Source organism: Methylibium sp., assembly GCF_035762065.1.
In the GTDB taxonomy this organism is placed as follows: Bacteria; Pseudomonadota; Gammaproteobacteria; order Burkholderiales; family Burkholderiaceae_C; genus Methylibium.
The window spans coordinates 1-54,615 of record NZ_DASTPW010000020.1 but is presented as its reverse complement, the minus strand read 5'-3'; the positions used below and the strand labels follow the sequence as shown (position 1 = coordinate 54,615).

Here is a 54,615-nt window from a genome sequence, read left to right as displayed (position 1 = left end):
ATCCTCGAGCTGATGACGAAGCCGGTGCCGAAGGCCGCGGCGGCGACCGCGAAGACCGGCACGCTGGAGCTGGCGGGCAAGGCGACCGTGGTGCCGACCGATCCCGTCGTCGATGCCTACCGGCGCAAGCTCAGCATGGCGCTGTTCTGACGCGGCTCAGCCGCGCGTCGCCCGAAGCCGCCCGGCTTTCAGCCGCGCAGCCGCTCGAACGCTTCGCGGTACTTCGCCGCCGTCCGCTCGACCACCTCGGCCGGCAGCGCCGGCGCCGGCGCCTGCTTGTTCCAGGGCTGGCCGTCGACGCGCACCGCCTCCAGCCAGTCGCGCACGAACTGCTTGTCGAAGCTCGGCGGGTTGGTGCCCGTGGTGACCGCCTCGGCCCAGCCGTCGGCCGGCCAGTAGCGCGACGAGTCCGGCGTCAGCACCTCGTCCATCAGCGTGAGCTGCCCGTCGGCGTCCAGGCCGAACTCGAACTTGGTGTCGGCGATGACGAGACCGCGCGTCGCGGCGTAGGCGGCGGCTTCCTCGTACAGCCGGATCGAGATGTCGCGGATCTGCTCGGCCAGCGGGCGGCCGATCAGGAAGGCGGCCTGGTCGAAGGAGATGTTCTCGTCGTGGTGCCCGGCCTCGGCCTTGGTTGCCGGCGTGAAGATCGGCTCGGGCAGCTTCGCGGCGTTGCCCAGGCCCTTCGGCAGCTCGACGCCGCAGACGCTGCCGCTGTCGCGGTATTCCTTCCAGCCCGAGCCGGCGAGGTGGCCGCGCACCACCGCCTCGATGGGCACCGGCGTCAGCCGCTTGACCAGCATCGAGCGGCCCGCGACCTGCGCCCGCTCGGCCGGCGTGACGACGCTCTCCGGCGCATCGCCGGTCAGATGGTTCGGGACGATCCGCCCGAGCCGCTCGAACCAGAACAGCGCCATCTGCGTCAGCAGCTCGCCCTTGCCGGGGATCGGCTCGCCCATGACCACGTCGAAGGCGCTCAAGCGGTCGCTCGCGACCATCAACAGCCGCTCCGCGCCGACCGCGTAGTTGTCCCGGACCTTGCCGCGCGCGACCAGCGGCAGCGAGGCGATCGACGACTGCAGCAGCGGCGCGCTGGTACCCACGGCAGCCCCGGGGATCAGGCGACCACCTGCGCGAGCGCGCCCTTCGCGTACTTGCCGGCGACGACCTGCAGGCTCTCGCCCTTGATCTTGCCGGCCTGGCCCTCGCAGCCGAACTCGACGTAGCGCTGGCGGCAGATCTTCTTCGCGGCCTCGCGCGCGGGCTTCAGCCATTCGCGCGCGTCGAACTTCTCCGGGTTCTTTGCCATGAATTCGCGCACCGCGCCGGTCATGGCGAGGCGGATGTCGGTGTCGATGTTGATCTTGCGCACGCCGAACTTGATGGCGTGCTGGATCTCCTCGACCGGCACGCCATACGTCTCCTTCATCTGGCCGCCGTACTGGCGGATCTGCTCGAGCAGCTCCTGCGGCACGCTCGACGAGCCGTGCATCACCAGGTGCGTGTTCGGGATGCGGCGGTGGATCTCCTTGATGCGGTCGATCGCCAGGATGTCGCCGGTCGGCTTGCGGGTGAACTTGTAGGCGCCGTGGCTGGTGCCGATGGCGATGGCCAGCGCGTCGAGCTGCGTCTTCTTGACGAAGTCGGCGGCCTGCTCCGGGTCGGTCAGCAGCTGTTCGCGCGTCATGGTGGCGTCGGTGCCGTGGCCGTCTTCCTTGTCGCCCTTCATCGTCTCGAGCGAGCCGAGGCAGCCGAGCTCGCCTTCGACGGTGACGCCGAGCGCATGCGCCATGTCCACGACCTTCTTCGTCACGTCGACGTTGTAGTCGTAGCTCGCGATCGTCTTGCCGTCGGCCTCGAGGCTGCCGTCCATCATCACCGAGCTGAAACCCAGGTCGATCGCGCCCTTGCAGACGTCGGGGTTCTGGCCGTGGTCCTGGTGCATCACCAGCGGGATCGTCGGGTAGGCCTCGATCGCGGCCTGGATCAGGTGCTTGATGAAGGCTTCGCCAGCGTATTTACGCGCGCCGGCGCTGGCTTGCAGGATGACCGGCGCGCCGACTTCCTTGGCCGCCTCCATCACCGCCTGCACCTGCTCGAGGTTGTTGACGTTGAACGCCGGGATGCCGTAGCCCTGCTCGGCGGCGTGGTCGAGCAACTGGCGCATGGAGACGAGGGGCATGGTGGAACTCCGAAGTCGAGGGAATGCGGTGGCGCGGGGGCAATCGGCGGACCAAGACGGTCGCGAGCCGGGCGGCGCAGTGCCCGAAGTTTAGGCGGCCGCTCCGCCGCGAAGCGTAGCGACGCCCCCCTGGCTCGGGCGAGTCAGCCCACTCGACAGACTTCGGCTTCGCCGAAGTTCGCAGAGTCATCCAACTCTGCAAACTTTCATCATGTTCGTGCCGCCCGGGTAACCCATCGGCTCGCCGCAAGTGATCGCATACGTATCGCCCGGCCTCAGCACGCCGCGGCGCACCAGCAGGGTCTCCGCCTCCGCCAGCGCCTGGTCGCGGTCGTTCAGCGAGGGCATCAGCATCGGCCTGACGTTGCGGTACAGGCTCATGCGACGCAGGCTGCCGGGCTGGGAGGTCAGCGCGTAGATCGGCACGTGGATCTTGTGCCGGCTCATCCACAGCGCGGTCGAGCCCGACTCCGTCAGCGCGACGATCGCCCGGCAGCCCAGGTGGTGGGCCGTGAACAGCGCGCCCATCGCGATGCTCTGATCGATGCGGCCGAAGCGCTTCGACGTGAAGTCCGCGTCCAGCGTCACTTCCTCGGCGCGCTCGGCCTCGATCGCGATGGCGGCCATCTGCTCGATCGTCTCGACCGGGTACTTGCCGGCCGCGGTCTCGGCGCTGAGCATCACCGCGTCGGTCCCGTCGAGCACCGCGTTGGCGACGTCGCTGACCTCGGCCCGCGTCGGCACCGGGTTGACGATCATCGACTCCATCATCTGCGTCGCTGTGATCACGACGCGGTCGAGCTCGCGCGCCAGCTTGATCATGCGTTTCTACAGCGCCAGCACCACGGCGTTGCCGACCTCGATCGCCAGATCGCCGCGCGCGACCATGATCCCGTCGCTCGCCTTCAGGATCGACTCCAGCGCCGCCACCGCCTCGGTGCGCTCAATCTTCGCGATCAGCGCCGGCTTGTGCCGATACGCCTCGCCCGCGACGTTCGCGAGCTGGCGCGCCATCTCCATGTCGGTCGCGCTCTTGGGAAAGCTCACAGCGAGGTACTCGCACTGAAAGGACATCGCGGTCTTGATGTCCTCCATGTCCTTCGCGGTCAGCGCCGGCGCGGTGAGCCCGCCGCCCTGCTTGTTGATGCCCTTGTTGTTCGACAGCTCGCCGCCGACCTTCACGAAGGTGTGCACCTGCTCCGCGCTGATGTGGTCGACGACCAGCACGATCAAGCCGTCGTTGAGCAGCAGCGTGTCGCCCGGCTTCACGTCGCGCGGCAGCGACTTGTAGTCGAGCCCCACGGCGTTCACGTCGCCCGGCTCGCTGCGCGCCGCGTCCAGCACGAAGGCCGCGCCCGGCTCGAGCATCACCTTGCCCTCGGCGAACTTGCCGACGCGGATCTTCGGGCCCTGGAGGTCCGCCATGATCGCGACCTCCTTGTGCGCCTTCGCCGCGACCTCGCGCACCAGCTGCGCCCGCGCGATGTGGTCCTGCGCGCTGCCGTGCGAGAAGTTCAGCCGCACCACGTCGACGCCCGCGCGGATCATCCTCTCCAGCACCTCGGGCGTGGAGGACGCCGGCCCCAGCGTCGCGACGATCTTGGTGGCGCGCGGCATGCCGGCGTTGCGCGGGCGGGGCGTCGGGGGCGGCAGGCTGCTCATGGTCTCGGGCTTTCGTGTTTTCGTTCGATGTCGTCGCTTCGCGACGGTGTTCAGGCGGCCGCGCGCTTCGCGAGGATCTCGAAGGCCGGCAGCGTCTTGCCTTCGAGCACTTCGAGGAAGGCGCCACCGCCGGTCGAGATGTAGCCGATGTCGCGCTCGATGCCGTACTTCGCGATTGCGGCCAGCGTGTCGCCGCCGCCGGCGATGCTGAAGGCCGCGCTCTCCGCGACCGCGCGCGCGACCGTCTCGGTGCCGTGCGCGAAGGCGTCGAACTCGAACACGCCGACCGGGCCGTTCCAGACGATCGTGCCGGCGGCTTTCAACTGCGCCGCCAGCAGCGCGGCGGTCTTCGGGCCGATGTCGAGGATCAGGTCGTCGTCGGCCACGTCGGCGCTGTCCTTCACCGTCGCTTCGGCATCGGCCGCGAAGCGCTTCGCGACGACCACGTCGACGGGGATCGGCACCGCGGCGCCGCGCGCGGCCATCGCTTCGATCACCGACTTGGCCTCGTTCACGAGGTCCGCTTCGGCGAGGCTCTTGCCGATCGGCAGCCCGGCCGCGAGCATGAAGGTGTTCGCGATGCCGCCGCCGACGACGAGGCCGTCGACCTTCTCGGCCAGGCTCTTCAGGATCGTGAGCTTGGTGCTGACCTTCGAGCCGGCGACGATCGCCACCAGCGGCCGCTTCGGGGCCGCCAGCGCCTTCGAGATCGCGTCGATCTCCGCGGCGAGCAGCGGGCCGGCGCAGGCGGTCTTCGCGAACTGCGCGATGCCGTGGGTCGAGGCTTCGGCGCGGTGCGCGGTGCCGAAGGCGTCGTGCACGAACACGTCGCACAGCGCGGCCATCTTCCTGGCGAGCGCCTCGTCGTTGTTCTTCTCGCCCTTGTTCAGGCGGCAGTTCTCGAGCAGCACGACCTGGCCCGGCCGCACCTCGACGCCGTCGACCCAGTTCGCGATCAGCGGCACCTCGCGGCCCAGCAGCTCGCCGAGGCGCTTGGCCACCAGCGCGAGCGAGTCCTCCGGCTTGAACTGCCCCTCGGTCGGCCGGCCGAGGTGCGAGGTCACCATCACCGCCGCGCCGGCCTTCAGCGCCAGCTCGATGCAGGGCACCGAAGCACGGATGCGGGTGTCCTCGGTGATGCGACCCGCATCGTCCTGGGGGACGTTGAGATCGGCGCGGATGAACACCCGCTGCCCGGCCAGCCTGCCTTGCGATGCGAGATCGGCGAGACGCAAAACCTTCAATCCTTGCTCCTTCGATCAGAAAAACGTGGAACCGCCGCGCAGCGCGCGGCCGCGGCATCAGCCGAGCCCGAAGCCGAGCTTGAGCACCAGCAGCACCGCCATGCCGACGACGATCGTGCCGAGGATGCCGCGCCGCCAGAAGAACCAGGCGCTGCCGGCCGCCGCGGCGTAGGTGCGCGGATCGAGCCAGGGCTCGGTGACGAAGCGGCCGGCGCTCATCGTGATCTCGGGCACCACCACCGCCGCCAGCGCGGCCAGCGGCGCGTAGCGCAGCCCACGCTGCACCCAGGCGGGCAGCACCAGCTCGCGCTCGGACAGGAAGAAGAAGCAGCGCGTGACGACGGTGATCACGGTCAGGCCGGCGAAGGTCAGCAGGATCTCGCCGGTGCTCATCGGCAACCCGGTCATTGCGCACACCTCGCTTCGGTTCTGCCGGCCGGCGGCCCGGTGTCCGGGCGACGCTCGAGCCAGGCGCGCAGGCGGCGGCTGGCGTCGCCGTCGCCGTCGATGAACAGGCCGACGCAGACCGCCGCGGCGATCGCGACGACGATGTGCAGCTTGAACGGCAGCGCGAAGGCGGCCACCGCCGCGGCGCCGGCGACGACCGCCGCGATCACCGTCGCGCGGTCGGACACCAGCGAGTACGTCAGCCCGAGCAGCGCCAGCGTGCCGGCGAAGGCCAGCCCCCAGTGCGTCGGGATCACGTCGGCCAGCAGGATGCCGAGCACCGACGGCACCTGCCACGCAAGGTAGTTCACGCTCGCGCCACCGAGGAAGTACTCGATCTGCCCGTCGGCCGACTTCGGCGGCGCACCGCCCGGCTCGGCGAAGCGCTTCATGAACAGCACGTAGTTGATGTCGCCGGCCACGTAGCCGAGCAGCAGCCGCGCGCGCAGCCGGTAGCGCATGAAGTAGGGCCGCCACTGCGCGCTGAAGATCACGAAGCGCAGGTTGACGCAGAAGGCCGTCGTCCAGATGACCCAGATCGGCGCGCCGAGCGCGATCAGCGGCAGCGTCGCAAGCTGTGCGCTGCCGGCGTAGACGGTGAAGCTCATCAGCAGCGCGAGCGGCACGCCGAGGCCGCTCTTGACCATCGCCACGCCGGTCACGAGCCCCCACGCAGCGATGCCGAGCGAGACGCCGGACATCTCGCGGACCGCTTCACGATAAGCAGGATGCGCGAGCGTGGCGCGCAGGGAGAGCGCAGACGGGGACATCGCGGCGGATTGTCCCACCGCCCTCGCGCCGGGCCGGCGCGGCGCCGCGGCGCGCTCAGCGCCGGCTGACCTTGCCGTTGCCGGCGATCGAGACCTCGGGCGTCGCCGCGCCCCGGTGCCTGACGTTGCCGCTGCCGACGATCGACACCGCCAGGCTCTGCCGGGCGAGCACCGAAGCGTCGCCGCTGCCGGCGATCTTGACCGCCACGGTGTCGGCCTCGAGCCTTTCGGCCTCGACCTCGCCGCTGCCGGCGATGCTGGCGCTGAGCCGGCTCGCGCGGCCCTCGAGCTCGACGTCGCCGCTGCCCGCGATCGTGACGGTGACCTCGCCCTGCTGGATCGCCTTGAGTTCGATCGCCCCCGAACCGGCGACCGCCAGCGCAAGCGAGTCGCCGGCCAGGCCGCGGCCTTCGACATGGCCCGAGCCCGAGATCGCGATCGCGCCGAGCTGCGTGGCGCCGACGACGACCGTCACCGGCCGCTTGCCCGCGACCGAGACGCCGTCGCGCCAGCGCAGCTCCAGCGTGCGCGGGCTGCCTTCGGCCTCGACGATGCGGGTCTCGACGGCGCCCAGCAGGTTGTCGTCGCCGCGCAGCTCGACACCTGGCCCGCCGCCCGGCTCGACGACGACCTTGAAGTCGGCCTTCAGGTGCAGCGCGCGGAAGTCCGCGAGTTCGCGGCGCTCGCTGGCCGGCTTGCCGCTTGCGACCAGGCGGGCCGGCTGGCTCCAGCTTGCCGCAGGCATCGAGGCGGCGACGAAGACGGCAGCCAGCAGCAGGCGGCGCGCTGAAGAGGGGGGCGAGGCAGGCATGGCGGCTTGGGAAGCGGGCAGACCGCAGTCTCGCCCGCGCGCGCGGGCGAAGGCGAGCGCGGCGCGACAGACCGCCGCCCGCGCCGACCGGCCAGCCGCGCGCGGCTTCAGCCGGGCTCGGGGCGCACCACCCGCGGCTTCGGCGGCAGCTCGACGCGGCCGGTGCCGACCTCGGCCGACGGCGGCTCGACGGCGCGTTTCTCGGCGCGCGCGGGGCGGGCTTCGAGCTTGCCGCCCGAGCCGTCGGCGAGCTTGTCGGCGCGTTCGGCCTTGTCGGCCCGTTCCGCCTTCGCGGACGGCGCGGGCGCGCTCGGCGCGACGGCTTCGAGCTTGTTCTCGCGCATGTACTCGTCCATCTCGCGCCAGCCGGCGAAGATCGCCGCGCGCTGCGCTTTCGGGTTCAGCGCGTAGCAGTCCTCGATGGCCCGGCCGGCGTGGCGGCACGCGCTGCCGACGGCCTTGCCGTCGGCTTCGCGCTGCGCGGTGGCTTTCTCTGCGGCTTCCGCGCCGGTCAGGTCGCAGCCGGCCACCAGCGCGGCGCTCACGACGGCGAGGGCCGTGGCCGTTCGGCGCAGCGACGCGGGGATCGGGACCAGGGACGCACTCATGGCGCCCTGTATCGGCCGGCCGGCGGCGGACTTGAGCCCGCGGCCGCCGGGCTCCGCGTCAGACGGCGACGCCGGCGCGCGCCATCCGCATCAGCTTCTCGACCCGCTCCTCGGTCGAAGGGTGGGTGCTGAACAGCCCGCGCAGGCCGCCGCCCGAGAGCGGATTCATGATCATCATCTGCGCGGTTTCGGGGTGGCGCTCGGTCGCGCCGAGCGGCCGGCCGCGTTGCGCGTGGGCGTGGATCTTTTCCAGCGCACTCGCGAGCGCGGCCGGATCGCCGGAGATCTCGGCGCCGCCGCGGTCGGCCTCGAACTCGCGGGCGCGGCTGATCGCCATCTGGATCAGGCTTGCGGCCAGCGGCGCGAGCAGCATCACCGCGATGGACGCGAACGGGTTCGTGGGCCGGCCTTCGCTGTCGCGGCCGCCGAAGAACATCGCGAAGTTGGCGAGCATCGAGATCGCGCCGGCCATCGTCGCGCTGATCGTGCTGATGAGGATGTCGCGGTGCTTCACGTGCGCGAGCTCGTGCGCCATCACGCCGCGCAGCTCGCGTTCGCTGAGCACGCGCAGGATGCCGGTGGTCGCGGCGACCGCGGCGTTGGCCGGATTGCGGCCGGTCGCGAAGGCGTTCGGCGCGTTCTCGTCGATCAGGTAGACGCGCGGCATCGGCAGCCCGGCGCGCTCGGCCAGCTCGGCGACCATCCGGTAGAACGCCGGCGCGCTGCTCGCATCGACCTCGCGGGCGTTGTACATGCGCAGCACCAGCTTGTCGCTGAACCAGTAGCTGAAGAAGTTCATGCCGAGCGCGACGACCAGCGCGATCGCCATGCCCTGCCGGCCGCCCAGCACCGCGCCGATCGCCATGAACAGCGCCGTGATCGCGGCCATCAGCACGGCGGTCTTCACCAGATTGAACATGACGCAAGGTCCTTCGAGCCACGCCACGTCGGCGCCCGGCGTAGATGCCGGCCGGCCGCGCGAGTTCAAGGGACGGCGAGCGGCGCGCCGACCGAGGGCGGGTACGACTCGAACAGCTCGCGTGCGGCGATGCGGCGTCCGCCGGCGCGCTGCACCTGGAGCAGCTTCAACGCGCCGCGCCCGCAGGCCACCACCGGCTCGGCACCGCCGGCGATCACCTGACCCGGCACGCCCGAGGCTTCGACGACTTCGGCGCGCCAGAGCTTCAGCGTCTCGCCGCGCCACTCGAAGCTGGCGCCTGGGAAGGGGTCGAAGGCGCGCACGCGGCGCTCGATCGCCTCGGCCGAGGCGCGCCAGTCGAAGCGGGCCTCGTGCTTCTCGATCTTGCGGGCGTAGCTGACGCCGTCGTCCGGCTGGCCTTGCGGCGGTGGCGCCGCGCCGCCGTCGAAACGCCGCAGCACCTCGACGACGAGCCGCGCACCCAGCGGCGCCAGCCGGTCGTGCAGGCTCGCGGTGGTGTCGTCGGCACGGATCGGCTCGGCACGCGCGGCGAGCACCGGGCCGGTGTCCAGGCCCTCGTCCATCTGCATGATGCAGATGCCGGTCTGCGTGTCGCCGGCTTCGATCGCACGGTGGATCGGCGCGGCACCGCGCCAGCGCGGCAGCAACGAGGCGTGGATGTTCAGGCCGCCGAGCGGCGGCAACGCGAGCGTCCAAGCCGGCAGCAACAGGCCGTAGGCGGCGACGATCAGCGCATCGATGCGCGCGTCGCTCAAGGCCGCGCGCGCGGCTTCGGCGTCGGCACGGTGAGCGCCGTCGAGCTTCAGGCTCTTGGGCTGCACGACGGCAAGGCCGCGTTGCTGCGCCAGCTGCTTGACCGGCGAAGCCTGCAGCTTCATGCCGCGCCCGGCGGGGCGGTCCGGCTGCGTCAGCACCAGCGGCAGCTCGAAGCCCGCGTCGAGCAGGTGTTCGAGCGCGACGCGCGCGAACTCCGGGGTGCCGGCGAAGGCGAGTCTCACGGCGTCGATCGAAGCGGGAAGGCCGCGCTCAGGCGCCGGCTTCCTCCTTCGCCTTCTTCAGCATCTTGGTCTTGATGCGGTTGCGCTTGAGCGGCGACAGGTACTCGACGAAGACCTTGCCGACGAGGTGATCCATCTCGTGCTGCACGCACACCGACAGCAGCCCGTCGGCGTCGAACTCGAAGGGCTCGCCGTCGCGGCCGAGCGCGCGCACGCGCACCCGCGCGTGGCGCGGCACCTTGTCGTAGATCTGCGGCACCGACAGGCAACCTTCGTCGCCCATCGTCATCTCGTCGCTGGTGGCGACGAGCTCCGGATTGATCAGCACCAGCGGCTCGTCGCGACCTTCGGAGACGTCGATCACGATCAGCCGCTCGTGCACGTCGACCTGCGTCGCCGCGAGGCCGACGCCTTCGGCGGCGTACATCGTCTCGAGCATGTCGTCGGCGAGCTGGCGGATGCGCGCATCGACCACCGCCACCGGCTTGGCGATCGTGTGCAGGCGTGGGTCGGGGTAGCGAAGGATGTCGAGCTGAGTCATGGCATCGGTGCCTGCGAGACGCTTGCCCGCGGGGCCGCGGAAGGCCGTGAAGGGCTACCGTTCGTGCGGGCTCGCAGGCCGGTGGTTTCGTTGCGACAGCAAGGCTTTGTCGGCAGAATCTTCGAAGCGAAGTGAGGATTTTCGCGCAAGCGCGAGCAAGCCGGCGGCGATGCCGCACGAGACCTCGCATAAAACATGGGGCGCCGGACGGGAGCATGCCGTCGTCCACGGAGAGAGCCCGATGACTTGCACGATGACCCCCGTTGCCACCGCCGCGAGGCTTGGGCGCTCACCGCTTCGCTCGTTCGGCACCGTCTGCGCCCTCGTGCTGGCCTGCAGCGCGGCTTTTGCCGCCGAACCGAATTTCCCGATCACGCCGAAGCAGCGCAGCACCGCGCAGCAGGTCGCGCAGACCGGCGTCGCGCTGTCCGAGCTTTCGCCGACCGCGCCCGATCAGTACACGGTCAAGCGCGGCGACACGCTGTGGGACATCTCCAAGCTTTTCCTCAGGAGCCCGTGGCGCTGGCCCGAGCTCTGGGGCATGAACCTCGACCAGATCCGCAACCCGCATCTCATCTACCCCGGCCAGCTGCTGGTGCTCGACAAGAGCGGCGACCGCGCGCGTCTGCGCGTCGCGCAGGGCCCGGGCGGAACGGTCAAGCTTTCGCCGCGGGTGCGCGACGCGGGGGCGTCGTCGGGTCCGATCGCCGCGGTGCCCCTGAAGTCGATCGAAAGCTTCCTCAACGATGCGGTCATCTTCGAGAACGACGACCTCGAACGCGCGCCGCGGATCGTCGCGACGCAGGAGGGCCGCGTGCTGCTCGGTCGCGGCGATGCGGCCTATGTGCGCGGCGACGTCAGCGCGGCGCGCGAATGGACGGTGTTCCAGCAGCCGAAGCCGCTGAAGGATCCGGACACCGAGGCGGTGCTGGGCTACGAGGGCGTCTACGTCGCGACCGCGCAGTACGAACGCGAAGGCACGACCAACGAGAAGGGCGAGGTGGTGCCCGCGACCTTCCGCATCGCCGAGAGCCGGCTCGAAGCGAACGTCGGCAACCGCCTCGCGCCTTCGCAGGCCAAGGACTACTCGCCCTACGTGCCGCGCGCGCCCGGCGCGCCGGTCGCCGGGCGCATCGTCAGCGTTTATGGAGAGGCGCTGAACGCGGGCCAGAACCAGATCGTCGCGTTGAACAAGGGGGCGCGGGACGGGCTCGAGCGCGGCCACGTGCTCGCGCTGTGGCGTGCCGGCGCGCTCGAGCGCGACACGACGCAAGGCGGCCGCGCTCAGCCGGTGCGCCTGCCCGACGAGCGGCACGGCCTGCTGTTCGTCTTCCGCGTCTTCGACCGGATGGCTTACGCGCTGATCCTCAACGTCAACGAGCCGGTCTCGCGCGGCGATCGCTTCACCGAACCCTGACTCGGGCCGACGACGCGACTCCTTCCAGCCTGATGCTGGAGCCGGAAGAACTCGCCGCCTGGCTGCGGCTCGCCGAAGCGCCCGGCATCGGGCGCGAAGCCGCGCGGCAATTGCTCGTGCGGCACGGCTCGGCCGAAGCGGCGGTCGCGCGGGTCGGGGCAACCAAAGCGCCGGACGAAGCCTTCGACCGCCTGCTCGCCGCGACCCGTGCCTGGCTCGACGCCGCCGAAGCCGATGCGCCGCGCCACATCTTCGCGCTGGGCGATCCGGCCTATCCGCAGGCATGGCTCGAGGCGCCCGACCCGCCGCTGCTCGTCTACGCGATCGGTCGCGTCGAACTGCTCCATGCGCCGACGATCGCGATCGTCGGCAGCCGCAACCCGACGCCGCAGGGTGAAGAGAACGCGCGCCAGTTCGCCGCGGCGATGAGCCGCGCCGGCCTGACGATCGTCTCGGGCCTCGCGCTCGGCATCGACGGCAAGGCACATGCGGGCGGCCTGGAAGGGCCGGGCTCGACGATCGCGATCGTCGGTACCGGGCTCGACCGCGTCTACCCGAAGCGCCACCTTACGCTCGCGCACCGTATCGCGCGCGAGGGCCTGATCGTCAGCGACTTCCCCGTCGGCATGCCGGCGCTCGCGCAGAACTTCCCGCAGCGCAACCGGCTGATCGCCGGGCTGGCGCGCGGCACGCTGGTGGTCGAGGCGGCGCTGGCGTCGGGCTCGCTGATCACCGCGCGGCTCGCGGTCGAGGCAGGCCGAGAGGTGTTCGCACTGCCGGGCTCCATCCACTCGCCGCAGTCGCGCGGCTGCCATGCGCTGATCAAGCAGGGCGCGAAGCTGGTCGAACGCGCCGAGGACATCCTCGACGAACTCCGCTGGGTGGCGCAGCCGAAGCTCGCGCCACAGGCCGCGCCTGCACCCGTGCCCGAGGCGATGGACGACGACCCGCTGCTGGCTGCGCTCGGCCACGAGGCGGCGACGCTCGATCAACTGTGCCTGCGCACCGGCATCGAGCCGGCCACCTTGAGTGCCAAGCTGCTCGATTTGGAGCTGGCCGGGCGCGTCGCGCGGCTGCCTGGGCAAAGCTATCAGCGCGTCGTGCGCGCCTGAAACCCGGAAGGGCCGGAGCACCGAAACCCCTGTGTTATCTTGGCCCGCATGTTCGAAGTCCTCGTCTACCTCTACGAAAACTACTGGCAGGCGAACGCCTGTCCCGACCACCGGCAGCTCTCGCGCAAGCTCTCGGCGGTCGGTTTCGAGAACGAGGAGATCGAAGACGCGCTCGGCTGGCTGGCCGGCCTGAACGAGGCTGCGGCCAACTGCGCCGAGACACGCGACTCGAGCGCGCTGCGCGTCTATTCGCCGGGTGAACAGGCCAAGCTCGGATCGGCCTCGATCGGCTTCATCAGCTTCCTCGAATCGGCCGGCGTCCTGCGCCCGCCGATGCGCGAGATGGTGGTCGATCGCGCGATGGCGGTCAGCGACGCGCCGCTTGCGCTCGAGGACCTGAAGGTCATCGTGCTGATGGTGTTCTGGAGCCTTGGCGAGGAGCCCGATGCGCTGATCCTCGACGAGCTGTTCGTCGATGACGAGGATCGGTTGATCCACTGAACCGCATCGCTCGATCGAAGAGGCCGCCGAGGTGCTGAACCCCGGCGGCCTCTTCAATTCAGGAGTCGGCCCGGATCGGCGTCGAGCTTGGCCAGCGCGCTGCGCGTGGCGCGCACTGTCAGTGCCTCGTCCTGCGCCGGCACCAGCAGGCCGGCCTGCAGGTACGAAGCAAGCCGGTGCTGCTGGAACAACGAGCCGCGGCCCTGTTGCGAGACGAACAGGCTCAACTGCTTGCGCAAGCCGTGCCACGCGAGCTGCACCGGCTCGATGCGGTCGTTGTGCTCGAGCATGTACCAGCCACCGACCTGAAGCTCCTTCGCCCAGGCGACCATCGCCGGCGTCGGCATCGAGCCGCCTTCGCTGACGATCTGCAGCTCCGAGCTCTCATGGCCCGAAAGGTCCATCACGATGGACTCGTCGATCGTGATGTCCTCGGCGTCGGGCAGCATCGACTCCAGGTCCTCGAGCCGCGCCATCAGCTCGTCGAGCCGCTCGGCAGGGATCGCCGCGGCCTTCGCGGTGAAGGCGGCGGCGAGCGAATCGTTCAGCGCCTTGATGTGCTCGTCCTGCTTCTCGGCGACGAGCCCGGCCTCGGCCATGCCTTCGCGCAGCGTCCTCAACAACGGCGGCAGTCGGCGGATGACGTCGGCGCGTTCCTCGCGCGAGACCTTGGCGCTGGCCGACCAGATCAGGTCGGCCGCTGCCCGCTTCATCGTGCGTGTCGCCTCGCTGGCGGCGCCGGACTTCAGAGCGGTCGTCGCGAGCACGTCGGCCCAGACCTGGAACAGGAAGGCGCGCACGCCCTCCTGCACCGGCACCTCGTTGAGCATCTTGCGCAGCTCGATCGTGTACTGGATCGCCATCGTCTCGCGCTGCTCGACCTGCTGCGCGAGCGAGACGCCCTTGCGCGTCGCCTCGTTCTCGTTCTGGAAGTAGTGCTCCAGGAAGCGCTCGAACTCGGTGAGCACCGTCTGGAAGACGCGCCGGCCGGTGTCGGGGTAGGCCTCGACGACCTGCACGATGCGCTTGATCTCCTTGTCCAGCGCGTCGCCGGCCGCGCGCGTGCTGATGTCGAAGCCCATCACGCAGGCGCCCATGCGGTCGATCAGCTTGCGCGCCGGATGGTCGGTGGTCGCGAAGAAGTCGGGCTCGCTGACCGCGACGCGCAACACCGGCATCTGCAGGCGCGCGAACCACACACGCACCACCGCCGGGATCTTCTCTTCGGTCAGGATGCTCTGGAACAGCAGCGCGACGATCTCGATCGTCGCGCGCTCGACCGGCGTGGTCGCCGCCTGTTTGAGCTGCGTCTTGCGCTGCTGCAGTTCGCCGAGGATCGCCGGCGTCGACAGCGGCGTGCGCTCGTCGCGGCCGGTGCTGGTGAGCTGGCGCTGGATGTTCGACTGCGCATCGGCGATCGCGCGCTTGAACTCCGGCGAGGCGGGCAACTCGGCGGTGTCGGCGAAGGCCGGCACCTGGCGGCCGACCAGCTTGTTGAGCCGGCCCAGCACCGCCTCGGCGTGGCCGACGGAACGCGCGAGGCTGTTCATCCGCGTCATCAGCCGCGTCTCTTCGGCCACGCTGATGCCGCTGGGCCCCCCGATCACCACGTTGGCGCGCCGCGTGTCGACGATGTCGCCGAAGCCGGTGGTCACCGGAATCGACGCGACGTGCCCGCCGATCGAGCGGCGGATGAACGGGCGCAGGTCGATCTCGGGCCGCACGCCTTCGCCGAGCAGCCAGCGGTTGGTCTCGTGGTAGGCCTCCTCGATCAGTTCGCCGAAGGTTTCGTGCGTCACCTTCTGCGCGGTCTTCCAGTGCTCCAGCGTCAGGCCGGCGCCGCGCCAGCTGTCGATGACCACCCGCGCGACGACGTGCGGTCGCAGCACGTCGTCGCTTTCGAGCTCGTCGCGCTGCTCGAGCGACGACATGCGGCTGCACAGGTCGGTGAATTCCCAGGAGGCCTTGTCCGTCATCGCGAGCGCGAGACGCGACGAGAGGATCTCGATCTCGATCGCGTCGTCGGACACCAGCTCCAGCGCCGGGCTGGGCGCGCTCAGGCTGCTGGCCGGCACCGCGCCGATCGAGGTGCGGCCCAGCTTCATTGGCCGCGGCATCGCGTTGAACGCATCGATCATCTGCTGCTGCCAGGCGGGCGCCGGGCGGATCAGATCGAGCGCGGTGTTCTGCCGCCTGTGCGCCGTTTGGGGATCGGCCTTCTCGTTGGCCAGACGGTGCATGCCGTCGAGTACCGCGCGCACCGCCGGCGGCAAGGCGAGCAGCAACGACTCCAGATAGACCCGCCTCGCTTGCGCGGCCAGGGCGAACGAGGCGGCTGGAGGGGCCATGACGCAGCGGCGTGGGCTCGGGTTTGGTCGGGGAAGTGTGAAGGAGGCCGCACGCGGGCGGCCTCGAGACGGCGACGTTCGCGCGGATTCTGACGCTAAACCATGGCGCCGGCGTTGGGATCGTCGGGGTCGCCGGCCTTCGGCGGCGCGGCTTTCATCAGGTCTTCGCGCTTGACACCCAGCCACATCGCGATCGCCGCGGCGACGAACACCGACGAATAGATGCCGAACAGGATGCCGATCGTCAGAGCGATCGCGAAGTAGTGCAGCGTCGCGCCGCCGAACAGCAGCATCGACAGCACCATCATCTGCGTCGAGCCGTGCGTGATGATCGTGCGGCTCATGGTGCTGGTGATGGCGTGGTCGATGACCTGCGGCGTCGTCATCTTCCTGAACTTGCGGAAGGCCTCGCGGATCCGGTCGAAGATCACCACCGACTCGTTGACCGAATAGCCCAGCACCGCGAGCACCGCCGCCAGCACCGCGAGCGAGAACTCCCACTGGAAGAAGGCGAAGAAGCCCAGGATGATGACCACGTCGTGCAGGTTCGCGACGATGCCGGCCACCGCGAACTTCCACTCGAAGCGGAACGCGAGGTAGACCATGATGCCGATCACCGTGACCGCCAGCGCGATCGCGCCGTCGCGCGCGAGTTCGGCGCCGACCGAGGGGCCGACGAACTCGCTTCGTTGCAGCGTCAGCGGCTCTCGCTCGGCCGCGCCTTCGGCCTTGACGACGCAGATCTGGCGGTCGATCTGCTCGCCCTTGTCGCTGCGCAGGCTGCGCGACTCGACGCTTGCGCGCTCGGCCTGGCACAGCGCGCCGAACACGCGGCCGACGACCTCGGACTGCTTCACGCCTTCACGCAGCGGCAGGCGGATCAGCACGTCGCGCGACGTGCCGAACTTCTGGACCTGCACCTCGCCGAAACCCAGCGCCTCGACGGTGGCGCGGCTCTTCTCGATGTCGGCCGGCTCGCTGTAGGCGACCTCGATGACCGTGCCACCCGTGAACTCGATCGACAGGTGCAAGCCGCGCGTGACGATGAAGAAAACCGCGAGCGCGAAGGTGACGAAGGAGATGACGTTGAAGATCAACGCATGCTTCATCAGCGGGATGTCGCGGTGGATGCGAAAGAACTCCATGGATGCTCCTGCTCAGGCTTCGGCGGTGGGCGGCGTCGCCGCGCCGTCGGGCCGCCAGACCTGACCGATCGACACGCTCTTGAGCTTCTTCTTGCGGCCGTACCAGAGGTTCACCAGCCCGCGCGAGAACAGCACCGCCGAGAACATCGAAGTGAGGATGCCGAGGCAGTGCACGACGGCGAAGCCGCGCACCGGCCCGGAGCCGAAGGCCAGCAGCGCGAGGCCGGCGATCAGCGTCGTGATGTTGGAGTCGAGGATCGTCGCCCACGCATGCTCGTAGCCGAGGTGGATCGCCTGCTGCGGCGGCTTGCCTGCGCGCAGTTCCTCGCGCACGCGCTCGTTGATCAGCACGTTGGCGTCGATCGCCATGCCCAGCGTGAGCGCGATCGCGGCGATGCCGGGCAAGGTGAGCGTCGCCTGCAGCATCGACAGCACCGCCACCAGCAGCAGCAGGTTCAGCGCGAGCGCGAGCGTCGAGAACACGCCGAACAGCAGGTAGTAGGCGCACATGAAGACGGCGATCGCGGCGAAGCCGTAGGCCACGCTGTCGAAGCCCTTCTCGATGTTCTCGGCGCCGAGGCTCGGACCGATCGTGCGCTCCTCGATGATCTCCATCGGCGCGGCCAGCGAGCCGGCGCGCGTGAGCAGCGCGAGGTCGGCCGTCTCCTGCGGCGTGAAGCTGCCGGTGATCTGGAACTCCGAGCCGAACTCGCCCTGGATCGTCGCGACCGAGATCGCCTCGCCTTTGCCCTTCTCGTAGAGCACGATCGCCATCAGCTTGCCGATGTTCTCGCGCGTCACCGCGCGCATCGCGCGACCGCCGACGTCGTCGAGCCGCACCGAAACCGCGGGCCGCTGGTCCTGGTCGATCGTCGCCGAGGCGTTCTTCAGCTGGTCCCCGGTCGCGACGACCTCGCGCTTGAGGCCGACCATGCGCGTGCCGCCGGTGCGCTCGCGCGACGGCACGGTCTCGGCGGCGACCGCGGTGTCGGGCTCGACGAGCCGGATCTGCAGCGTCGCGGTGCGGCCGATGATGTCCTTGGCGCGCGCGGTGTCCTGCACGCCGGGCAGCTGTACCACCACGCGGTCGGCGCCCTGCTGCTGGATCACCGGCTCGGCGACGCCGAGCTCGTTGACGCGCTTGTGCAGCGTCTCGATGTTCTGCTTGAGCGTGGAAGACTGGATCTCGGCGATGGCCTTCGGCGTCAGCCGGCCGACCAGCCGCTGGCCGCTGCCGTCGGCGGCGGGCTCGGTGGTCCAGGTCAGCGACGCGAGACGCTCCGCGAGCACCCGGCGCGCTTCCTCGGCCAACGCCGCGTCGGCGACGTTGACCGCCAGGCCGTTGGCCTCGCGCGTGATGCCGCCGAAGCGCAGCCGCTTCTCGCGCAGCGCGTTGCGCGCATCGCTGACGTAGGTGTCGAGCTGCTGCTTCAGCGCGGCCTGCATGTCCACCTGCATCATGAAGTGCACGCCGCCGCGCAGGTCGAGGCCCAGATACATCGGCAGCGCATGCAGCGCGGTCAGCCAGTGCGGCGAGCGCGACAGCAGGTTGAGCGCGACGATGTACTGCGGGTCCGACGGATCCGGGTTCAGCGCCTTCGCGATCGCGTCCTTGGCCTTGAGCTGGGTGTCGGTGTCGTCGAAGCGCGCACGCACCGAGGTGCCCTCGAACTGCACGAAGTCGGCTTGCACGCCGGCGGCCTTCAGGGCCTCTTCGACGCGCGGCACCAGCGCCGCATCGACCTTCACCGTCGACTTCCCGCTCGACACCTGCACCGCCGGCGCCTCGCCGAACAGGTTGGGCAGCGTGTAGACCAGGCCGATCACCAGCGCCAGCGCCAGCAGCGCGTACTTCCAGAGCGGAAAGCGATTCATCGCAACATCCCATCGAACGAAAGCCGCGACACCTCCGGAGAAGGTGGCCGCGGCCTTCGGGTCCGCCGTGCGGACGGCTTGTTTACTTCAGCGTGCCCTTCGGCAGCACCTGCACGACGGCGCTGCGCTGCACCTGCAGCTCGACACCTTCGCTGACCTCGACGTGCAGGTAGCTCTCGCCGAGCTTCGCGACCTTGCCCAGCACGCCACCGGCCGTGACGACCTCGTCGCCCTTCGCGAGCGCCTCGATCATCGTCTTGTGCTCCTTCTGCCGCTTCATCTGCGGGCGGATCATCACGAAGTACAGCACCACGAACATCAGGACGATCGGCAGCATCGTCAGCAGGCTCGATTCGCCGCCGGGCGCCGCCGCGGGGGCGGTCTGGGCAAGGGCTTCGGAGATGAACACGGGTGGATCCTTCGGCAAGAAATGGCGGCCTCAACGAACAACGGCCCTGGTAGGGAACCGAGGGCCGCATCTTCGGTGAAGGTCGGTGAATCGCTTGGTGGCTCGGGGCGGAATCGAACCACCGACACGCGGATTTTCAATCCGCTGCTCTACCAACTGAGCTACCGAGCCAAGGGGCGGCAGTGTAGCAGCGGGACCGACCCGCTCCGGCCGCAGAAGTTCAGGCCGCGAGGCCCTTTTTGCCGCGGCTGAGATCGACGCCGAGCTGCTTGAGCTTGCGGTAGAGGTGGGTGCGTTCGAGGCCGGTCTTCTCGGCCACACGCGTCATGCTGCCGTTCTCGCGCGCGAGGTGGAACTCGAAGTAGGCCTTCTCGAACGCATCGCGCGCCTCGCGCAGCGGCCGGTCGAGCTCGAAGCTCTGCTCGGCCTGCGGGCCGAGCTGCACCGCAAGGGCCGCGCCATGGGCCAGCGGCAGCGGCGCGAGCAGGCTGGTCTCGCGCGTCGCGCGCAGCGGCAGCGCCGCTGCAGCGGGCGCGGCCGGTTTCGCCAGGCCCTGTTCGACCGCACGCAGCAGCTTCTGCAGCGTGATCGGCTTCTCGAGGAAGGCCATGGCGCCGAACTTGATCGCCTCGACCGCGGTGTCGATCGTGCCGTGGCCCGACATCATGATCACCGGCATCGTCAGCAGGCCCGAGGCGCTCCACTCCTTGAGCAAGGTGACGCCGTCGACGTCGGGCATCCAGATGTCGAGCAGCACCAGATCGGGCCGCTTCGAATCGCGGGAAGCGCGTGCCTGGGCCGCGTTCTCGGCCACCTCGACGCTGTGCCCTTCGTCGCCGAGGATGTCCGACAGCAACGCGCGGATGCCGAGTTCGTCGTCTACAACAAGGATGTTGGCCATGGGGTCCTGAGGCCGGCGGCGGGTTCGCGTGGTGAGCTAGCCGCGCGCGGGCAGGCACTTCGAAAATGATAGCGAAACCTGTGCGCCGGCCACCGCTTGCCCCTCGGGCTCGCCTGGATCGCCGGCATGGGCGTGGGCTGCCGCGTGCTGGTGCAGGTTGCGCAGGCGGATGCGCGCGCCGTGCTCGTCGGCGATCTTCTTGACGACCGCGAGGCCGAGCCCCGTGCCCTTGAGCTTGGTGGTGACGTAGGGCTCGAAGGCGCGCTTCAGGACGTGTTCGTCGAAGCCGGGGCCGTTGTCGGTGACCACGAGCCGCAGCGTCTGGCCACCGGCCGCCGCCGCGTCGTCGCCCCTGCGGCCCTCGAGCCGCAGCGTGACCCGCCCGTCCTGCCGCTCGGCCACCGCATCGAGCGCGTTCTGCAGCAGGTTGTGCACCACCTGGCGCAGCTGCGACGCGTCGCCTTCGATCCACGGCAGCCCCGGCGGCAGCTCGACGCGCAGCCGCCCGCTCTCCTGCGCCTGGCCGTAGAGGCCGATCACCTCCTGCACCAGCGCCGCCAGGTCCAGCGGCAGCAGCTTGGCCGCCGGCAACCGCGCGTAGTCGCGGAACTCGTTGACCAGCTGCTTCATCGCCTGCACCTGGGTGACGATGGTCGCGGTGGCCTTGTCGAGCAGCTGGCGCTCGGGGCCGTCGAGCTTGCCGACCAGCCGCATCTGCAGCCGCTCGGCCGACAGCTGGATCGGCGTCAGCGGGTTCTTGATCTCGTGCGCGAGCCGGCGTGCCACTTCGCCCCAGGCCTCGGCGCGCTGGGCCGAGACCAGCTCGGTGATGTCGTCGAAGACGACGAGGCGCGTCGGCCCGGGCGGCGCGCTGTGGGTCTCGGCCGCCTCGACCGCCGCTTCGGTCGTCTCCACGGGCGGCAGGGCGACGCCGCGCGCCAGCAGCGTCACCGCGGGCCGGCCGGGCGCGGCGCGCAGTTCGAACGACTGCTGCCACTGGTCGCGCTCGCCGGGCTCGCCCGCCTCGGCCACCGCATCGAGCGCCGCGAAGCGCTCGCGCAGCAGCGCGTCGAAATCGGCCAGCCCCGGCACGTCGGCGAGCGGGCGGCCGAGGTGCGGCGCGAGGCCGACGCGCAGGATTCGCGTCGCGCCCGCGTTCACGCTGTCGATGCGCCCGGCCGCGTCGAACACGATCACGCCGGCGCTCATGTTGTCGAGGATCGCCTGCAGCTTGCCGCGCTCGGTCTGCAGCTCGCCGACGCCGCGCTCGACCAGCGCGCGCGCCTCGGCCAGCTGCCGGGTCATGTCGGCGAACGAGCGGGTCAGGCCGCCGAGCTCGTCGTGCGACGCGAACACCGGCTTGGGGCCGAGGTCGCCGCGCGCGACCTCGCGCACCCCGTCGGCCAGCAGCAGCAGCGGCCGCGCGAGCCGGTTGCCGAAGGCCACCGCCAGCAGCATCGCGCCGAACACCGCGAGGATCAGCGTCAGCGTCAGCGTGCCGATGTACATGCGCCGCAAGCCTTCGCGCGCGAGCGAGCGCTGCTGGTACTCGCGGTAGGCGCCCTGCACCGCGAGCGCGTTCGCGGTGAGCGCCGCCGGCAGCAGCTGCGTGACCATCAGGTAGCGCTCCTGCGCCTCGAGCGCGAAGCCGGGCGAGGCGATCGGCGCGAGCGCCCGCGCGCGCGCGGGCTGCTGCGAGGTCGCCGCGGCGGCCGACGCGCTGCGGCCCGCGAGCGCCGTGCTGTCGTCGTCCAGTCCTTCCACCTGCGTCGCGACCCGCGCATTGCGCGCGGTGCGCATCAGCGAAGGCGGCGGTCGCTCGGCCGTCAGCGCCGAGCCGGTGCCGACGCTGCGGATGACCTGTCCCTGCGCGCCGACGATCGCCACGTCGAGCGCGAACAGCTGCTCGCGCAGCCGCTCCAGCGCCAGCGGCTGCTCGCGCTCGGGCGCGTCGCCCATGCGCTCGGCGGCCAGCCGCGTCTTGGTCGCGAGCTCGGCGACCAGCGTGTCGATCGTGCCGCGGCCCAGGCTCAGGCCCGCTTCGAGCGCGCCTTCGACCTGCACGTCGAACCAGCTCTCGATGCTGCGCGAGACGAACTGGTAGCTCACGGTGTAGACCAGCACGCCAGGCAGCGCCGCCACCAGCGCGAACACGATCGACAGCCGCAGCAGCAGCCGCGAGCCGAAGCGCCCGCGCAGCACGCGCGCCGCCAGCCGGACGCTGCCGACCACCAGCACGCCGATCAGCACGGCCGCGATCACCACGTTGACCACCACCAGCCAGCCGTAGTGGCGCTCGTAGAACTGCCGGTTGTCGGTCGCGACCGCGAGCAGGAAGGCGAGCACCAGCGCCGCGGCGGTCAAGGCCGACAGCGCGACGATCCACAGCCCGCGCGAGCCTCGCTCGTCGCGCCGCAGCCAGGCCCGCGCGAGGCGGCTGCGCCAGGAAACAGGGGCGGGACCGGCGTCGCTCATGACGGCTTGGTGGCGCGCTCGACGGGCACCGGCGCTCGCGAACCGGCGGCTAGCGCGGCGCCGCGGCAGGCGCCGCGACCGAAGCCGACGCGGCGGCGGCCGAGGCCGCCGCCGCGGGCTGCGCCACCTCGGGCACCGCGATGCGGCGTTCGAGCGCGAGCGTCCAGTCGGCGTCGGCGCCGAAGCTGATCTGCAGCGGGCGCGGCAGCTGCGAGGTATCGAGCTTGAACGAGAAGTCGAGGTACTGGCCGGGGCCGTCGGACAGCTGCGAAGGCTCGGCCAGCTTCCAGCGCGCGCTGCGCTGCAAGGCGGCGAGCGCGTCGTCGAGGTTGTCGTAGTTCTGGCCGACGCTGCCGAGGTTGAGCCGGTAGCGGCGCGTCAGCGGCTGCCAGGTGAGGCGCCACTGCCGCTGCTGGCGCGCGACCATCTGGTCGGCCCAATACCAGCGGCTGCGGCGCACGGTGGCTTCGGCGACGAAGTACAGCGGCACGCCCTTCTGCATCGCCTCCTCGACCGCGCGCGGCAGCTCGAAGCGGGTGGCGTAGCCGAGCAGCAGTCCTTCGTCGGTGCGCGTGAGCTCCAGGCTCGCCAGCTCGATGCCCTGGGCGCGCGCCGGCAGCGCCGCGAGCGCGGCGAGCAGCCCCAGCAGCAGCCCCGCGCACAGCAGCCGCCAGGGCCGCGAGGCCGGCGCGCGCGGCGCGTCGCGCACGCAGGCGGCCGGCAGGGGTGAGGCAGAGGACACGGCGGTCGTTCGGATCGTTCTGAGCTTCCAGGACGCCGGTCGCGTCGCGGTCCGGCGGCCTGCCGCTCAGCCCCGCTTGCGCAGCAGGGCGTAGAAGAAGCCGTCGCCCGCCACCGTGTCGCTCGCCGGCGCGTCGTCGGCGGCATTCTCGGCGAGCGGCAACAGGTGGCCCGGCGATGGCTTCGGCTCCGCCTGTGACTCCCGTTGCAAAAAAGCCTCGATCTGCGCGGCGCCTTCGGCCCGGAACACCGAGCAGGTCGCGTAGAGCAAGTGCCCACCTTGCGCGAGCAGCGGCCACAGCGCGTCGAGCAGCCGGGCCTGCGTCGCGGCGAGCGCGGCGACGTCGCCCGGCCGGCGCAGCCAGCGGATGTCCGGATGGCGGCGCACCACGCCGGAGCCGGTGCAGGGCGCGTCGAGCAGGATCGCGTCGAACGGCCGGCCGTCCCACCAGGCGGCGGGCGCGGTGGCGTCGCCGGCCACCAGCCGCGCGCTCAGGCCGAGCCGCGCGAGGTTGGCGCCGACGCGCTCGAGCCGCCGCGCATCGACGTCGAGCGCGAGCAGATCCAGCTCGGCCAGCTCGAGCAACTGCGCGGTCTTGCCACCGGGCGCGGCGCAGGCGTCGAGCACACGCGCGCCGGGCAAAAGCGCCGCGGCGCCGAGCAGCAAGGGCGCGGCCCGCTGCGCCGCCAGGTCCTGCACCGACCAGCGGCCCTCGGCGAAGCCGGGCAGCGCGGCGACCGGCCGCGGCGCGTCGAGCACGATCGCGTCCGTCGATGCCCGCGCGCCCGGCTCGCCGAGCGGCCATGCGCGCGCGCCGATGCCGGCTTCGGCGAAGCGGCGCAGCTCCTCGGCCAGCGTCGATCGCCGGGCATTCACGCGCAACACCATCGGCGCGGCCTGCTGGTTGGCGGCGAGCAGCGCGTCGGCCTGCTCCGGCCAGTCGGCGCGCAGCCGCTCGACCCACCAGCGCGGATGGTTCAGGCGCGCGACCGGGTCGGCGCGCACCGCGGCATCGAGCTCGGCCGCCTCGCGCGCCGCCCGGCGCAGCACCGCGTTGACGAAGCGCGCCTGCGCCGGCGCCCGCGTGCGCGCCGCCTCGACCGCCTGATCGACCAGCGTGTGCAGCGGGTAGGGCGCGGCGTCGCCGCGCTGTTCGGCCTCGTGCGCGAGCGCCAGCGCGGCGAGCAGCAGCGCATCGACCCAGGCCGGCGGCGCCTTCGGCGCGAGCCGCTCGCGCAGCGCCAGCGCCCGGCCCAGGCCGCGCATCGCCGCGAAGCTGAGCGCCTGCGTGCCGGGGCGTGCGGGCGGCGGCGTCGCGTCGAGCGCATCGGTCAGCGAGCGGCCGGCACGGACCGCCGCGACCGCGTCGGCGACGTGCTCCAGCAGGCGCGCCAGCGGCAGCGCGCGGGCCGGCCGCCCGCTCATCGCGGCGCGGCGGTGTCCGACGCCGCCGGCGCCGCAGCCAGCGCGAGCGCGTCGGGCGGGAACTCGATCGTCGAAGCAGGCCACTGGGCCGGCGCGGTGTCGGCGCCGAAGGGATGCGCGGGCATCGGCTGGGTCGGGTCGGCGGGCGCGGGGTGCGGCGCGGCGCCGACGGCGGGCGCCTTCGCGGGCTCGACCACGGGCAAGGCCAGCTGCGCCGGCCGCGACGCCGGCCCCAGCGCGTCGGGCGCCGGCCAGGCGAGCTGAGCGACTTCGGCGCCGGCCGTCTGGAAGCTCGCGGCCGGCGCGAAGCGCATCGGGCCGGCGAGCAGCCGGGTCGGCAGCTCGTCGATCGCCGCGTTGAAGGCGGCGACCGCGTCGTTGAACACGCGCCGTGCGAACGCCGCCTGCGTTTCGATCTCGGGCTCGCGGCGGTGCAGCTCGTGCAGCGCGGCGTAGAGCCCGGCGCGCTGCAGCCGGCGCGCGCGCGCCGCGATCAGCACTGCCAGCGGCCGCAGCGCGTTGTCGAGCACCTGCTCGGCGAGCACCAGGCTCTGGATCGCGCCAGCGCTCGCGGCACGGGGTCGTGCCAGCGCCGCCGCCGCCTCGGCCTGGCGCACCGCGGCGGCGAGCAGCTCGACCGCGCTGCGCGCCAGCTCGTCGCCGAGCGCCGGCTGCGCCTCGGGCAGCGCAAGCCGCTCGGCCAGCTCGTGCGCCAGCGCATGGCGCCGCTGCAGTTGCGCATCGACGCCGAGCCAGGCCTGACCGATCGCATGGCGCAGCCGCACCAGCCGGTTGTGCGCGCCCAGGCACCAGAAGCCGAGCAGCGCGCCGAGCGCGACCAGCCACAGGCTCGTCGTGCTCACCGCCGCCCCCTTCGACCGGCGACTCCGCCGCCCCGCGCCTTACGCTTGCTGCCCATGGCGGACGACTCTAAGCCAGCGCCTTCGGCGCCTTTGCCAAGCCATGCGCCGAACGACCCGCCGAGCGATGCGCAACTTGCCGCGCTGACGCTTGAACTGATCGCCCGGCGCCGCGCGGGCGCGACGATCTGCCCCTCCGAAGTGGCCCGCGCCGCCGTGAATGGCGAAGCCGGCTGGCGAACGCTGATGCCGCGGGTGCGCGAGGTGGCCGCCACGCTCGCAGGGCAGGGCCGGCTGCGCGTGACGCAGCGCGGTGAGGAAGTCGATGCGCGCGAGGCTCGCGGCGCGATCCGCCTCGGCGTTAAATTGCCACGGTGAGCCGCCCCGCCTCTGCGTCCCGAGCCGCCGACGTGCGATGAGCAGCGACGCCCCGCGCATCGAGCTCACCGAGCCGAGCACGCCCCAGGCCTTCGACGCCTGCCGGGAGCTGTTTCGCGAATACGCGACCGCGCTCGGCATCGACCTGTGTTTTCAGCACTTCGACGAAGAACTCGCCCGCCTCCCGGGCGACTACGCGCCGCCCGGCGGCACGCTGCTGCTGGCCTGGTGCGACGGTGAACTCGCCGGCTGCGGCGCGTTGCGCCCCTTGCCGGAAGCCGACGAGGCGAACGCCTGCGAGATGAAACGCCTCTACGTGCGCCGGCCGTTCCGCCGCTTTGGCCTGGGCCGCCTGCTCGCGCAGGCACTCATCGACCGGGCCCACGCAATCGGCTATTCCGCGATGCTGCTCGACACGCTCGACGACATGGAAGCGGCGCGGGAGTTGTATGCGTCGCTGGGTTTTGTCGAAGTGCCGCCCTACTACTTCAATCCGATCCCGGGGGCGCATTACCTGCGGGTGGGGTTGGAGGGAAGTGGGTCGAGGTATTGAGGGTGCCTCGCATCGGCCAACTTTCAATGATTGGTGGGCACTTAAGTCCGCGGAGCGCAGCCGCGGATGGGGATGGCTGATCGGTGGGCGTCGAGGAAGATTGCGACTTGTGCGGCGGAGCGGTGTTACGCCGACTTCGTGGATTGGTGGAAATGTAATTTGGCGTCTAAGTATTTTGAGACATGACACAAATGAGAAAAAACCTTGACTAAAAGCCGACTCGACATTAGGGCGCTGCGTATGCTCTTCGCCGACTGGCTTATGCAGTTTGGGCGCGAAGCAGGCCTCCCCTTCAATCAGTATGGCTCGAGCGGCGACTCCTTTACGATTGGGTCGCCCAATGATTTTAATATCACTGGCCATTGCACCGAAACCGAACCCTACCTCCGCTTCGTTAGTAGCGATGCCTCGCAACAGTCGCTAATCGACTTGCTGGCGAGTCAGGCTGCATTACGAATCAAGCAGGCGAGCTTTGGCTCGACCGTGTGGCACTCCGCCACGTGCCTTGCACCGGACTATCAGATTGCTACACCGTTCTCCATGGGCTCGTTCATGGAGCGATTAAGCAATCAAACTCGCGTAGTCGGTTGGCGGCGCTTAGGCTGGAATGTCCTTATCGAGTTTGTGGAGGAGTTGCCACAAAACTGGGACTCGAAAAATGCACTCTTCGCGCCAAAGGCTCTCGTTCATGTACACATAGCGGTACCCGCTCCCTGTGTTGGCAACTTCTCTTCACACATCGCACACGCTGTGCTTGAAACCACCGCTGCCATTTGCAGTTTTGCACTCGGCCGAGCTGTCTCGTTAGCGCCAAACGCCTTTCCGACTCGCCCCGAAATAGCACCATTGGTGCAAGCGCGCCAGTTCGATCAAAGTGTCCTCACCCTTGCTCGCAAGCACATCGGCCTAGACATATTTACGCTCGTTGGTGTTCCGGGCGGCTTCCAGTGCTTTCAACAACTCCGATCTGCGTTTCTTACCTTTGACGCGGCGAGACACCAGGAGCACGACGTAGTCGCCTGCATTCTTTATGTGGTCGTGGCCGAGTGCCTTACGACGTTAAGCACGCCCTGGCGCGAATCCAAACTCACCAAGCGCTTCATTGAGTTCTTCGATGGCCTTATGCCAGAGGAGTTGAACCAGCTGACAACCCATGGCAACTTCGAGGCAGTCTTCGGAATACGACGAGGAGCACGAACTTCCCGCGCATTACGGCGGGAGATGCTGGAGAAGATATACGAATTTCGGTCCGGCAACCTTCACGCTGGGCTACAGCCGAGCTACAGTGGCTTCGGTTCAGGCTTTGACACGGGAGAGAACATGCGTCGCGCGTTCTTCGCCGAGTTCGCAGAAGGTTCCATTCTGCGATATCTAAGCTCTCCGCGATCCAGCGTCGTTGGTCATCCAAATTGTTTGTAGCGCGTAACGCTGAAGAACTTGTCGCTGCCGGATGACCTCCTCGGTTTCGGCCTCGTCTTTCTGTTTGCCGCTGCGATGTGGCTTCCGCTTCGTTGCGGAACCGCTGTTCTGCGAACGGTGCTGGTGATCGGCAGTGTTCCGGCGGTCGTCGTCTTGCTACGAGTGATCTTCGACGTCGCCAGGAACCCCACAACGCACAACCTGTGGCCGCTCGAAGTGGCCATTGCTGGAGCCGTACTCGGCCAACTTCTGCGCGGTTCATTCGGCCCGGTCGGTGATTGAGCCGATGACCGCCGGGGGCAAGGAGCCCCACGGCGCCGGTCCATCTTTTGAGAAAGACGCGCCACGCCTGTCGAATCGACCCCACGCCGCCCGTCATCACTCACGGGCACCATCCCGGCGCCCGCCAACAGGAGTGACGACGTGGACTACATGCTGATGTTCTTCGAGACCCCCGACGAACTCGCCAAGCGCGACAACGCCGAGGCGCCTGCCTACTGGGCGGGGTGGATGGCCTACGTGGGTGCGCTGCACGAGTCGGGCATCGTCAAAAGCGCGGCCGGGCTGCAGCCGCCTTCGATGGCGACGACGCTGAGCCTCGTGGGCGGGCAGCGCCAGGTGCAGGACGGGCCGTTCGCGGAGACGAAGGAGTCGCTGGGCGGCTTCTTCGTGATCGACGTGCCGAGCCTCGATGCGGCGCTCGACTGGGCGGCGCGCGCGCCTTGCGCTTCGAACGGCCGCGTCGAGGTGCGGCCGGTGCTGCCGCCGCCGCCGGGCGCGCCGACCTGAGCAGCGAGGTGAGCGCCGACGACGCGGGCGGCGGCGCGGCGGCGGGCAGCGCTGCCTCACCGGCCGCGGCGGGCGGCGCCGCTTCGCCGGCCGCGACTGCCGAGGCGGCGCACGCGGCGACGGTCGCCACCGCGCGCCGCTCCTACGGCCGTCTCGTCGCGCTGCTCGCTTCGCGCAACCGCGACATCGCCGCGGCGGAAGACGCGCTCGGCGACGCCTTCCATGCCGCGCTCGTCAACTGGCCGCGCGACGGCGTGCCGGCCTCGCCGGAGGCCTGGCTCGTCACCGCGGCGAAGCGCCGGCTGCTCGACGGCTGGCGCCACGCGAAGGTGCGCGACGACGCGGCCGAGACGCTGGCGCTGATCGCCGACGAGTTCGCGACGACCGACGACGACGGCTCGGCCGCCTTCCCGGACGAACGGCTGAAGCTGCTGTTCGTCTGCGCGCATCCGGCCATCGCCGCCAACGCGCATGCGCCGCTGATGCTGCAGACGGTGCTCGGGCTGGACGCGGCGCGCATCGCGGCGGCCTTCCTCGTGTCGCCGGCCGCGCTGGGCCAGCGGCTGGTGCGCGCGAAGGCGCGCATCCGAAGTGCCGGCATCGCCTTCGAGGTGCCGCCGCCGTCGCAGTGGGCCGAGCGGCTCGGCGCGGTGCTCGAAGCCGTCTACGCCGCCTACGGCACCGCCTGGGACGACGTGGCCGGCACCGACCCGCGCCGCCGCGGCCTTGCGCTCGAAGCGCTGGCGCTCGCGCGCACGCTCGCGGCGCTGCTGCCCGACGAGCCGGAGCCGCTCGGCCTGCTCGCCTTGATGGCCTTCTGCCAAGCCCGCGCGGCGGCGCGGCGCGATGCGCGCGGCGACTACGTGCCGCTCGACGCGCAGGACCCGGCGGCGTGGGACCGCGCGCTGCTCGACGAGGCCGAGGCCGCGCTGCAACGCGCCGCGGCGATGCGCCGGCTCGGGGCGTACCAGGTCGAGGCGGCGCTGCAGTCGGCCCACACGCAGCGCCGGCTCGGCGTGCCGGTGGCGCCGCGGGCGATCGTCGCGCTGTACGACGGCCTGCTCGCGCTGCACCCGAGCTTCGGCGCGCGGGTCAGCCGCGCGGTGGCGCTCGCGGCCGCAAGCGGCGTGGAGGCGGCGCTCGCCGAGCTCGACGCGATCGCCGCGGCCGAGCCCGGGACGCATCGCGCCTACCAGCCGTACTGGGCCGCGCGCGCCGACCTGCTCGCCCGTGCCGGCCGCGCCGACGAAGCGCGCGGCGCCTACGAACGCGCGCTGGGCCTCAGCGAAGACCCGGCGGTCCGGCGCTTTCTGCTGGAGCGCCTGCGCGCCGCGCGTTGACGCAGAGTGGGCGCGCGGTGGCCTGCGCTACCGTGGCCGCACCTCCCGCATCGCGCGCCTTGCCATGTGCCAGCTCCTCGGCCTCAACGCCAACACCCCGACCGACATCGCCTTCAGCTTCACCGGCCTGGCCGAGCGCGCCACCGAGCACAAGGACGGCTTCGGCATCGCCTTCTTCGAAGGCCCGGGCCTGCGCTGCTTCGTCGACGACCGCTCCGCGCGCGACTCGCCGGTGGCCGAGATGGTCAAGCGCTTTCCGGTGCGCAGCGAGCACATCGTCGCGCACATCCGCAAGGCGACGCAGGGGCGCGTGGCCTTGCAGAACACGCACCCCTTCGTGCGCGAGCTGTGGGGGCGCTACTGGGTCTTCGCGCACAACGGCGATCTGAAGGGCTTCTGCCCGAAGCTGCATGCGGCCTTCCGGCCGGTCGGCGAAACCGACAGCGAGCGCGCCTTCTGCTGGCTGATGCAGGAACTGGCCAAGAACCACGCGCGGCTGCCCGACGTGCCGGCGCTCACCGACACGCTGCGCGAGCTGGCCGCGCCGATCGCGAAACACGGCAGCTTCAACTTCCTGATGAGCCACGGCGACGCGCTGTGGGCGCACGCCTCGACCTCGCTGCACTGGCTGGTGCGCGAGCACCCGTTCGGCGCCGCGCGGCTGCAGGACGCCGACGTCACCGTCGATTTCGCACAGCACACCACGCCGAGCGATCGCGTCGCGCTGATCGCGACCGAGCCGCTGACGCGCGACGAACCCTGGCAGGCGATCGCGCCGGGCGAGCTGATCGCCTTCGCGCAGGGCCGGCCGCTGTAGCCGGCCGCCGCCCGGTCAGGCCGCGGCGCCGGCCGCGCGCCAGCGCTCGAAGCCGCGCGCGCGCAGCTCGCAAGCCGGGCAGGTGCCGCAGCCGTAGCCCCAGGCATGCCGGTGCGCGCGGTCGCCTTGGTAGCAGGTGTGCGTCAGCTCGACGGTCAGCCCGACCAGCGCGTCGCCGCCGAGCCGCTGTGCAAGCGCCCAGGTGGCGGCCTTGTCAAGCCACATCAGCGGCGTCTCGATCGTCATCGGCGCGGCGAGGCCAAGGCTCAAGGCGACCTGCATCGCCTTGAGGGTGTTGTCGCGGCAATCGGGGTAGCCGGAGAAGTCGGTCTCGCACATGCCGCCGACCAGCACGCTCAGGCCGCGCCGGTACGCCACCGCGGCGGCGAGCGACAGGAACAGCAGGTTGCGCGCGGGCACGAAGGTGCTCGGCAGGCCGTTGGCCTGCATCTCGATCGCGCGCTCGGCGGTGAGCGCGGTGTCGGAGATGCGGCCGAGCACGCCGACGTCGATCACGTGGTCGTTCGCCAGCCGGCCGGCCCACGCGGGGAAGGCCGCGCCGATCGCCTCGCGCACCCGCGGGCGGCAGTCGAGCTCGACGCGATGGCGCTGGCCGTAGTCGAAGCCGATCGTCTCGACGTGGGCAAAGCGATCGAGCGCCCACGCGAGGCAGGCGGTGGAGTCCTGGCCGCCGGAGAAAAGGACGAGCGCGTGGCGCGGATCGGCGGTCATCGCGGCTTCAAGCCCTCACCTCGCCCTGGCCCAGCACCACCCACTTCAACGAGGTGAGCCCTTCGAGCCCCACCGGCCCGCGCGCATGCAGCTTGTCGGTGCTGATGCCGATCTCGGCGCCCAGGCCGTACTCGAAGCCGTCGGCGAAGCGGGTGCTTGCGTTGACCATCACGCTGGCCGAATCGACCTCGCGCAGGAAGCGCATCGCGCGCGCGTGGTTCGTCGTGAGGATCGCGTCGGTGTGCCGCGAGCCGTAGCGGTTGATGTGGGCGATGGCGTCGTCGAGGCCGTCCACCAGCTTGATGCTGATGATCGGCGCGAGGTACTCCGCGGACCAGTCGGCCTCGGTGGCGTCGACGAGCTTGGCGTTCGGCAGCGCGGACAGGATCGCCTTGGCGCGCGGGCCGCAGCGCATCTCGACGCCCTTGGCCGCGAACACCGCGCCGATCCTCGGCAGGAAGGCCGCCGCCACGTCGCGATGCACGAGCAGCGATTCGGTGGCGTTGCAGGGGCTGTACTTCTGCGTCTTCGCGTTGTCGGTCACGCGCAGCGCGAGCTCGAGATCGACCTCGGCATCGACGTAGGTGTGGCAGTTGCCGTCCAGGTGCTTGATCACCGGCACCTTCGCCTCGGCGGCGATGCGCTCGATCAGGCTCTTGCCGCCGCGTGGAATGATCACGTCGACGTGCTCGGGCATCGCGATCAGGCGGCCGACGGCGGCGCGGTCGGTCGTCGGCACCAGCTGCACCGCGTCGCCCGGCAGGCCGGCGGCCTGCAGCGCGGCGCGCACCAGGTTCGCGAGCGCGGCGTTGCTGTGGATGGCCTCGGAGCCGCCGCGCAGGATCGCCGCGTTGCCGCTCTTGATCGCCAGCGAGGCGGCCTCGATCGTCACGTTCGGCCGGCTCTCGTAGATCATCGCGAACACGCCCAGCGGCACGCGCATGCGGCCCACCGCGATGCCGCTCGGGCGGCGCTTCAGGTCGCTGATCTCGCCGACCGGATCGGGCATCGCGGCGATCTGTTCGCAGCCTTCGGCGACCGTCTCGATCACCTTCGGCGTGAGCTTCAGGCGGTCGAGCATCGGTCCTTCGAGGCCGTTTTGCCGGGCGGCGGCGAGGTCGCGCTCGTTGGCTTCGCCGAGCACCGCGGCCTCGCTGCGCAGCGAGGCGGCGAGCCGCCGCAAGGCGTCGTCCTTCGCGGCCGTCGGCGCCGCGGCCATCGCCCGCGATGCGGCGCGAGCGGCGGTGCCGAGGTGTTCCACGAGGGCGGCGATGTCGGGGGCGTTCATCGGCGCGATTGTCTTGCAGCGCTCAGGCCGGCAGGTTCACCAGCAGCAGCAGCCACGCCGGCGCCGTCGCCGCGAAGGCCAGCGTGGACAGCACGATCGCCGCGGTCGTCTCGCCTTCCTGCGTGCGGTAGCGCTGCGCGAACATCAGCGCGTTCGCGCCGGTGGGCATCGCCGAGGCCATGACGATCACGGTGAGCGCGAGGCCGCGCAGGCCGAGCAGCCAGCCGAAGCCGAGCACCAGCGCCGGCTGCACCGCCAGCTTGGCGGCCGCGAGCCACGCGGCCGAGCCGGCCGTGCCGCGCAGCCCGTAGTGGCCGAGCGACAGCCCGATCGCGACCAGGCACAGCGGCACGACCGCGGTGCCCAGCATCACCAGCACCTCGTCGATCGGCCCGGGAATCGCGAGCCCGGTGACGTTCCAGGCCATGCCGGCCAGCACCGGCAGCACGATCGGGTGGATCACGGTGTTGCGCACCGTCGAGCGCAGCGTCTGCGCCAGCGGCACCGCGGCGCCGGAGCTGCGCGCGGTGGCACGCGCGAGGTCCTGCTCGACCAGCACCGTCAGCGTCGTCAGCAGGATCAGCGCATGCAGGCTCACCACCGAAAGGTGCAGCTGCAGCCCGGCCTCGCCGAACAGCGCCGCGGCCATCGGGATGCCGAGCTGGGCGTTGTTGCCGAAGCCGGCGGTCATCGAGCGGGTCGCGGGCGTGGCCGCATGCGCGGGCCGCAGCCGGCGCTGCTGCAGGTAGACGACCAGCATCCAGCCGACCACCGGCACGAAGAAGGCGCCGAGCGCATGCCAGGGCAGGCTCGCGAGATCGATCCGCGCGGTCGCGCGAAACAGCAGCGCCGGCGCGAACACGAAGAACGCGGCGTTCGACAGGATCCGCGCCGCCTCGCCGCCGGCGAACGGCTTCGTGCGCCCCGCGAGCCAGCCGATCGCGACCGTGACGAAGATCGCCAGCAGCTTGAGGAAGAGGACCGGCGTCATCGTCCGGCCTCTCGCCTTGCGGTCACGCCGCCTTCTTCGCCGCGGCCTTCTTGGCCGGCGCCTTCGCCGCGCGCGGCTCGAACTCGAAGCTGACCTTGCCTTCCTTCGCGTCGTAGGCGAGGCGCGCCTTGAACTTGCGCCGGGTCTTGTTGGAGACGAAGTTCTCCAGCAGCTCGGTCTTGCCCGTCTGCAGCAGCTTCGTCATCTGCTCGCGCGCCACCGGCTGCTGCAGGATGATCTTGCCGCTCTTGAAATCGCAGGTGACGTGCGCGCCGACCGCGTGCTCGCAGACGTAGCTGGCGCCGAACTCGAACACGCGTCCCTTGCACTTCGGGCAGGGGCCGAGCGCTTCCTGCGCGCTGAAGTCGACCGGCTCGCCGTCGTTCTCAGCCTTCTTGGCGTCTTCGCCGAAGTCGAACTCGAGTTTCCAGTTGTCGATGTCGTCGTCGAAGGCGAGCTTCAGCTCGGCGGTGAAGGGCCAGCCGGCCTTCGAGCGGAAGCCTTCGAGCGGGCCGATCTTCTTGTGGGCGAGGAAGGCCTCGGCCTCGGCGATCTCGAAGCTGCGGCCGCCGGGGATCTTGCTGATGGAAAAGCCGCAGCCCGGGTCGTCGTCGTTGCCCGATTGCCCCGTGCAGGTGAAGCGGCGGTAGTTCTCCTTCACGACGCCGGCGCACTTCGGGCAGGGCGTCTTCAGGGTCGCGTAGTCGCCGGGGATGGTGTCGCGGTCGTATTCCTTGGCCTTCGCGACGATCTTCTCGGCCATCTTCGCGATGCCCTGCATGAAGGCTTCGCGCGCGAGCTTGCCGTGCTCCATCTGCGCGAGCTGGTATTCCCAGTTGCCGGTGAGCTCGGGCTGGGTCAGCTCCTCGACCTGCAGGCCGCGCAACAGCGTCATCAGCTGGAAGGCCTTGGCGGTCGGGATCAGCTCGCGGCCTTCGCGGTGCATGTACTTCTCGAGGATCAGGCCTTCGATGGTCTGGGCGCGCGTCGCCGGCGTGCCCAGGCCCTTCTCGGCCATCGCGTCGCGCAGCTCGTCGTCGTCGATCAGCTTGCCCGCGCCTTCCATCGCGGAGAGCAGCGTCGCCTCGCTGTAGCGCGGCGGCGGCTTGGTCTTGAGCGCGTTCACGTCGACGCTCTCGGTGCGCACGATCTCGCCCGGCTCCACCGCCACCAGCGTCGCGTCGTCGTCCTGCGCCTCGCGGCCGTACACGGCCAGCCAGCCGGGCTTGACCATCACCTTGCCGTTGGTCTGGAACCTGTGCTCCCTGCCAGCGGCCTTCACCGTGCTGATCCGCGTCGTGACCATGAATTCGGCCGGCGGGTAGAACACCGCGAGGAAGCGCTTGACCACCAGGTCGTAGAGCTTGGCCTCGATCTCGCTCAGGCTCTTAGGCGCCTCGAGCGTCGGGATGATGGCGAAGTGGTCCGAGACCTTGCTGTTGTCGAAGATGCGCTTGTTCGGCTTGACGTAGCCGTCGTTCACGGCCTTGCGCGCATGGCCGCTCAAGGCACGCAGCGGCCCCGGCAGGTCGGCGTCGGCCAGCATGCCCATCGTCTGCTTGACGACGTTCACGTAGTCCTCGGGCAGGGCCTTGCTGTCGGTGCGCGGGTAGGTCAGCACCTTGTGCTTCTCGTACAGCGCCTGCGCGATGGAAAGCGTCGTCTTCGCTGAAAAGCCGAAGCGCGAGTTGGCCTCGCGCTGCAGCAGCGTCAGGTCGTACAGCGACGGCGCGCTCTGCGTGCTCGGCTTGGCCTCTTCGGTGACGCTGGCCGGCTGGCCGCGGCAGGCCTCGGCGATCGCCTTCGCATCCGCCTCGTTCCAAATGCGATCGGCGCGCCTCTCGGCGTCGTCGTTCTTCTTGAACGCCGCATCGAACCACTTGCCGTCGTACTCGCCGGCCTTCGCGGCGAAGCCGGCCTTCAGCTCCCAGTAGTCGCGCGCGACGTGCTTGCGGATCTTCTCCTCGCGCTCGACGACGATCGACAGCGTCGGCGTCTGCACGCGGCCGACGGTCGTGAGGAAGAAGCCGCCGTCGCGCGAATTGAAGGCCGTCATCGCGCGCGTGCCGTTGATGCCGACCAGCCAGTCGGCCTCGCTGCGGCTCTTCGCGGCATCGGCGAGGCCGCGCAACTCGGTGTCGGGGCGCAGCTTGTCGAAGCCGTCGCGGATCGCCTGCGGCGTCATGCTCTGCAGCCACAGGCGCTTGACGGGCTTGTCGACCGGCTTCTTGTCCGAACCCGCGTACTGCACGATCAGCCGGAAGATCAGCTCGCCCTCGCGGCCCGCATCGCAGGCGTTGATCAGCTCGCTCACGTCCTTGCGCTTGACCTGCTTGACGACGGCGGCGAGCCGCGTCTTCGCCTTGTCGATGGGCGCCAGGTCGAAATGCGGCGGGATCACCGGCAGGTGGTTGAAGCTCCACTTGCCGCGCTTCACGTCGTATTCCTCGGGCGCCTTGATCTCGACCAGGTGGCCGACCGCCGACGTGACGACGTAGTGCTCGTTCTCGAAATGGTCGGCGTGCTTCTCGAACTTGCCGCTCGATGGCGTCAGCGCACGCACGATGTCCTGCGCCACCGAAGGCTTCTCCGCGATCACCAGTGCCTTGCCCATGCCTTGAAATCCTCGTCCCTACAATCCGCCGTCTCGCGCGCGCCCGCATGCCCATGCACACGCGCGCGCACCCATGAATTCAATGTAGCCAAACCCGGACGATGAAGGCCTCGACGCAAAAGAAGACTGCCAGCAAGGGTGCCGAGGCGCCTTCGAGGCACGGGAACAAGGCGAAGCAGATCCAGGCCGCGCGAGGCGCGGAAAGCGCGGAAAGCGCGCAAGGCGCGAAACGCGGAAAAGGCGCCGCGGCCGGACGGAGGGCCGAGGGGGCCGCCGCATCGGGCACCCCGGCGCGAAGCCCCGCGCCGCGCGCCGCGTCGGGACGTCGCACGCAGGTGCGCCGCTCCGGCATCCACGGCAAGGGCGTGTTCGCGATCCGGCCGCTCGCCAAGGGCGAGACGCTGTTCGAGTACGTCGGCGAGGTCATCGACTGGCCCGAGGCACTGCGCCGCCATCCGCACGACCCGAACGATCCGAACCACACCTTCTATTTCACCGTCGACGAAGATCACGTGATCGACGCCAACGTCGGCGGCAACGCCTCGCGCTGGATCAACCATTCGTGCAAGCCGAACTGCGAAGCCGACGATCAGGACGGCCGCATCTTCATCAAGACGCTGCGCGACATCGAGCCCGGCACCGAGCTGTTCTACGACTACGGCCTCGTCATCGACGGCAAGATCGGCAAGAAGCTCAAGAAGCAGTACGCCTGCCGGTGCGGCGCGAAGAAGTGCCGCGGCACGATGCTCGCGCTGAAGAAGAACAAGAAGAAGGACTGAGCCGGGCGATGCTCGCGATGCCGCACACCGCCCCCGCGAGCGCCGAGACGGCCGGCGCGTGGCGGCTCGCGGCGCTGGAAGCCGAGCTGCGCGGGCGGCGGCCCGACCTGCGCGTCGAGCTCGCCGGGACTTGCGACTCGACCAGCACGCGCCTGCTCGAACGCGCGCGCGACGGCGACACCCGGCCGGTGCTGCTGGCCGCCGTGCGGCAAAGCGCCGGGCGGGGCCGCATGGGGCGGTCGTGGGTCTCGTCGTCCGCGCTGTGCTTCTCGCTCGGCCTGGCGCTCGCGCCGAAGTCCTGGTCGGGCCTGTCGCTCGCGGTCGGCGTCGCGCTGGCCGAGGCGCTCGACCCGGCCGACGCGCGCGGCGAGCCGCGGCTGCGGCTCAAGTGGCCGAACGATTTGTGGCTCGGCAGCGAAGGCCGCAAGCTCGGCGGCGTGCTGATCGAGACGATCGCCGCGCCGGGCGTCGTGCCGCCGGCGCGGCAGGCGGTGATCGGCATCGGCCTGAACCTCGACGCGCCCGAGCAGCTCGACGCCCCCGCCGCCGGCTGGCGCGAGGCCGAGCCGGGGGCCGACGCGCCTTCGATGCTCGCACGCGTCGCCCCGGCGCTGCTGCTGGCGCTCGATGTCTTCGAGCGCGAGGGCTTCGCCGCCTTCGCCGGGCGCTATGCGCGGCGCGACGCGCTCGCCGGCCGCCGCATCGCCGCGGGCACGCTGCCGCCGTGCAGCGGTGCGGCCGACGGCGTCGACGACGACGGCGCGCTGCGCATCGTCACGCCCGAAGGCGCGCTGCGCCGCATCGACAGCGGCGAGGTGAGCGTGCGGATGTCGGCCGCTTCGTCGTCGTCCGGGTCGTCGCCATGCTGAGAGCGATCGTCGTCTTGCTGCTGCTCGCCAACCTGGGCTTCTACGCCTGGCGCGAGGGCTGGCTCGCGCCGCTGCACGGCGCGATCGGTGCGCGGCCCGAGGGCGATCGCGAGCCCGAACGGCTGGCGCGCCAGGTGCGCCCCGAGGCCGTGCGGCTGATCCCGGCCGAGGCCGCTTCGTCGCCGGCGCGCGTGGCCGCCGCGGCGCCGGCATCCGAGCCGGCCAGCGCCGCGCCGGCACCGGCAGCGCCGGCCACCGCGACCGCCTGCCTCGAGGCCGGCCCCTTCGGCCCGGCCGACTTGGCCGCCGCCGAAGCCACCTTGAACGCCGCATTGCCCAACGGCGGCTGGGGCCGCCGCGAGCTCGGCCCGAGCTGGTGGGTCGCGATGGGTCCGTTCGAGGACGCCGAGCTGATGCAGAAGAAGCGCGCCGAGTTGCGCCGCCGCGGCATCGTTCCCGACACCAGCCCGTTTCGCGCCGGCGGCGCGCCGGTGCTCGTGATCAGCCGCCACGACAGCGTCGCCGCCGCCGAAAGCGCGCTGGCCGCCTGGGGCGAACGCGGCGTGCGCTCGGCGCGCATCGTGCAGGTCGCGCTGCCACAGAGCGCGCTGCGCGTGCCGCAGGCCGATGCGCAGACGCAGGGGATGCTCGCGGCCCTGCCGGTGGAGAAGCTGCGCGGGCGCGGCTTCGCCGCTTGCGGCGACGGGGCCTGAGCCGCGCCGGTCAGTCGCTGCCGCCGACGTCGAGCAGAGCGTTGCGGATCTTCGTCGCGCGCGCGGCCTCGATCGACGTGCTGAAGGACCTGCCGCCGCTGCGTTGGACGCGGAAGGCCTCGGCCCGGTCGACCAGCGACTCCGGCTCGGCCCCCCGGCCGGTTCGGACGTCGCTCGCGGCGATTTCCGGACGGCGGCGTTCGAACGCCATGGCGGTGGCCTTGGACTGCGCGTGCTTGTAGAAGGCAGATGGCAACACGTCCATGCCTTCATGAAGCATCAGCCCGGCCTTGCGGAGCGTCTCGTCGGGTACCGGATCAAATCTCGCCGGATCGTCCTCGGGCCCCCCGAGGCGGCCGTAGCGCGCCAGGTTCTCGTGCCAGCGCTCGAACAGACCCGGCACCGCCTGCGACGACCCCCGCGGCGCGCTCCCGCGATGGGCGAGCAGCGTGAAGTGCAGCGCATACATCAGGCAGTCGCTCAGAGACTTCTGCGCGTTCACCTCGATCAAAGCCCAGCTCGCCTTCTTGCCGAGCGTCTTCGCCAGTGCGAGGTAGTCGGGCGTCGGGCCGGGCGAGAACACGACCGCGGGCTCCATGACGATCACGCTGCGCTTGCGACCATGCCGGCGAACGTCGACGGCGACATGGTGGATCTGCCCTTCGACCAGCCGCATCACGCCACGCCATGCGGGACGCTGGTCCTCGGCGAGGGCGTCGACGAAGGCGCGGGGCGTGTCGAAGTGGCTTGCGTTCAAGCCGGGGTGGCGGCTGTTGTAGGCCGCGATCAGGCTGGGCATGTGCTGGACGTCGAGCCGGGCCATCTCGAGGTCGGGCTGCTGGTTCGATGCCGCGAACTCGAGCGTCCGCGCCGCGTAGCCGAGCAGGGCCCCGGCCTCGCTCGATCGCCCTTGACTCGCGACGTGCGCCAAGGCGTCGAATTTCGCGAGCGCGCGGCGCGGCAAGTCGTGCGACGTCGACGGCGACGCTGCGCCGCGCTGCCGGGCGCTCAACTGCTGGAAGGCTTGCGTCGCGTCGGCCGGCGAGGCGCGCAGCGCCGGCAGGCCCGGCTCGTCTTCACACGGCTTCTGGCCCTGCCCGTGTCGGAGCGTGCCGTGCCCCGCCTTGCTGATGCACCCACCCATCGCCTCGCGCTCCAATGAACTCGGCGCGACTTTCGATGTTCGGCTGCCGGGGCCGCGCGTCGAGGCGAAGCGAGGTGCCGTCGGGCGAAGCGGCTGCGCGGAGCTTCTTCACCGGTCCAGCGCCCGCAGCCGCTCGATCACCCACGCCGCATCGTCGAGCGGCAGATCGTGGCCGGCGCCCGCGTGCTCGTGCCGGCGGTCGGCTTCGAGCCGCCATGCCGCCTGCAGCGCCTGCGAGCAACGCGGGTCGACGAGGGCGTCGCGCGCCGAAGCGAGCAGCAGCAGGCGCGCCGCCGGCGCGTCGGTCGGCGCCCGAAAGCGTGCTGCCGCGAGCAGCTGCCGCAGCGCGTTGGCGCGGCCGACCGGCTGCGCCTCGCGCAGCGCGATCCAGCGTTCGAGCGTGCCGGCCGGCGCCTGCCGCGTTGTCAGCGCGAGGATCGCGCGCTCCCAGGCCCGCGCGTCGGCACCTCGCAGCAGCAGGCCGAGCAGCCGCGCGAAGGCCGCCGGCCGCAGCCGCTGCCACGGCGGGCTGAAGGGCCGCAGGCTGGTGTTGATCAGCGCGGCGGACTCGATCTCGCCCGGCCGGCGCCGCGCCCATTCGATCGCGACCATCGCGCCGAGCGACATCGCGACGACGCGGTACGGCGGCCGCCCCTTCGCCGCGTGCAGGCTGGCCCGCAGCGCCTCCACCATCGCGTCGACGCGCGCCGGGCTGCGCTCGCGGTGCCGCGTGCCGTTGCCCGGCAGGTCGATCGCGAGCGCCGGCTCCGGCAGCGGCAGCGCGGCGTCGAGCCGCTGCGCGAAGTCGCCCCAGTGCGCGGCGCCGCGCGTCAGGCCGCGCAGCAGCACCCAGCGCGTCGCGCGGCGATCGCTCACGGCCGCTGCCGGTACCAGCGGTCGAGCGCGCGCTCGCGGTGCGCGATGCGGGCGTCGCCGCGCGGCGTCCAGCCGGCGTGGCCGCAGGCGGCGCGGCCGATGAAATCGAGCCAGGCGACATGCCGGCGCAGCACCCGCTGCTGCCGGTGGCGGATCAGCGGATTGAAGATGCCGTGGCGGCTGAACAGCTGGCGCGGGTTCTTCTTGACCCACAGCCACGAGCCCATCTCCAGCGTCAGCGGCAGGAAGACGCGCGCGGGGTCCGACGCGAGATAGAGGTGGTCCCACAGGTCGCCGTGCGTCAGGTACTGGCGGCTCTGCGGCTCGAAAACGTAGCGGTGGTGCGCCTGCGCCTGGTCGAGCAGCTCGGCCAGCGCATGCAGCTCGGCCAGGTGCTCGATCGGCCGCGCGGTGTGCGCAAACGGAAACCACAGGCGGTCGTGCAGGCCGAAGCCGGAGTGGCAATCGACCGCGATCGCGAACGGCCGCGGCAGCAGCTCGCGTTGCACCAGCTCGCACAGCGCCCGCGCCTCGGGCTGCATTGGCGCGCCGCGCTCGCCGCGGTACCAGGGCAGCGCGGCAGACACCCGCTGGCCGCCGATCAGCCACGGCACCGACTCGTTCGCCTCGACCGGCGCGTTGCGCATCAGGTCGACGCCCTGCGCGTTCGCGCGCGTGCCGAGCGCGAGCCCGGCCGGGTTGACCAGCGGCATGAACACCAGCCGCATCGCTTCGAGCTGGCGGTGCAGCAGCGTGTCCCAGGCCAGCCTGGCGACGACGTTGCCGAGGTAGCCGAGCACCACCTCGGCGCCGATGCGTTCGAGCCCGTGCACGCCGCCGAAGTAGCCGACCGCCGGCGCCGCCGGGTCGGGGTTGCCGAGGGCGACCGCATGCACCGGGTAGCGCTCGCCGCGCGCTTCGACCTCGCACAGCACCCGCGCCTCGGCGCGCATGCCGGCCTGCTCGATCAGGCGTTGCAGCTCGGCGATCTCTGCGAGCACGGTCTTGCGCGACTCCGTCGTGGTTCGTGGACCCGCGTACGCGCCGGGCGCGCGAGCTTAGCGGCGCGCGTGGCACGCCGGTGCGGCAAGCCACGCGCGGGCCTTTGCCATCGAAGCGTCACGCGCGTCCGCTAGCTTCGGTGGCTCACTGCCCGGAAGGCGATCGTCATGAACCTGCGCCCGTCGATGACCCGCCCCGCGTTCGCGATCGGGGCCGCCGCGCTGTGGGGCGCGATCGAGTTCGTCGCGCTGGCGCGCGCGCGCTGGGCACGGCGCGCGCCGCGCCGGTTGAAGCCGGGCTAGATCGCCCCGCGGCAGTTCGCCGCGCCGCAGCGGCAGGCGAGCTTGCCGTCGTGGTGGGTCTCGCCGTAGTCGGCGGTGATCTCCTCGCCGGCGGCGATGTCGCGCAGCGCATAGAACTCGACGCGGCCCTGGCGGATGCGCAGGCTGGCATTCGGCGCGCAGCGGTGGTTGGTGTAGCGCAGCGCGTCGGTGGATGCGGCCGCATCGATCGCGCGGCGCTCGGACACCTCGACGATCATGATCGCCGCGCCTTGCCGCGCCAGCGCCTTCGCGCGCCGGCGCGCCTCACGCACGCTGATCGGCTCGCCGCGCAGCTCGCCGATCTTGCGGCGCGCGGGGATCGGCTCCGCGGCGAAGGCGCCGAAGCCGGCGATCGCGCTGGCGCGCACTTCGAGCGCGAACTTCTGCGGATCGGCAGGCGCGCCGCGCGGCCGCGCGCTCGCGCCCTCGGCAGCAAACTGGCCGGCTTGAGCCCCTCTTTTCATGTCCATGCGGCCGGCGGCGCGCCGATAAGCTTTGTCACATGCCGGCCTGTTGCCGGTGCGCCCCAAGAGAGCCTTCCATGTCGATCACCGCCAGCCAACGTTCCGCCGTGAGCCGCCCGTCGCCGTCGATGGCGCGCCACGCCGACGCGATCGAATGGGAAGACCTGCCGTCGTTCGCCAACTCGCTGACGAAGCGGCTGGTGACGCTGGGCGAGCGGCCTTCGCCGGCGCGCGCCGAGGCGATCGGCGCGCCGGTCTGGGTCGAGACGATGCCCGCGGACCTCGACTTCACGCCGCCCTCCGAGCCGTTCTGCGAGCCGCTCGCCGGCCTGCAGACCCGCGAGGTGCACGAGCCCGAGGTGTTCCGGCTGTTCTTCGGCGAAGCGCACTGAGCCGAAGCGCGCCGCGGCCATGGGCTGACGGCCGCTGCCACTCACTGCGGCGCCGGGCTGCCGGCCAGATCGTTCAGCGCCTGTGCCAGTTCGCGCGCCAGGCCATCGAGCGCCACGCCGTGCGCGGCGACCAGCGCGTCGTGCCCCGGCCCCGTCGCCGGCACGCGCGCGCCACCGCGGCCCGAACGCTGCTGGCCGTCGGCCACCCGACGCAGCGTCCACTGCCACTCGTGCTCGACACCCCGGCCGAGCTCGCCGTCGAAGCGCAGCAGGTTGACGCTGACGCGCCAGCCCGGATCGCCGCTGCCGACCAGCGGCGCGGCCAGCACCTGCGCCGGCGCCAGCTCGACCGCGAGCCGCGCCGCCAGCGCGCGGCCGATCCCTTCGCGCAGCGGCTCGCCCCAGCGCTGGCCTTCCCAGATCTGCACCTGCGCGGAGCCGGTGCTGCCGGTGACGAGCTGCGGCCGGTCGAACAGCTCGGGCAGGCCCACCCGGCCGAGGGCGATCGAGGTCGGCTTCGCCGTCGCGCTCGCGCTCGCGCTCGCCCCGCCCGGCGCTGCCGCCGGCGGCAGCGGCAGCCGGTAGAAGCGCTCGGCCGGCGCGGTGGCGCAGGCCGCGGCGAGCAGCGCCACGGCGAGCAGCGTCGCAGCGATCGGGGCGGCGCGGCGCGGGCTCATCGCTGGTCTCCGGTGGGGGCGGCCGCGTCGGCCGGCTTGCCGCGCAGCAGCGACTCGGGGTGGCGCTGCAGGTAGTCGGTCAGCTCGCGCAGCGATTGCGCGGCGCGGCCGAGCTCGCGCAGGCTTTCGCGCAGCGCCTGCGGCGTCGGCGCGTCGTCGGCCAGCAGCTCGCCGGCCGAGCGCATCGTGCGGCGCGCCTCGCCGACCGCGCTGCGCACCTCGGGCACCAGCTCGCCGACCTGCGTGTCGAGGCTCCTGACCAGCCGGTCGGTGCTGGCCAGCGTGGTCTCGAGCCCGCGCATCGTGCGCCGCACCTCCGCGACCAGTTCCTCGAGCGGCAGGCTCTCGATGCGCTTGGCGATGTTGGTGATCGAAGCCTGCAGATCTTCCAGGCTTCCGGGCATCGTCGGCATCTCGATCGGCGCGCCGCTGCCCTCGGCCGCCGCCTGCTTGAAAGCGGGCGCGTTCTTGAAGAAGTCGAGCGCGACGTAGCGCTGCCCCGAGAGGAGGTTGCCGGTGCGCAGCTGCGCGCGCAGGCCGCGGTCGATCGAGCGCTCGAGCAGCGCGGTCGGATCGACCTGCGCGCGCTGCAGCGCCGCGCTCACCTTCGAGCGCACCCGGTCGCGGTACAGCACGAAGCTCACCGGGAAGCGGAACTCGCGCCGGTCGCGGTCGTACTCGATGTCGATCGCGGTGACCTCGCCGACGACGACGCCGCGGAAATCGACCTGCGCGCCCGGCTCCAGCCCGCGCAGCGAATCGCTGAAGTAGGCGACCAGGTTGGTGACCTCCGCGTCGCTGCGCTTCATCGCGACCGCCTGGTTGTCGAACAGCCGGAAGCTGCGACCGGCCGCGGCTTCCTTCGGCTGCGCGGCGAGCGCCTCCGGCGTCGCGAACGCGATGCCGCCGAGCAGGATCGACAGCACCGACTGCGTCTGCAGCTTGATGCCGCCGGCATCGACGTTCACGTCGAGCCCGCTCGCATGCCAGAAGCGCGTGTTCTCGGTCACCAGCTTCTCGTTCGGCGCGGCGACGAAGACCCTCAGCGTGACGCCGCCGCCGTCGGCGTCGAGCTGCGTCGCCGTGACCTTGCCGACCGGCACGCGGCGGAAGTAGACCGGCGAGCCGATGTCGATCGAGCCGAGGTCGGTGGCGCGCAGCACGAACTCGCGGCCGGGCTCGTCGGTGGTGACGGAAGGCGGCGTGTCCAGGCCGGTGAAATTGCGCCGGCCGTCGGCCGACTTGCCGGCGTCGATGCCGATGTAGGCGCCCGACAGCAGCGTCGAGATGCCGGTGAGGCCGCCGCCAGCGAAGCGCGCGCGCTCGACCCAGAAGCGCGTGTCCTCGACCAGCAGCTTGTCGGCGGCCTTGGCCATCTCGGCGGTGACGACGACGCCTTCGCCTTCCTCCGACAGCGTCACCGAACGCACGTCGCCGATGTCGACGTTTTTGTATTTGATCTTGGTCTTGCCGGCTTCCAGGCCCTCGGCGGTCTTGAAGACGATGCTGATCGTCGGGCCGCTGGCGAGGAAGCTGCGCACCGCGAGCGTCAGGCCGATCAGCGCCGCGACCAGCGGGATCAGCCAGACCGCGTAGGCGCTGCGGCGGCGCCGCGGCGTGGCGATCGCACGCGGCAGTTGGTCGTCGTCGGGCGGCGCGGCGCTCATCGGCTCGGCGGGGCCTCGGGCAGCGGCGCGCGCGCGGGCCGCTGCCCGGCTTCGGCGGCGTCCCAGATCAGCCGCGCATCGAAGCTCAGCGAGGCCAGCATCGTCAGCACCACGACCGCGCCGAAGGCGAGCGCGCCCGGGCCGGCCTCGATGGAGGCGACCGAGCGCAGCTGCACCAGGCCGACCAGCAGCGTGACGACGTAGATGTCGAGCATCGACCAGCGGCCGACGCTCTCGATGACCCGGAACAGCCGCGTGCGCGCGAGCAGCGCACGCCGCATGCCGAGCTGCACCGAAAGCGCGAGCCCGCCCAGCACCAGCAGCTTCGCGACCGGCACCACCATGCTCGCGAAGAACACGAGCGCGGCCAGGCCCCAGGAGCCGTCGGCCCAGAGGAAGGCGATGCCGGACCAGATGGTGTCGTCCTGCGCGCCGAACAGCGAGCTCGAACGCATCACCGGCAGCGTGTTGGCCGGCAGGTAGAGCAGCGCCGCGGCGATCAGGAAGGCCCAGGTGCGCGCGAGGCTGGCCGGCTTGCGCCGGTGCAGCTCGCTCCCGCAGCGCGGGCAGCTGGAGCACAGCGCCGCCGCAGCGGCGCGGCTGACCAGCGTGCAGGACTCGCAGCGCAGCAGGTCGTGCGCCGCGCCGGTCGCGGGCGTCATCGCACGGCCTCGAGGCGCTGCCAGGCGGCTTGCGTATCGAAGCTGGAGACCGCCGCGGCGAACGCGAAGATCAGGGCGCCGAAGGCCCACAGGCCCGGCCCGGGCACCACCGTGCCCAGGCTGTGCAGCTTGCCCAGCGCGACCAGCGTGCCGAGCACGAAGACCTCGACCATGCCCCAGGGCATCAGCTTGCCGATCAGCCGCAGCACGGTGGCGCCGAACGGCGGCGCGCGCCTTTGCACCAGCGGCGCCAGCACCCAAAGCAGCGCGCCGATCTGCAGCGCCGGCAGCACTTGCGTGGTCAGCGAGACGAGCGCGGCGAGCAGCCGCGCGTCCTGCTCCCACAGCGTCCATACCGCGCCGGCGAGGCTGGTTGCGTGGCGCTGGCCTTGCATGTCGAACTGAACCAGCGTGAAGCCCTGGGCGATCAGGAACAGCACCGCGGAGGTTACGGCCAGCGCGAGGCTGCGGTCGAGCGCGCGCGGGACCGGCTGGCGCAGCACCGCGGCGCAGCGCCAGCAGCGCGCGCTGCCGTGCGCCTGCAGCGGCACCTCGTGCTGCAGGGCATCGCAGTCGTGACACAGCCACATGGGCCCGGAGCCTACCAAGAGCACCGCGCGTTCGCGTCGGGACGGCGCCAGTTCGCGCCCGCGTCCTACAGCGCCGTCGCCGCGGCGGCGGGCCCAGCCGTTAAGCTGGTTTCGCGGCCTGCGTGCCGCGGCCTCGCGATCCCCACCTCGAAAGGCCTGCCGCCATGCCATCGCCCGCCGCCTTCTTCCCCGTCCGCTCGTTCCGCTCGTCCCGTGCCGCGAAGACCGCCGGCGCGCTCGCCGCGCTCGCGCTCCTCGGCGCTTGCGCGTCGCCGCAGGTGGACACGCAATGGACCGACCCGCAGTTCGCCGGCCAGAGCCTGCGCGGCGCGCGCCTGTACGTGGTGTGCGAGGCGCCGGACGAGGCGCTGGCGCGCCAGTGCCAGGACCGGCTCGCGGCCGAAGCGGCGGCGCTGGGCGCGACCGCCGTCCCGGCCGAAACGCGCCCGCAGCCGGTGCCCGGCCGCGCCGGCACCGCCGACGTCTACCTGCCGGCCGCGCGCGACGCGCAGGCGAGGGCGGTGCTGCTCGCCTCGGTCGGGCCGGCGGCGCGCACGGTGCAGCCGGGGCCGTCGGTCGGCATCGGGCTGGGCGGCTTCGGCGGCGGCCGCGTCGGCGTCGGCGGTGGCGTCGGCTTCAGCCTGCCGATCGGCGGCAGCCGCGTGAACACCTCCTACGGCGCGAACACGCTGCTGACCGACGTGGCCTCGGGCCGGCTGATGTGGACCGCGAACACCAGCGCGCCGTCGGGCGACGCGGCCGAGCAGGTCGGCGAGCTGGTCAAGGCCGCGATGGGCGGCGCGCAGAAGGCCGGCTTCTTCTGACCGGCGCCGCGCCGGCCCGCGTCAGGCGAGCTTGTCCAGCGCCGCCTCGAGCTGCGCCACGGTGCGATCGATGTGGTGCAGCTTGTCGAGCCCGAACAGCCCGATGCGAAAGCTCTTGAAATCGGCCGGCTCGTCGCACTGCAGCGGCACGCCCGCGGCGATCTGCAGACCGAGCGCGGCGAAGGGCTTGCCGCTCTGCCAGGCCGCGTCGTCGGTGTAGTTGACGATGACGCCCGGCGCCTGGAAGCCCGGCGCCGCCACGCTCTTGAAGCCGCGCGACTCGAACAGCGCCCGCACCCGGCGCCCCAGCTCGAACTGCTCTTCCTTGACGCGGGCGAAGCCGTAGTCGGCCGTCTCGCGCATCACGTCGCGCACCTGCACCAACGCTTCGGTCGGCATCGTCGCGTGGTAGGCGTGCCCGCCGGCCTCGAAGGTCTCGATGATCTGCAGCCACTTCTTCAGGTCGGCCGCGAAGCTGGTGCTCTGCGTCGCGTCGATCGCGGCACGCGCGCGCTCGGACAGCATCACGAAGGCGCAGCAGGGCGGGCCGCTCCAGCCCTTCTGCGGCGCGCTCACCAGCACGTCAACGCCGGTGGCCTGCATGTCGACCCAGACCGTGCCGGAAGCGATGCAGTCGAGCACGAAGAGGCCGCCCGCCGCATGCACCGCGTCGGCGACGGCCTTCAGGTACGGGTCCGGCAGCAGCATGCCGGCCGAGGTCTCGACGTGCGGCGCGAACACCACGTCGGGCCGGGTCCTGGCGATCGTCGCGACGACCTCCTCGATCGGCGCCGGCGCGAACGGCGCGTGCTTCTCGCCGGACGTCATGCGCGCCTTCAGCACCTGCGCTTCGGCCGGGATCGAGCCCATGTCGAAGATCTGCGTCCAGCGGTAGCTGAACCAGCCGTTGCGGATCACCAGCACCCGCTTGGCCGTGGCGAACTGGCGGGCGACGGCCTCCATGCCGAAGCTGCCGCTGCCAGGCACCACGATCGCCGAGCGCGCGCGGTAGACCTGCTTGAGCGTCGCCGAGATGTCGCGCAGCACGCCCTGGAACTTGCCGGACATGTGGTTCAGCGCACGGTCGGTGTAGACGACCGAAAACTCGAGCAGGCCGTCGGGATCGACGTTCGGGAGTAGAGCGGGCATATAATCGATTAATTCAAACTAGCATTACCTACATAATACTCAACAAAAAGCCACTCTCTTGCAGCATCGTTCCAGGACATTGTCAATTCTTCGCTGCGCGCGAACCCGCCGGTGGCCCTGAACTCGGTTTCGAACATTGCAATAGCATACCGCCCCGAAGGTAGATTAGGCAACGAATGAAATCCACCGCTGACCATATTAAATTGTCGCCTCACCATAGGACCCAGATTGCGACGAATCATGTAAAGCCTTTGCCCAAAGGCAGCTTCAGAATATCTACCTTTAAGAGCCTCGCTCCCCGACTCGTATAAGCCGTTGATTACCGCCCTGTCCGCGGCTTGGCTATCGATCACACGTAGCACCTTTTCGGCCGCCTGGCGAACTATATTGGTTTCCGTGAACGACAAGAAGAAGTCGCCCGGCGCAACGTCGGCACCTTTTCTTGTTGCCGATTTACCGGCCGCAGCACCGCTGATGAAAAGCATACCGGCGCAAGCTACAAAAAACCCCCGCCGCTGGCGCAGGCGCAGGCGCAGGCTCGGGTACATCACTCCATTATGGACAGGACGCTTCGCCACCACCATAAGAATAGCCTCCTAGTGTTGAATATCCCCAATAGCCTACGCCTCCCCCAGCCTCGGGGCCTACGGGAACCAAATCACTGACAGTAACGGTGCCCCTTCGTATGGGACCCGAAGGAGAAATCCAAGTATTCTCCACGCTGTAAATGGCTCCTCCCATCCAGTAGTTTATAGAGACATTGTTTTTGTAGCCCTCGCCAGAGTCCCTATAAGGCGGCCCTATAGCATTCCACGTAGTTCCCCTCCAAGTTACGGTCAAACAATTCGCTCCGTCACAAACTGTTATGAGATCGCCGGGCACCCAACGGCTTGTTATCTGAGTTGATCTGAGGAAGGTAAATATGTCACCCATCGCAGCCGCGCCGCCTCCAATGTTGCAGTCTTGACAAAAATAGCGGCCGTAATTTCTAGGAGCTTGCGCAAACACGCTATCCGGAAAGGCAGATAACAGCACCAGTACAATTGCTGTAATAAAAAAGTGGGCTTTCTTCATTTACCCTCTGCCAGCTTAGTACCTTCTTCTATCGACACAGCCACTTCTTCCGACGTCATCTTCTTAACCAAGCTATTTACGACAGTTTGCGTAGCTGGATCAAGATTGCGGACCTTAGCCTCAGCGACAGCATAAGTCAGCGCGCGACGATAATCTTTCCGCGCAATACTACCTTCTTCGTAAATTTGACTTAAAATCGACAATGCGAGTCTGTGTCGACTTTCGGCAGCGGAGTTTAAATATCCTAACGCTTCCTTCTTCCATGCTTCCAAGTTGAAGTCATTCTGCGGTTGCTCTGAAAAGTCTATAGGTGCGCCGCTAGGTCCTTCAGCAAAGAAAGCAACTTGTGCGTCAGCATTTCCTCCTTGCGCAGAAGATCGCAAAAATTCTAAGCGCTCTTTCGTTTTTTGTATTTCCGTAACGTCCGCGCAAACTAATTCTGCATTCTCAATATTGGACTTTAGCGAGTCCAGCAAACTTTTGCTTGAAGATCCAGGGGGCAGCATCAATAAAGCGTTTTTCTGCTCTGCGATGCGCGCGCAGATTGTTGTGGCGCGATAGATTTCGTATTGATCTGTTGCGCTTCCGTTCTTTGCTAAGTTCCAACGCTTGGCTATATATTCACCCACAGTTAAGCCATCAAGATCAATCAACTCACCGGAAAAGTCTGAATGGCGGCCTTGACTTTTCGTTACGGCCAGCTTGCTGCTCTTATTTTCAATGACGACCTCAGAGGCATTACGTGGAAATGACGCCTCCGTCTTCCGCGCCTCGACCGTCGATTTTGAACCTGTGACAGCGCCAGATATCTTATCGAAGTAAAAAGCAGCAGCCGCTATGGCAGCTAGCACCATAAATGCAATAAGCAGATGACAAATCCGGCGTTTCATCGGGAGCAGCAATACAAATTTAATGGGCAGGCGGTTCTAAGTTTAAAGAATTTGCCTTGGTCGTCAAGATCACTAGCGTCCAGCGGCTTCAACTAGGCAGAAAGTCCAGCGGCCAGTTCACGACCATCACCGCGACATCCTTCGCACCGAAATCGAAGCTGCGGATGCGCGCCAGCAGCTTGCCCTCGACCTCGTCGGACTTCAGCTCGCTCGAGACGATGCGCACGTCGGCGGTGCCGTTCGGCGCGATCGTCAGCTTGACGACCACCTTGCCCTGCAGCGCCGGGTCGTCGCGCAGCGCGCGGTTGTAGATCGCGTAGATCGCCCCCTTGTGGCGCTCGAACACGAGCTTGATCTCCTCCAGCGAACGCGAGGCCTTGCCGCTGTCGCCCTTGGCGACCGAGCCGCCGGCGCCCTTGCCGCCCGCGCCGGTGCCGGTGCCGTCGCCCTTGCCGCCGCGCACGCCGCCGCCGCCCGGCCCACCACCGCCACCGCCGCCGGCCACGCCTTCGACGAGCGTCGTCGCCTGCCCGCCCAGGCCGCCGCCGCCGGTGTTGCGGCTGTAGCCCGCGGTGTTGATGCCGCCGGAGCTGCCCATCGCGTTCGAGGTGATCAGCGCGCGATCGGGCAGGCCGGGCTCGTTACCGGCCCCCACGCCGACGCCCTTGCCCGTGCCGACGCCCGGGCCCTGCTTGATGTCCTGGTTCAGCTGCGCCGCGACCGGCGCGCCGCGCAACTCGGCCAGCTCGTTGCTCGCGGCCAGCAGGCCGACGCCGGCGGCCTTGCGGCGGATGCCGTCGAGCACCTCGCCGGGCGGCTTGCCTTCGACCGGCCGGCGAGCTTCCGGCGCGACCGCGGCCTTCGGCGGCTCCGGCCGCTTCGGGTCGGGCTTGTTGAGGCTCGGCGTCGCGTCGACCTTCGCGAGCTCCTGCTTCGGCGCCGGCGCCTTGACCGGCGCGGGCGGCGGCGGCTTGGCGGCCTCTTCCAGGATGATCTTCGCGAGGCGCTCCGGCACCTCGGGTGGCTTGCTGCGATCGACCTGCGGCCTGGGCAGCAGCAGGAACAGCAGGCACAGCAGCACAGTCGCGACCAGCACGACGTTGCGGAAGCGCCGGAAGCGCGCGACGTCCTCGGGCGCGTCGGCCCAGGCGAGGAAGGGCTCGCGGTAGGAGATGGCGGCAGATGTCATGTCAGGCCTTCGCGATACGAGCGGTGGCTGGCATCCGAGCAGCGCAAGCCAGCAGCCGCCGCGGCTCCGGCTTCGCCGGGCTGCCAGCGGCGCCCCCTGGTGGGGAGCGGCGAAGCCGCAACGGGGGGGTGGGTCATCACACCTCCTTCTTGCGCACGGCGAACGACACGTCGCTGTAGTTGGCGCGCGCGCCGGTGACCATCACCTTCTTCAGCAGGCGGTACGGGATGTCCTTGTCGCCAAGCACCGTGAGCTGCTGCGCGGCCGGCGCGGCGGCGACCGGCGTGCCGCCGTCGGGCGTGGGCGGGGCCGCGGCCGCGACGACCGGGCTGCGCTTGGCGAGCAATTCCAGCTCGTCCTTCAGCGGCGCGATCACGTCGCCCTCGGCGGCCAGCACCTGCTGGATCGACGCGACCTTGCGGCCCTGCACGACGATGTCGTCGCCGCTGACCACCACCGTCACCGTCTCCTTGGGCGCCTTCTCGACCTTGGCCTCGGGCAGCTTGGCCGCGTTCGGCGCGGTGAGCAGCTCCACGCCGGTGGCCGAGGACAGCAGGAAGAAGATCAGGATCGTGAAGATGTCGATCAGCGCGACGAGGTTCATGTCGAGCGCGGTGCTGTTGCGGCCCTTGCGGGCCGCGCGCTTCTGGATCGGGGTCAGCTTCATGGCCCGCTCCTTCTCAACCCTTGACGATCGGCGCGTCGCCGATCGAGATCGCAGGGAACAGCTCGGAGCGCACCGTCTGGTTGTTCTCGCGGCGCTGCGATTCGCGCACCGCGTCCATTGTCTGCACCAGCGCGTCGTAGGAGGTGTTCGGCTCGGCGAGCACCGTCGCGTTGCTCTGCTCGGGGAACTTCTGCTTGAGCGCCTGGGCGAGCGTGCCGAGCGTCGCGTAGTCGGGGCCGGCGGGCGTGTTGGGGATGCTCTGGATCATCCCGCCGATGCGGTCGGAGACGTCGATGCGATCCGGCCGGATCACCACTTCGAGCTTCAGCTCGTTGACCTTGAGCTGCTCGGCCGCGCCGGTGGACTGCGCGGGCAGCGACAGGTCCATCACCGCGAGCCGGGTGAACACCGCGGTCGAGAGCAGGAAGGGCACCAGCACCACGATCAGGTTGATGAAGGCCGTCACCTCGAGATGGGCGACCTCCTTGCGCAGGCGTCGTACACGCATGGCGTTCTCCGTCTTTTGAGCCCGCGGCTCGTGGGCTCAGCGGACGCTGCCGGCTTCGGGACGCAGCCGCTGCACGACGTTCAGGAAGCTGATCTTCGCGGCTTCCAGCCCGTCGACGATCTCGCTGGTGCGCGCCTGCAGGTAGGCGTGGATCAGCAGGAAGGGGATCGCGACCATCAGCGCGAACGCGGTGTTGTTCATCGCGATCGAAATCGACGCGGAGAGCATCTCGGCCTTCTCCGCCGGGTTCACCGCGGCGACCGCGGTGAAGCCCTTGATCAGGCCGATGATGGTGCCGAGCAGGCCCACCAGCGTGATCACGTTGGCGAAGGTCGCGATGTAGTGGGTGCGCTTCTCCAGGCGCGGGACGATCTCCATCATCCCTTCCTCCATCGCCATGTCGAAGTCCTCGCGGCGGCCCGGGCTCTGCATGCGCGTGAGGCCGTAGTTGACGATCTTGCCGATCGCGGTGTCGGTGTTCGAGGTGGCGCTGTGCACCTCCTTGAACTTGCCGTTCTGGAGCATCGGCTGCAGCTTGTCCCACAGGCGCCGGTTCTCGCTGCGCGTCTTGCTGAGGAAGACGAAGCGCTCGATCGCGATCGCGAGGCCGAGCGCCATGATCAGCAGGCTCGGGTAGATGAACAGGCCGCTGTCCTGGAAGAACTTCACGACGGTCTGGAAGGTAGTCATCGCATCACTCCACTGCCCACGCGGGGCCTGAACGGGTTGTCGGGTTGGGATGGGGATCGGGCATTCGGGTCAGCGCGCCGGTGCGGCCTGCGTCTGCGCGTCGTACTGCACCTGCCGGCGGAACACGTCGCGGTCGATCGGCGCGAGCGCCTCGTCGACCACGCTGCTCGGCGGCCGGCCGCTCAGGTCGCCGGGCAGCGGCTTCTTCCACGGCACGATGTAGAGCACCTTGGGCAGCTCGCGATTGCCGAGGATCTGGGTACGGTCGATGTCGGCCTGGTCGGCGCGGTCGCCCTTCACCGCGGGCTCGGCCTGCGGCGGCGCTTTCCTGGCCGGCTTGGTGGTCTGCGCGGCCGCGAAGGGCGCGACGCAGAGCGCCAGCGCGAACGCGACGCCGCGAACGGTCTTCGTCATGGCTGCTCCTTCTTCACCAGCGCGACCGGCTTGCCGGCCGGTGCGCCCGGCGCGGGCTTGCTGCGGTTCTTCAGGTCCGCGACCCACTTGCCGACCTGCGCGTCCTTGCCGCCGGTGAGCTGCTGGTAGCGGTCGTAGAGCGCGAGCGCCTGCGCCGCATCGGCGAGGTAGAGGTCGTGGAGGATGCCGAGGTTGAGCGCCGCGCTCGCGTAGTCGGGCTCGAGTTCGAGCGCCTGTTCGTAGGCGCCGCGTGCCTTCTGGAACTCGCCGGCCTCGCGGTAGGCGACGCCGAGCTGGTTGAAGAAGACCGGCTGCCCCGGGCTCGCCTCGACGGCCTTCTCCAGCGCCGCGACAGCCTCGGCACCGCGCCCCGTCTGCCGGTAGATCAGCCCGAGGTTCGCCTGCGGACCGCCCAGTTCGGGGTGCGCCTGCGCCAGCGCCTTGAACGCGCGCTCGGCCTCGGCGCTGCGGCCGGCGGCGAGCAGGCGGCGGGCGTCGTCGTAGGCGCGCTGCACGTTCGCCGCGACCGGCGCTTCGGCCGGCTTCGCGGCGACGGGCGCTTCGACGCTCGGCTTCGCCGCGGCCGGCTTCGCGTCCTGCGGATTCGTCACCGCGGCCGGTGCCATGCCGACCATCTCGCGCAGGCCGCCCGAGGCGCAGCCGCTCAGAGCCGAAGCGAGAGCAAGCGCGATCCCCACCAGCAGACGCCGCGGATCCG

58 protein-coding genes, 1 tRNA gene and 1 pseudogene (1 of these 60 only partly in view) are annotated in these 54,615 nt (G+C 70.4%); 18 read left to right on the top strand and 42 right to left on the bottom strand.

The features are described 5' to 3' along the window. Positions 1-150, top strand: the 3' portion of a protein-coding gene (locus VFR90_RS06390; RefSeq protein ID WP_326405265.1) for a tetratricopeptide repeat protein. 819 nt of this gene lie to the left of the window's left edge; only the last 150 of its 969 coding nucleotides appear in the window; its start codon lies off the left edge, out of view; its stop codon occupies positions 148-150. 38 nt (positions 151-188) lie between these two features. On the opposite strand, the gene VFR90_RS06385 is transcribed toward VFR90_RS06390, so the two are convergent. From VFR90_RS06385 to def, 11 genes and pseudogenes are all read right to left on the bottom strand, one after another. Beyond that, a complete protein-coding gene (locus tag VFR90_RS06385) occupies positions 189-1,103 on the bottom strand; it encodes a phosphoribosylaminoimidazolesuccinocarboxamide synthase (RefSeq protein ID WP_326405264.1) in 915 nt (304 codons plus the stop codon). A gap of 14 nt (positions 1,104-1,117) precedes the next feature. Further along, the gene (gene fba / locus VFR90_RS06380; protein WP_326405263.1) at positions 1,118-2,182 is read right to left on the bottom strand and encodes a class II fructose-bisphosphate aldolase; all 1,065 of its coding nucleotides are present in this window, start codon (positions 2,180-2,182) and stop codon (positions 1,118-1,120) included. Between the two features lie 186 nt (positions 2,183-2,368). After that, positions 2,369-3,799, bottom strand: a pseudogene (gene pyk, locus VFR90_RS06375) (pyruvate kinase). A gap of 95 nt (positions 3,800-3,894) precedes the next feature. Beyond that, positions 3,895-5,088, bottom strand: coding sequence for a phosphoglycerate kinase (locus tag VFR90_RS06370; protein WP_326405262.1), 1,194 nt, complete (start codon positions 5,086-5,088; stop codon positions 3,895-3,897). 57 nt (positions 5,089-5,145) lie between these two features. Then, the gene (locus tag VFR90_RS06365; protein WP_414676497.1) at positions 5,146-5,496 is read right to left on the bottom strand and encodes a branched-chain amino acid transport AzlD family protein; all 351 of its coding nucleotides are present in this window, start codon (positions 5,494-5,496) and stop codon (positions 5,146-5,148) included. After that, positions 5,493-6,305 (bottom strand): AzlC family ABC transporter permease, encoded by an 813-nt coding sequence (locus tag VFR90_RS06360; RefSeq protein WP_326405261.1) that lies wholly within the window; start codon positions 6,303-6,305, stop codon positions 5,493-5,495. The genes VFR90_RS06365 and VFR90_RS06360 overlap by 4 nt, the downstream gene beginning before the upstream one ends. 55 nt (positions 6,306-6,360) lie before the next feature. Beyond that, positions 6,361-7,116 carry a head GIN domain-containing protein gene (locus tag VFR90_RS06355; protein ID WP_326405260.1) on the bottom strand — a complete coding sequence of 252 codons (756 nt, stop codon included), beginning with the start codon at positions 7,114-7,116 and terminating at the stop codon, positions 6,361-6,363. Positions 7,117-7,223: 107 nt separating this feature from the next. Beyond that, the gene (locus tag VFR90_RS06350; protein ID WP_326405259.1) at positions 7,224-7,724 is read right to left on the bottom strand and encodes a hypothetical protein; all 501 of its coding nucleotides are present in this window, start codon (positions 7,722-7,724) and stop codon (positions 7,224-7,226) included. A 58-nt stretch (positions 7,725-7,782) separates the two neighbouring features. Further along, positions 7,783-8,643, bottom strand: coding sequence for a zinc metalloprotease HtpX (htpX, locus tag VFR90_RS06345; RefSeq protein WP_326405258.1), 861 nt, complete (start codon positions 8,641-8,643; stop codon positions 7,783-7,785). Positions 8,644-8,708: 65 nt separating this feature from the next. Further along, positions 8,709-9,662: a methionyl-tRNA formyltransferase gene (gene fmt / locus VFR90_RS06340; protein ID WP_326405257.1), complete on the bottom strand. Its 954-nt coding sequence runs from the start codon at positions 9,660-9,662 to the stop codon at positions 8,709-8,711. Positions 9,663-9,690: 28 nt separating this feature from the next. Then, entirely contained in the window at positions 9,691-10,203 is a 513-nt protein-coding gene (gene def, locus VFR90_RS06335; RefSeq protein ID WP_326405256.1) for a peptide deformylase, read from the bottom strand. A 253-nt stretch (positions 10,204-10,456) separates the two neighbouring features. Here def and VFR90_RS06330 point away from each other — a divergent pair, with 253 nt between their 5' ends. The 3 genes from VFR90_RS06330 to VFR90_RS06320 are packed head-to-tail and all read left to right on the top strand — an operon-like array spanning position 10,457 to position 13,233. Next, positions 10,457-11,620 carry a LysM peptidoglycan-binding domain-containing protein gene (locus tag VFR90_RS06330; RefSeq protein WP_326405255.1) on the top strand — a complete coding sequence of 388 codons (1,164 nt, stop codon included), beginning with the start codon at positions 10,457-10,459 and terminating at the stop codon, positions 11,618-11,620. A gap of 32 nt (positions 11,621-11,652) precedes the next feature. Beyond that, positions 11,653-12,732 carry a DNA-processing protein DprA gene (gene dprA / locus VFR90_RS06325; RefSeq protein WP_326405254.1) on the top strand — a complete coding sequence of 360 codons (1,080 nt, stop codon included), beginning with the start codon at positions 11,653-11,655 and terminating at the stop codon, positions 12,730-12,732. Between the two features lie 48 nt (positions 12,733-12,780). Continuing rightward, a complete protein-coding gene (locus tag VFR90_RS06320) occupies positions 12,781-13,233 on the top strand; it encodes a Smg family protein (protein ID WP_326405253.1) in 453 nt (150 codons plus the stop codon). 53 nt (positions 13,234-13,286) lie between these two features. Here VFR90_RS06320 and VFR90_RS06315 read toward each other — a convergent pair whose 3' ends face one another. The 10 genes from VFR90_RS06315 to VFR90_RS06270 form a co-directional block, all read right to left on the bottom strand. Beyond that, a complete protein-coding gene (locus VFR90_RS06315) occupies positions 13,287-15,581 on the bottom strand; it encodes a DUF1631 family protein (protein WP_326405252.1) in 2,295 nt (764 codons plus the stop codon). Between the two features lie 95 nt (positions 15,582-15,676). Continuing rightward, positions 15,677-16,726: a protein translocase subunit SecF gene (gene secF, locus VFR90_RS06310; protein ID WP_326405251.1), complete on the bottom strand. Its 1,050-nt coding sequence runs from the start codon at positions 16,724-16,726 to the stop codon at positions 15,677-15,679. Between the two features lie 12 nt (positions 16,727-16,738). Next, the gene (gene secD / locus VFR90_RS06305; RefSeq protein WP_326405250.1) at positions 16,739-18,601 is read right to left on the bottom strand and encodes a protein translocase subunit SecD; all 1,863 of its coding nucleotides are present in this window, start codon (positions 18,599-18,601) and stop codon (positions 16,739-16,741) included. An 82-nt stretch (positions 18,602-18,683) separates the two neighbouring features. Beyond that, a complete protein-coding gene (gene yajC, locus VFR90_RS06300; RefSeq protein ID WP_326405249.1) occupies positions 18,684-19,010 on the bottom strand; it encodes a preprotein translocase subunit YajC in 327 nt (108 codons plus the stop codon). 95 nt (positions 19,011-19,105) lie between these two features. Beyond that, positions 19,106-19,181, bottom strand: a tRNA-Phe gene (locus VFR90_RS06295). A 49-nt stretch (positions 19,182-19,230) separates the two neighbouring features. Further along, positions 19,231-19,911 carry a response regulator gene (locus tag VFR90_RS06290; RefSeq protein ID WP_326405248.1) on the bottom strand — a complete coding sequence of 227 codons (681 nt, stop codon included), beginning with the start codon at positions 19,909-19,911 and terminating at the stop codon, positions 19,231-19,233. A 36-nt stretch (positions 19,912-19,947) separates the two neighbouring features. Further along, positions 19,948-22,386, bottom strand: a complete 2,439-nt coding sequence (locus VFR90_RS06285) for a sensor histidine kinase (protein ID WP_326405247.1) — start codon at positions 22,384-22,386, stop codon at positions 19,948-19,950. A gap of 49 nt (positions 22,387-22,435) precedes the next feature. Then, positions 22,436-23,128 (bottom strand): DUF4390 domain-containing protein, encoded by a 693-nt coding sequence (locus tag VFR90_RS06280; protein WP_326405246.1) that lies wholly within the window; start codon positions 23,126-23,128, stop codon positions 22,436-22,438. A gap of 66 nt (positions 23,129-23,194) precedes the next feature. Further along, positions 23,195-24,553: a 16S rRNA (cytosine(967)-C(5))-methyltransferase RsmB gene (gene rsmB, locus VFR90_RS06275; RefSeq protein ID WP_326405245.1), complete on the bottom strand. Its 1,359-nt coding sequence runs from the start codon at positions 24,551-24,553 to the stop codon at positions 23,195-23,197. Continuing rightward, positions 24,550-25,416 carry a LemA family protein gene (locus VFR90_RS06270; protein ID WP_326405244.1) on the bottom strand — a complete coding sequence of 289 codons (867 nt, stop codon included), beginning with the start codon at positions 25,414-25,416 and terminating at the stop codon, positions 24,550-24,552. The genes rsmB and VFR90_RS06270 overlap by 4 nt, the downstream gene beginning before the upstream one ends. A 54-nt stretch (positions 25,417-25,470) precedes the next feature. On the opposite strand from VFR90_RS06270, the gene VFR90_RS06265 reads away from it, so the two are divergent. From VFR90_RS06265 to VFR90_RS06235, 7 genes are all read left to right on the top strand, one after another. Further along, on the top strand, positions 25,471-25,791 hold the full coding sequence (locus VFR90_RS06265) for a DUF3253 domain-containing protein (RefSeq protein WP_326405243.1): 321 nt from the start codon (positions 25,471-25,473) through the stop codon (positions 25,789-25,791). Between the two features lie 37 nt (positions 25,792-25,828). Continuing rightward, a complete protein-coding gene (locus VFR90_RS06260; RefSeq protein WP_326405242.1) occupies positions 25,829-26,344 on the top strand; it encodes a GNAT family N-acetyltransferase in 516 nt (171 codons plus the stop codon). 240 nt (positions 26,345-26,584) lie between these two features. Then, complete coding sequence (locus VFR90_RS06255; protein ID WP_326405241.1) at positions 26,585-27,763, top strand: hypothetical protein; 1,179 nt, start codon at positions 26,585-26,587, stop codon at positions 27,761-27,763. An 18-nt stretch (positions 27,764-27,781) separates the two neighbouring features. Further along, on the top strand, positions 27,782-28,045 hold the full coding sequence (locus VFR90_RS06250) for a hypothetical protein (RefSeq protein WP_326405240.1): 264 nt from the start codon (positions 27,782-27,784) through the stop codon (positions 28,043-28,045). Between the two features lie 150 nt (positions 28,046-28,195). Next, complete coding sequence (locus VFR90_RS06245) at positions 28,196-28,552, top strand: YciI family protein (RefSeq protein WP_326405286.1); 357 nt, start codon at positions 28,196-28,198, stop codon at positions 28,550-28,552. Positions 28,553-28,560: 8 nt separating this feature from the next. Beyond that, positions 28,561-29,892 (top strand): RNA polymerase sigma factor, encoded by a 1,332-nt coding sequence (locus VFR90_RS06240; protein ID WP_326405239.1) that lies wholly within the window; start codon positions 28,561-28,563, stop codon positions 29,890-29,892. A gap of 64 nt (positions 29,893-29,956) precedes the next feature. After that, positions 29,957-30,709: a class II glutamine amidotransferase gene (locus VFR90_RS06235; protein WP_326405238.1), complete on the top strand. Its 753-nt coding sequence runs from the start codon at positions 29,957-29,959 to the stop codon at positions 30,707-30,709. A gap of 15 nt (positions 30,710-30,724) precedes the next feature. Here VFR90_RS06235 and queC read toward each other — a convergent pair whose 3' ends face one another. The 4 genes from queC to VFR90_RS06215 are packed head-to-tail and all read right to left on the bottom strand — an operon-like array spanning position 30,725 to position 36,334. Beyond that, the gene (gene queC, locus VFR90_RS06230) at positions 30,725-31,441 is read right to left on the bottom strand and encodes a 7-cyano-7-deazaguanine synthase QueC (RefSeq protein WP_326405237.1); all 717 of its coding nucleotides are present in this window, start codon (positions 31,439-31,441) and stop codon (positions 30,725-30,727) included. Positions 31,442-31,448: 7 nt separating this feature from the next. Next, complete coding sequence (locus VFR90_RS06225) at positions 31,449-32,729, bottom strand: glutamate-5-semialdehyde dehydrogenase (protein ID WP_326405236.1); 1,281 nt, start codon at positions 32,727-32,729, stop codon at positions 31,449-31,451. Between the two features lie 22 nt (positions 32,730-32,751). Beyond that, a complete protein-coding gene (locus VFR90_RS06220; RefSeq protein WP_326405235.1) occupies positions 32,752-33,720 on the bottom strand; it encodes an AEC family transporter in 969 nt (322 codons plus the stop codon). A 22-nt stretch (positions 33,721-33,742) separates the two neighbouring features. Then, a complete protein-coding gene (locus tag VFR90_RS06215) occupies positions 33,743-36,334 on the bottom strand; it encodes a DNA topoisomerase III (RefSeq protein ID WP_326405234.1) in 2,592 nt (863 codons plus the stop codon). Between the two features lie 335 nt (positions 36,335-36,669). Here VFR90_RS06215 and VFR90_RS06210 point away from each other — a divergent pair, with 335 nt between their 5' ends. Genes VFR90_RS06210 through VFR90_RS06200 form a run of 3 tightly spaced genes read left to right on the top strand, consistent with a single transcriptional unit; the run spans position 36,670 to position 38,695 of the window. Continuing rightward, positions 36,670-37,113: an SET domain-containing protein gene (locus VFR90_RS06210; RefSeq protein WP_326405233.1), complete on the top strand. Its 444-nt coding sequence runs from the start codon at positions 36,670-36,672 to the stop codon at positions 37,111-37,113. Between the two features lie 8 nt (positions 37,114-37,121). Continuing rightward, entirely contained in the window at positions 37,122-37,982 is an 861-nt protein-coding gene (locus tag VFR90_RS06205; protein WP_326405232.1) for a biotin--[acetyl-CoA-carboxylase] ligase, read from the top strand. After that, a complete protein-coding gene (locus VFR90_RS06200) occupies positions 37,976-38,695 on the top strand; it encodes an SPOR domain-containing protein (protein WP_326405231.1) in 720 nt (239 codons plus the stop codon). The genes VFR90_RS06205 and VFR90_RS06200 overlap by 7 nt, the downstream gene beginning before the upstream one ends. Before the next feature lie 10 nt (positions 38,696-38,705). Here the strand turns inward: VFR90_RS06200 and VFR90_RS06195 are convergent, their stop codons facing one another. Further along, positions 38,706-39,518, bottom strand: a complete 813-nt coding sequence (locus VFR90_RS06195; protein WP_414676496.1) for a YopJ family acetyltransferase — start codon at positions 39,516-39,518, stop codon at positions 38,706-38,708. Here VFR90_RS06195 and VFR90_RS06190 point away from each other — a divergent pair. Beyond that, positions 39,495-39,857, top strand: a complete 363-nt coding sequence (locus VFR90_RS06190; protein ID WP_326405289.1) for a hypothetical protein — start codon at positions 39,495-39,497, stop codon at positions 39,855-39,857. The genes VFR90_RS06195 and VFR90_RS06190 overlap by 24 nt on opposite strands. A gap of 90 nt (positions 39,858-39,947) precedes the next feature. Here the strand turns inward: VFR90_RS06190 and VFR90_RS06185 are convergent, their stop codons facing one another. After that, positions 39,948-40,715, bottom strand: a complete 768-nt coding sequence (locus VFR90_RS06185; protein ID WP_326405230.1) for an alpha/beta fold hydrolase — start codon at positions 40,713-40,715, stop codon at positions 39,948-39,950. Further along, positions 40,712-41,716, bottom strand: a complete 1,005-nt coding sequence (locus tag VFR90_RS06180; RefSeq protein WP_326405229.1) for a M14 family zinc carboxypeptidase — start codon at positions 41,714-41,716, stop codon at positions 40,712-40,714. Before VFR90_RS06180 ends, VFR90_RS06185 begins: the two co-directional genes overlap by 4 nt. Positions 41,717-41,884: 168 nt before the next feature. Between VFR90_RS06180 and VFR90_RS06175 the strand changes: the two genes are divergently transcribed. Further along, complete coding sequence (locus VFR90_RS06175; protein ID WP_326405228.1) at positions 41,885-42,019, top strand: hypothetical protein; 135 nt, start codon at positions 41,885-41,887, stop codon at positions 42,017-42,019. Here VFR90_RS06175 and VFR90_RS06170 read toward each other — a convergent pair. Then, complete coding sequence (locus VFR90_RS06170; protein WP_326405227.1) at positions 42,016-42,510, bottom strand: SET domain-containing protein; 495 nt, start codon at positions 42,508-42,510, stop codon at positions 42,016-42,018. The two genes, VFR90_RS06175 and VFR90_RS06170, sit on opposite strands and share 4 nt — an antisense overlap. Before the next feature lie 71 nt (positions 42,511-42,581). On the opposite strand from VFR90_RS06170, the gene VFR90_RS06165 reads away from it, so the two are divergent. Next, positions 42,582-42,896, top strand: coding sequence for a hypothetical protein (locus tag VFR90_RS06165; RefSeq protein ID WP_326405226.1), 315 nt, complete (start codon positions 42,582-42,584; stop codon positions 42,894-42,896). Positions 42,897-42,937: 41 nt separating this feature from the next. Here the strand turns inward: VFR90_RS06165 and VFR90_RS06160 are convergent, their stop codons facing one another. From VFR90_RS06160 to VFR90_RS06145, 4 genes are read right to left on the bottom strand one after another with little or no spacing between them, the layout of a single operon-like run. Further along, on the bottom strand, positions 42,938-43,573 hold the full coding sequence (locus tag VFR90_RS06160; RefSeq protein ID WP_326405225.1) for a PqiC family protein: 636 nt from the start codon (positions 43,571-43,573) through the stop codon (positions 42,938-42,940). Beyond that, positions 43,570-45,240 (bottom strand): PqiB family protein, encoded by a 1,671-nt coding sequence (locus tag VFR90_RS06155; RefSeq protein ID WP_326405224.1) that lies wholly within the window; start codon positions 45,238-45,240, stop codon positions 43,570-43,572. Before VFR90_RS06155 ends, VFR90_RS06160 begins: the two co-directional genes overlap by 4 nt. After that, a complete protein-coding gene (locus VFR90_RS06150) occupies positions 45,237-45,902 on the bottom strand; it encodes a paraquat-inducible protein A (RefSeq protein ID WP_326405223.1) in 666 nt (221 codons plus the stop codon). The genes VFR90_RS06155 and VFR90_RS06150 overlap by 4 nt, the downstream gene beginning before the upstream one ends. Then, positions 45,899-46,492: a paraquat-inducible protein A gene (locus VFR90_RS06145; protein WP_326405222.1), complete on the bottom strand. Its 594-nt coding sequence runs from the start codon at positions 46,490-46,492 to the stop codon at positions 45,899-45,901. Before VFR90_RS06145 ends, VFR90_RS06150 begins: the two co-directional genes overlap by 4 nt. Before the next feature lie 164 nt (positions 46,493-46,656). On the opposite strand from VFR90_RS06145, the gene VFR90_RS06140 reads away from it, so the two are divergent. Further along, positions 46,657-47,316: a hypothetical protein gene (locus VFR90_RS06140; RefSeq protein WP_326405221.1), complete on the top strand. Its 660-nt coding sequence runs from the start codon at positions 46,657-46,659 to the stop codon at positions 47,314-47,316. Positions 47,317-47,337: 21 nt separating this feature from the next. Here VFR90_RS06140 and VFR90_RS06135 read toward each other — a convergent pair whose 3' ends face one another. The 9 genes from VFR90_RS06135 to VFR90_RS06095 all read right to left on the bottom strand — a co-directional run. Beyond that, complete coding sequence (locus tag VFR90_RS06135; protein WP_326405220.1) at positions 47,338-48,465, bottom strand: aminotransferase class V-fold PLP-dependent enzyme; 1,128 nt, start codon at positions 48,463-48,465, stop codon at positions 47,338-47,340. Positions 48,466-48,473: 8 nt separating this feature from the next. Further along, a complete protein-coding gene (locus tag VFR90_RS06130) occupies positions 48,474-49,013 on the bottom strand; it encodes a DUF4019 domain-containing protein (RefSeq protein WP_326405219.1) in 540 nt (179 codons plus the stop codon). Positions 49,014-49,535: 522 nt separating this feature from the next. After that, positions 49,536-50,429, bottom strand: coding sequence for an SEL1-like repeat protein (locus VFR90_RS06125; protein WP_326405218.1), 894 nt, complete (start codon positions 50,427-50,429; stop codon positions 49,536-49,538). 88 nt (positions 50,430-50,517) lie between these two features. Next, complete coding sequence (locus VFR90_RS06120; RefSeq protein ID WP_326405217.1) at positions 50,518-51,618, bottom strand: AgmX/PglI C-terminal domain-containing protein; 1,101 nt, start codon at positions 51,616-51,618, stop codon at positions 50,518-50,520. A 136-nt stretch (positions 51,619-51,754) separates the two neighbouring features. Further along, positions 51,755-52,285, bottom strand: coding sequence for an ExbD/TolR family protein (locus tag VFR90_RS06115; protein WP_326405216.1), 531 nt, complete (start codon positions 52,283-52,285; stop codon positions 51,755-51,757). Between the two features lie 13 nt (positions 52,286-52,298). Next, positions 52,299-52,793 (bottom strand): ExbD/TolR family protein, encoded by a 495-nt coding sequence (locus VFR90_RS06110; RefSeq protein WP_326405215.1) that lies wholly within the window; start codon positions 52,791-52,793, stop codon positions 52,299-52,301. Between the two features lie 36 nt (positions 52,794-52,829). Beyond that, positions 52,830-53,483, bottom strand: a complete 654-nt coding sequence (locus VFR90_RS06105; RefSeq protein ID WP_326405214.1) for a MotA/TolQ/ExbB proton channel family protein — start codon at positions 53,481-53,483, stop codon at positions 52,830-52,832. A 69-nt stretch (positions 53,484-53,552) separates the two neighbouring features. Next, on the bottom strand, positions 53,553-53,897 hold the full coding sequence (locus tag VFR90_RS06100; RefSeq protein ID WP_326405213.1) for a hypothetical protein: 345 nt from the start codon (positions 53,895-53,897) through the stop codon (positions 53,553-53,555). Further along, on the bottom strand, positions 53,894-54,615 hold a 722-nt coding region (locus VFR90_RS06095; protein WP_326405212.1), incomplete at its 5' end, for a tetratricopeptide repeat protein. The genes VFR90_RS06095 and VFR90_RS06100, both read right to left, overlap by 4 nt.

Bases quoted from the DNA above. Each gene is read 5' to 3' on its own strand.
- def (WP_326405256.1), bottom strand. From the start codon at position 10,203: ATGACTCAGCTCGACATCCTTCGCTACCCCGACCCACGCCTGCACACG.
- VFR90_RS06160 (WP_326405225.1), bottom strand. From the start codon at position 43,573: ATGAGCCCGCGCCGCGCCGCCCCGATCGCTGCGACGCTGCTCGCCGTG.
- rsmB (WP_326405245.1), bottom strand. From the start codon at position 24,553: ATGAGCGGGCGGCCGGCCCGCGCGCTGCCGCTGGCGCGCCTGCTGGAG.
- VFR90_RS06355 (WP_326405260.1), bottom strand. From the start codon at position 7,116: ATGCCTGCCTCGCCCCCCTCTTCAGCGCGCCGCCTGCTGCTGGCTGCC.
- htpX (WP_326405258.1), bottom strand. From the start codon at position 8,643: ATGTTCAATCTGGTGAAGACCGCCGTGCTGATGGCCGCGATCACGGCG.
- VFR90_RS06165 (WP_326405226.1), top strand. From the start codon at position 42,582: ATGTCGATCACCGCCAGCCAACGTTCCGCCGTGAGCCGCCCGTCGCCG.
- VFR90_RS06350 (WP_326405259.1), bottom strand. From the start codon at position 7,724: ATGAGTGCGTCCCTGGTCCCGATCCCCGCGTCGCTGCGCCGAACGGCC.
- VFR90_RS06115 (WP_326405216.1), bottom strand. From the start codon at position 52,285: ATGAAGCTGACCCCGATCCAGAAGCGCGCGGCCCGCAAGGGCCGCAAC.
- dprA (WP_326405254.1), top strand. From the start codon at position 11,653: ATGCTGGAGCCGGAAGAACTCGCCGCCTGGCTGCGGCTCGCCGAAGCG.
- VFR90_RS06130 (WP_326405219.1), bottom strand. From the start codon at position 49,013: ATGTACCCGAGCCTGCGCCTGCGCCTGCGCCAGCGGCGGGGGTTTTTT.
- VFR90_RS06360 (WP_326405261.1), bottom strand. From the start codon at position 6,305: ATGTCCCCGTCTGCGCTCTCCCTGCGCGCCACGCTCGCGCATCCTGCT.
- queC (WP_326405237.1), bottom strand. From the start codon at position 31,441: ATGACCGCCGATCCGCGCCACGCGCTCGTCCTTTTCTCCGGCGGCCAG.
- VFR90_RS06125 (WP_326405218.1), bottom strand. From the start codon at position 50,429: ATGAAACGCCGGATTTGTCATCTGCTTATTGCATTTATGGTGCTAGCT.
- VFR90_RS06255 (WP_326405241.1), top strand. From the start codon at position 26,585: ATGCTCTTCGCCGACTGGCTTATGCAGTTTGGGCGCGAAGCAGGCCTC.
- VFR90_RS06215 (WP_326405234.1), bottom strand. From the start codon at position 36,334: ATGGGCAAGGCACTGGTGATCGCGGAGAAGCCTTCGGTGGCGCAGGAC.
- VFR90_RS06260 (WP_326405242.1), top strand. From the start codon at position 25,829: ATGAGCAGCGACGCCCCGCGCATCGAGCTCACCGAGCCGAGCACGCCC.
- VFR90_RS06105 (WP_326405214.1), bottom strand. From the start codon at position 53,483: ATGACTACCTTCCAGACCGTCGTGAAGTTCTTCCAGGACAGCGGCCTG.
- VFR90_RS06235 (WP_326405238.1), top strand. From the start codon at position 29,957: ATGTGCCAGCTCCTCGGCCTCAACGCCAACACCCCGACCGACATCGCC.
- VFR90_RS06200 (WP_326405231.1), top strand. From the start codon at position 37,976: ATGCTGAGAGCGATCGTCGTCTTGCTGCTGCTCGCCAACCTGGGCTTC.
- VFR90_RS06100 (WP_326405213.1), bottom strand. From the start codon at position 53,897: ATGACGAAGACCGTTCGCGGCGTCGCGTTCGCGCTGGCGCTCTGCGTC.
- VFR90_RS06140 (WP_326405221.1), top strand. From the start codon at position 46,657: ATGCCATCGCCCGCCGCCTTCTTCCCCGTCCGCTCGTTCCGCTCGTCC.
- VFR90_RS06195 (WP_414676496.1), bottom strand. From the start codon at position 39,518: ATGGCCCGGCTCGACGTCCAGCACATGCCCAGCCTGATCGCGGCCTAC.
- fba (WP_326405263.1), bottom strand. From the start codon at position 2,182: ATGCCCCTCGTCTCCATGCGCCAGTTGCTCGACCACGCCGCCGAGCAG.
- VFR90_RS06225 (WP_326405236.1), bottom strand. From the start codon at position 32,729: ATGAACGCCCCCGACATCGCCGCCCTCGTGGAACACCTCGGCACCGCC.
- VFR90_RS06245 (WP_326405286.1), top strand. From the start codon at position 28,196: ATGCTGATGTTCTTCGAGACCCCCGACGAACTCGCCAAGCGCGACAAC.
- VFR90_RS06220 (WP_326405235.1), bottom strand. From the start codon at position 33,720: ATGACGCCGGTCCTCTTCCTCAAGCTGCTGGCGATCTTCGTCACGGTC.
- VFR90_RS06175 (WP_326405228.1), top strand. From the start codon at position 41,885: ATGAACCTGCGCCCGTCGATGACCCGCCCCGCGTTCGCGATCGGGGCC.
- VFR90_RS06290 (WP_326405248.1), bottom strand. From the start codon at position 19,911: ATGGCCAACATCCTTGTTGTAGACGACGAACTCGGCATCCGCGCGTTG.
- VFR90_RS06120 (WP_326405217.1), bottom strand. From the start codon at position 51,618: ATGACATCTGCCGCCATCTCCTACCGCGAGCCCTTCCTCGCCTGGGCC.
- VFR90_RS06365 (WP_414676497.1), bottom strand. From the start codon at position 5,496: ATGACCGGGTTGCCGATGAGCACCGGCGAGATCCTGCTGACCTTCGCC.
- VFR90_RS06155 (WP_326405224.1), bottom strand. From the start codon at position 45,240: ATGAGCGCCGCGCCGCCCGACGACGACCAACTGCCGCGTGCGATCGCC.
- VFR90_RS06145 (WP_326405222.1), bottom strand. From the start codon at position 46,492: ATGTGGCTGTGTCACGACTGCGATGCCCTGCAGCACGAGGTGCCGCTG.
- secD (WP_326405250.1), bottom strand. From the start codon at position 18,601: ATGAATCGCTTTCCGCTCTGGAAGTACGCGCTGCTGGCGCTGGCGCTG.
- VFR90_RS06320 (WP_326405253.1), top strand. From the start codon at position 12,781: ATGTTCGAAGTCCTCGTCTACCTCTACGAAAACTACTGGCAGGCGAAC.
- VFR90_RS06110 (WP_326405215.1), bottom strand. From the start codon at position 52,793: ATGCGTGTACGACGCCTGCGCAAGGAGGTCGCCCATCTCGAGGTGACG.
- VFR90_RS06205 (WP_326405232.1), top strand. From the start codon at position 37,122: ATGCTCGCGATGCCGCACACCGCCCCCGCGAGCGCCGAGACGGCCGGC.
- VFR90_RS06150 (WP_326405223.1), bottom strand. From the start codon at position 45,902: ATGACGCCCGCGACCGGCGCGGCGCACGACCTGCTGCGCTGCGAGTCC.
- VFR90_RS06135 (WP_326405220.1), bottom strand. From the start codon at position 48,465: ATGCCCGCTCTACTCCCGAACGTCGATCCCGACGGCCTGCTCGAGTTT.
- VFR90_RS06265 (WP_326405243.1), top strand. From the start codon at position 25,471: ATGGCGGACGACTCTAAGCCAGCGCCTTCGGCGCCTTTGCCAAGCCAT.
- VFR90_RS06170 (WP_326405227.1), bottom strand. From the start codon at position 42,510: ATGGACATGAAAAGAGGGGCTCAAGCCGGCCAGTTTGCTGCCGAGGGC.
- VFR90_RS06330 (WP_326405255.1), top strand. From the start codon at position 10,457: ATGACCCCCGTTGCCACCGCCGCGAGGCTTGGGCGCTCACCGCTTCGC.
- VFR90_RS06315 (WP_326405252.1), bottom strand. From the start codon at position 15,581: ATGGCCCCTCCAGCCGCCTCGTTCGCCCTGGCCGCGCAAGCGAGGCGG.
- VFR90_RS06285 (WP_326405247.1), bottom strand. From the start codon at position 22,386: ATGAGCGACGCCGGTCCCGCCCCTGTTTCCTGGCGCAGCCGCCTCGCG.
- secF (WP_326405251.1), bottom strand. From the start codon at position 16,726: ATGGAGTTCTTTCGCATCCACCGCGACATCCCGCTGATGAAGCATGCG.